Below are 57,671 nucleotides of genomic sequence, written 5' to 3' on the forward strand. Positions count from 1 at the left end.
ATAGTATTTAGCTTAATTATCTATTCCTGAATACACATAATATCTGGTAGAATAATGCAGTAAAGATCCATAACTCGGTTCAAGAAAAAAAGTTCTATAATACATGGCGTTAGTGAGTGTAAACTCATTAACGCCATTTGTTATAGAACAGAATAAAATCCCCCGAACGATTAGTCCGCGGGATTTTATTTCACTTATATTTAGTTGAAAATCGCTAATTTAATTGACACCAAGCTATTTCAACTCTATCAAAGCGACTGTCTCCGTATAGGGTGTCTACCATTCAACCAATCAAATGATTAATGAACTCATAGATCATTGCACTAGATTAACGTCAATAGTCACTTTAATTTTATCAATCTTACCATCACGACTAAAAATAGTTTGGCTTGTTTCAATATTTAAAGTATCCGCATCTTCATAAATACTTTCTGTGCCATCTTTGTAACAAACAACGATTTTCTTTTCACCCTCTAGATAATAAATTACCGGAACAGCACAGAATGTAAATCCTAATGAATTCTCCTCTAGCTGAATCGTTTCTGTATCCGTAGCATTACTGTTCCTAGGTAGGGACCAGACTTTCGTCTCATTTAGAAACTCAGACTTTGTTAATAAAACTGGTTTAAAATGAACACGTCCCTCCTCTACCTTCACGCCCAACTCACCTAGTCGAGAGATAAAGTCTTCTTTGACTTGTCCAGTCATACCCGGTTGTTGGACGCCTGCAAATCCCGGAGTATGGGAATATGCCTCTGTTGGAAATGCGCCGTATTGTTCTGGTGATTTTTCTAGTCCTATGCCGGCCTTAATCGCTTCATAGTCGTCCATAAGCGTCTCAGCTTCTTCATTCATACCCTTTTGACTATAGATGTCTTGAAAGTTTTCTTGTGTCGCCAGGACTAGTTTTGATACCATGTGCCAGTAAATAGAGCCTAGACCTTCATATTTATAAAAGGTGCCTGAGCGTCCTGTGAAAGCATGATGGTTAAACAAATCTGAAAAGATTTCTTTAACGACTTTAATATCTTCATCCTTATACTCTGCTGTGGCTTTCAGTGCTTCTTCGACCTCATCTCCGTTTCTGAATCGACCGTTAAAATGGTACTTCCCATTGACATCTTTTTCAATAAACCGTGTGCGATTTTGATTCAGTTCTTCTTTTAAAACAGTGGAAGACATAACTTCTTTTTCAGGAACCACATTTTTCTCTAAGAACTTTGGCAGCTCACGATTTGGATAGAGCATATAGCTGTTTTGGTCTTCACGATAAATAGAACTATTTTTAAGCGCCTCTAAGACGGAAATGGTTTCTTTTCCATCCAAAGCTTTTGAGCCTAGGACAGCAACCTGACCTTCCAACATCTCATAGAGATTTGATACACTACAGCTTTCGTTATCAAAACGAATAAGATTGTAAGAGTGGTATAGACCGTCTTCACGTTTATTCTTTTTAATCGAATCTTGTAAATGACTCATTGAAACCTCAATAAATTCTTCAAGGGATTCTACAGAAAGTACCGCTTTATTTCCAGAAAAACCTTTGTCATAAAAGGTATTTCTATAGTTTTCACCAATCTCACCTAAAGCTTTTACAATCTCAAAACGCGTGTCATCAGACATTTCACTGCCTAGATACTGTTTGCTATCCTTCAGTACCGCCGCTGTATCGTTAAACATCTGAAGCACTTCAACCGAAATCTCAATGGTGTCCTCTTCAATTTCCTTAACGAGTTGACTCATATAGACCTGGAAACGGTGCATATAATTCAGGGTAACCATGGACAATCCATTCCCGACAAGAGCATTGTTGGCATCATTCCACTCTGGACGTTGTGTATTCATCCAAATACCACCCTCGGGCACATAGTTAGAAAACTTAGCCAGCAGAGTAACCAAAAGTTTTTCCATTAAGTTAACTTTGTAGATTTCGTCCCTGTTGAACACTAGCTTGCCATCTGATCCAATATTTGCGGTTCTGCTCTTGATGCGGTTTTCCTTCTCATCATCATAAACAATGCTGTCTCTCGGATCGGTGACTAGCGCATCAAAGCCTTTGATTCGATATGGTACATTTGCATAGACAAAAATATCTCTATGAAGAAGATCCTGTAATTTTTCGGGATTGTAAGCTTTTGATAATTCCATCAATCTTAAAAGATAAATTATTTGATGATCTCCCCAATATCCAATGTTTGACCACGGATCTTCAGGGTCAAGCTTCTCCCAGTCAATGCCATCTTTCGTAATGCGGTAAGGGTTATAACCGTCTGCTGTTGATGCATTTACGAACTTGGCAATGATACTTTCCGCATACTCAGGATAGGAAATAGACAATGCTTCCCAGTTTTGAAAAATGTCACGCCAGTTCCCTTCAAACTTAAGCGCTTTACTCCCATCTTCTTTGGAAACTTCAATATTAAATTTATTCCACGGACGACTTGGATCACCATGTCGTCGACTGAACGTCAGCGGTAAGTATTCAAACACTAAGCGTTCGAAATCCTTGCTGTTACACTCTTTTGCCATACTAAGTAGTTCATTATAGTTAATTGTTTCAGGCAGTTGGTTCATAAAAATCAGTTGTTTCTCATAGACTTCTTTATTCCAAGTTTCTACAAAAGTTTTGAAATCTTTTCTGTCGATCTCGTAGCCATCTGCATATATTCCTCCACGCATAATATTATAAAGGGTGTTTGAGAAATGCCTATAACTAGCCTTTTCATTGGCCGTTTTCTGGAATCCGTCTGCTTCAAAAACACGTTTCTTAAGATTAAAGTCACCCTTTGAAACATCCGCTTCCACCTCAAGATTAAGCGCTTCATTTTTCGAAATAAATATTTGCAGTTTTTCAATATCTGAAGCACTCTGATTTAGTTCTGCAACGATAAACCAGTCTTTTGACTTGCGTCCCTCTAAGGATGCAGAATCTGCGACATAATAAGAACCTCTTCTACCTTTAACATCCATTTCAGTTTGAATCTCTTCATTTTGGGAGAAAGCTTTGATTTGTTGTTCTGACAAGAGATAGCTAGGATTATCAAGTCCCTTTGACCAGACCGTCGTTGCTTTCAATGATTCACTTGGCTCAGCTTTGTCTGTTAAAATCGAACTCAGCGTATAGATACCAATCCCCGCTTTTTTCACTAATTCACTTCGTTTATAGCCGTCAGCAAGTGTACTTTTTGTCGTCTGCAAAAGGGTATTGATTCCGTAAGGTAGGATGTTACGAATACCGTCCAAGACTCTGATCTCTATATCGCTTTCTGCCAGGTTGACCAGTTTAGATTCTTTAATAAAACCAAAAAAATTACTGTTCTTCCATGTATAAGTATAACTTACCTCCAGGTCATGGTTGATCTCTTCAAACATGATTTTGTTTCCGGTGGTATTTTTATAAAGGTTTCTTGTAATCTTATATACATTACTATTTTGCAAAGAGAAAGGTTTCCAAAGAAAATTCTTTTCATCTTTATTGACGATGAGTATTGTATGTGATCCGGTTGTTTCAATACTATCATGAATTTTATCATCTGTATCATATGGAAACAGTGCTGACTCCGCATTTTTGCGTCCACAAGTCAGTCCGCCGGTGCTTGATATAAACATCCAATGATCAGCATCACTTACTACTGTCATAAAGAATGGATTCATTTGATTGTAGTTTTCAATCTTGAAATAAGTCTCTTCATTTACGGTCACCGTTTCCAGCGAAATGTTTTTCGTTACATCCTGCAAAGGTGCATTTCCAAAGTACAAGTTGGATTTATTTTTCATTATATATTCCTTTCTAAATCAATTTTTTTAGTTTATCACAGTATTGCAAAGGGTTAAGCGCTTAAGTTTTTTAATACAGTTATCTTCAAAAATAAAAATTTTGAAGATAACAATTATTTCACTCGTTCATGCTGATACTACAATATAAATTTTGGTCTTTCACTAACCCTGTTTCTCAGACCATGTGTGTAGGATATAATTCACTATGACTCAGTGTCTTGGTAAAACTCATACACCCGTTTCCATGATTTCGTCTCATCAGCGTTTAATTCTATAGCGATGAACACTTCCGGACAAACCACATGCGCATGTCCCCATAAGGCAACTTTGGAAGGCTGGAACTCGGATAGCTCTCGAACACCCGCTCCAACTTCACCATGATACACATCCCAGTTGTAAGAGCCGTTTTCTACTTTCCAGTCAATGGTGGCATAGAAATCACTTTCTGGTGTTGCCGGCCAGCTCAAATGGTCCTGAGACCTGACAATCGAACCGGCTGTTACGTCGATTTGATCCATTCTTGGCATCGTCAATTGATAATGCTCACCAATAAATTGATTGTTTATCCCGATGAAATTATGCGAATATTCATTGGTATGTATGGGATACTGGCCAGTATTTGTCAGCCTATAGCTGATGATCAAGCGATTATCTTCAATCGCTACTTCTTTGAGCAAATGATACCCGTAACCACTAGGGCAACTGTTGGCGGTTTCAAAAATTATCGCACTAGCTGCTTCCCTGATTTTGACCTGTGAAGGCTGCACCTCATGAGGTTTAAAAAAGTCATAATCGGTTTCCTGATCTTTTTTCAGTAGACCTACACCGATTTTCGGGAATAACTCTCCCACTTCTATTGCTTCATACCCAATGGGTAAATCAATCCCAAATTCGTTACAGAATCCCAATCCCCCTGTGCCTTTACCCGATTCTAATTGCTCGGGGACGCAGTAACTGAAGCTTCTATCCAGGGTTATTTGACTGATAAAACCGGTCCAATCAAACCTTGATCCGTTATATAATTCCCCTGGTTTTTGTATTTCAACTTTCAAACGGTCATTTTCTAAATAAAACACCCTGTACCCTCCTAATCAATTCTCAGTATAGATTAGCTCTTAAAACCTATCCTTTCTAGTGTCCTTATACTGGACAGTAGAAAGGTGATCAGCAGATTTCATCGCTCGTTTTCTCTTTGCTTCTCATAGTTATTGGAAACGTCTTGTTAATCAACCTGGAATCTTTTTTCGTTTACGTTAGAACTCAGAAGCTAGCTGATAATACATAATGCCTTCACTTCATAGACTAGCATATTCAGGCCTTCAAATAAAGTGCCCAGTGCGTTATGTTGGAGGAAATATCGTACTATTTGATTTATTTTACAATGAGGATATCAAGTCAGTAGAGATACAGTCGAGCGACCTGTTCAACGTATACATCCCTTTCGCCCATTCACACAGGATTTCAATGGAGATGACCTCGATGTTCTGAAAGGTTTACCCCAGGCCCAATTCTTTTTTGCGCTTCCTCAGAGATTCTTCCTGGTCTACAATCGTCTGAGGCCAGTCAACGCATTTTCGCAACTCTTCAGGATCATAAACCACGTGCCCTGGCAAACTCTCGGGGAGCTTCAACCAGTGCTTGGCGTAACGTCCTTTCGGATCGTAGCGGATGCCTTGACCCACGACGTTAAAAGCACGCAGTTCACGCATGTCCGTTCCGACGCCTGCCTGGTATGCCCAGTTCCCGTAATTGCTTGCGGGATCGTAATCAATGAGCTGTTCTTCAAAATATCTTGCTCCCCAGAGCCAGTTGACACCAAGATTTTTCGTCAAAAAGCTTGCTACGTTTTGTCTTGCCCGATTACTCATGTAACCTGTGGTATTCAATTCCACCATGGCCGCATCAACCAGCGGATAGCCGGTTTCTCCCTTTTTCCAGGCTTCAAAGTGCCTCAAGTCGTCATGCCAGATCAATTCCTTTTCCAACAATCCTCTCTTTAAAAACAAGCGCTCTTGCGTGGCTAGCATGAGCCACTGAAAATACTCACGCCAAAGCAGTTCAAAAAACAACCAGTAGCTGGATTCGTTTCTGCCATGCTCGGCTTCCATCTGCATTATAGTCTGATATACTCTTTTCGGCGATAAACAGCCGTTTGCAAGCCAAAAAGAAAGCTTGGAACTGTCATCAAAAGAAAGCAGTCCGTCACGTGTCTGTTTATAGGTGAAGAGACACTTCGGATTGTTCACATAGGTACTCAGCCGTTCAAGACCTGCCGTTTCTCCACCCTTCACAATACCTGTACCTCCGGGATGCATATCCTTTAACTCTTCAAGAACCATAAACATTTTAACCGGTTTCATCTCTGGGCATTTTCCCGATTCCTCTTGAATCACATCCTGTTCTGCTCCGGTGTATGGGTGACCTCTTTGGGGAACAGGCAGCTTTGTTTCAATTTTTTTTCTGAATCGTGTAAAGGACATGGGAAATGCTGTCAGTTCGACAGGCAACTGTTCCCGCCTGAACAGCATATGCCCCTCACTCACATACCAGTTAATCTCAGACGTCTTTGCCATGAGTTTTGACAAGTCCTGACGTTCCTCAAACCCGGGATGGTCATGCACAAAAACGTGCCCAATATGCTGGTCAATCAGCCAGCTCGATATAACCTTTTCAACGTTTCCATGCAAAATCGTAAGTCTAATTCCATAGGCATGCAGAGAAGTTGCCAAATCCTCCAGGCTTTCAATCAAAAAGCGTCGTCTGTTTTCCCCCATCCGCTTCATGTTTAAAGATCGTTCTTCATCGAATCGCTCATCCCACACAAATACAGCACGCACCTCTTCACCATTTTTAACTGCATTCAAAAACGGCTGATGGTCGTGAAGCCTTAAATCCTTTCGAAACCAAATGGCATTCATCTTTACCTACTCCTCTATCCCGCAGTATATGTTATTTTCACACTTGTCAGGGAACTGATTCGTACTCTGTCATGTTATCAGAGATGAAAATGCTGTGATCACAAGTCTGATAAGTTATTTTTGCCGTGACTAAGATTCATAAGCAGTTTTCTACTTATAAATCTGTCTTCATCTACGAGTAGAGATACGCTTTTCATTTATAGTGATTACTGATAAATAACAAGTCCCGGTTGCGGATCGAGGTCTAAAACCTGTTCAGGAGTCATCAGTGGATCATCGTAGTGAACCCCTGCTTGGTCTGAAAAATGATACCATAGTTTAAAGCCTTTATACGGTATATTTGTTGTCTCTGCATTTCTATCATGGGTTGTTCTTTTCCCGTCAGGAGACCCCCATCCGGAAGTATTATGCACGAGCAGCACTGGATCATAATCACTGGTTATGTCCCCACTTTCACGAATCATCTTTTCGATGAACTGATGGAAAACAAACTGCTTTGTACCCTGGATCTCATTGGAAACGATATAGTCACGCATGGATTCTTGAATTCCATTGATTTCTGTGCCAGTTAGATGTCCGACCTCCTGCATCGGTCTATCCGTGCGCCACTCTGGGTCGAGTGCCAGGTGAACATTGGGATATCTCATGAAGGATACGATTTCATTAATAGCGAATGTTGGAGCATGTTTGCCTATCTGATGATCAATATAGACTAGCACGCCACTCTGATAAGCTGCCTCGATGTATGACATCACAAGATCATAATCCATCTTGTATATCTCTCCTCCGGGCTGTACCGTTCCGTAGACAAGGTAGATTGCCGGTATGGCACCTTTGCTATCATCCACGGCATCATAACTGTCAGTGGTCTCCTTTAAAAGGGATATAAGTTCTGGTATCGGGTGACGACCAACGATTCCCATTACTTCTGAATTGGGATGCCCGTAATAAGCCACAACTGTATTGTCTTCAAACAGAGTAGGCGAAGTGAAATAATCATTCATTTCCTCGTCAGCAAAGAGAGTCGGTGATGAATGCAATTCATTAATGTCGGCGACAGTAAATTCAGACGAAATCCATCCTTCATTATTCTCTGAATTCTGATAATTGATTTTAAACCAGGTTGTTTCTTCACTTTCAACTTCTTCGAGAACTTTGACTTCGTTTCCTCTAGCCAGACTTCCAAGCGTCTCGCTCTCTTCGCTACTGTTCGCTCGGACACTCAACCTGTCAGCACTGATATACACGAAATCTTCTTGGTTCCCAAAAATCGTCGACTCAATTTCGTCTTCGTTAATTTCTTCTTCTGATTCCTCTGAATTCTCTTCTTCAGCTGTTTCGTCTTGTTCTTCTACTTCACTTTCGTTCTGGTCCTCCTTCTCTACCATTTCCTGTTCCTCAAGATCGCTGACATCTGCCGTTGATGTCTCCTGCTGACCACATCCTGCTAAACCGATAGTAGATATTAAAAGTAATGCCAATGCGTTTATAGACGTTTTGTTTGTCATTTTACCTGCCCTCTCTTACAATAAGTATAGTGTGATATATGTGATTACTGCTGATATAGACTGTTTTTCTGTAATATTTTAAAGCTTTTTATTCTACTCAAAAGAAAAAATATTGTTACATCATTAATTAATATATAGCGTAATATCCCTTATATCATACCAATTTACCACTCTCATTGCATTACATTTATTCGTTTTAAATAGATTATACTTGATTGAGTAAATCGTTATAAAACAATGCGCTGTTCTTTGAATGAAAAGGTCGTTAGTACAAGGATAATCATTATTTTTTTGACAATAGTGCTTATCACCTCTTTATTGACCTCGGCACAATGATAAAAAAACCGGAAAATCAAATCACGACTGATAAAACTTTGCATATAAAAAATCCCCCGAACCAATGAGTCCTAGGGAAGATAAAAACTATTAAATTATCACTTGAAATATTTTAGAAACCTTCACTTTATAGATTCTAGCAATTTTACAGTCTCGATATTCAACTGTTGCTAACCAACCTTCGCTTTTCGTGACTTCGTGGTCAAGCCTTACATAAGACATCTATAAAAACATAAAGGTTTACTGGTTATATATATTCATAAGTAGTCTACCTATTACTTTTAAATCACGTTTTTGAGCAATACGATAACCGTTTTCGGTTATCTCTGGAAGGATTCCTTCTAAAATTCGATATATTTTTTCTTTAAAGTCGTAGATGTTAATTCCTTTATACACAGTTTCACCATCTGACAGCCAATTTTCATACACAGGAATGTCCCTGACCAAAATAGGTATCTTAGAAGCGAGAGCCTCAAGTAATACTATGCCCTCCGTTTCCTCATTTGTCAGGAACAGGAATAAATCACTTCCGCAATATGCATCTCTCAAATCATTTCTGTTTACATAGCCGGGGAAATGAAGATTCGGTAAGGAATTTTCAATTGCTTCTCTTACTGAATGTGGCACAAGATTCAAGTTTGTATATCCAAACCAGTAAAACTGATATTCCGGCATTTGCTCTGCTATCTTTACAAAATCTAAAATACCTTTTCTTTCAATATAGTGCCCGACCGAGATGATTACTTTTTCTTGTTCCTTCAAGTCGTATTTATCACGGAATCGCTTGCGTGCATCATAATTCTGCGCAAAATAATCAATATCTACTCCATTGGAAAGGCTAAAGATGGGGCGTTTTAATCCGTAACTCTCTAATAACATTTTTGAATACTCGGTAGGTGTAATAATGATATCAGCACTATTATAGCAATTAATTATCCATCTTTTAAAAATTGGTGCAAGCAAATTTGAACCCCGAAAAGAGTTTTCAAAATCTTCCATAGTAGAATGTGCGTAGTAAATAACCTTTTTGCCCTTTCTTTTTGCCCATATGCTCATGATTCGGGAATTCGGGAAAATAGTATTAAGATGAATAATATCAAAATCATCTCTGATATCCATAGTATAAGGAATACCTGATAGTTTTAATGTTTTTTCCTGTTGGCGCACAGCTTGTCCAATACCGCTTTTATCCACAATCTTCAATGATCCGGAATACAATAAAATTTTCATTTGTCTTACCATGCAAAATAAACACATTTAAGAATCATTATGCTTTTCCTCCTTCAATTAATTGAGCAGCAGAACTAACCATTAAAAAACAGCGTATAGCCCATAACTATAGGCTGCTATTCCTAACGGCTTTTCTAATAGAATTATCACTGTAAATTTTGATAATTCTATTTTTGTTGTCCCTACGAAATAACACAAAAAACCTTCTGGAGTAAGCGATTACTCCCATTGTATTTATTGCTGAATATCCGAGACAGATGTATCTTTTAGCTTTTCATGATGACGATTTATTGTATTCTGATAAATTTGTTCGACTTTCTTTGCAAATTCGGTCGAAGAATAGTTGTATCTCATACTGTCTCTAGCATTTTTACTTACACGCTCTTGCAGTACCTCATCGTCTAATATAGTATTTAGCTTTTCTCTAAACTGTTCAAATGATTGATATTCCCAACCGTTTACGCCATCCACAATCACGTTTTCCAGACATGGATCTTTTCTGCAAAGAGCAGGAACCCCGTTCGCTAATGCCTCTATATAAGTCAATCCTTGTGTTTCACTGTTTGATGCACTGACAAATAGATCCCCCAACTGATAATAAGAACTCACTTCTTGTGAACAGATCATTCCTGTAAAAATAACCTGATTGGAAATACCCAATTCCATTACACGTTCTTCCAATGCTGCGCGATGCGGTCCATCACCTACTATTAGCAAGGTAATATTCTGTCTATTTAATTGTGAAAAAAATAATAATATCTCTTCTAGATTTTTTTCTTTTGCTAGTCGCCCGACATATATAAGCACTCGGTCATTAGATGGAATTCCTACCTTACTCCGAAGCCCTTCTTTTTCTGTGTTTCCCAACTGGATTTTAACTCTCTCTAAATCTATCCCCGTCGGCACGACCTGTATTTCTTGCTTAACACCGTATTCAAGTAGTAAGGAACGCACTTTATCCGTAGGCGCGATTACACAATTACTTTGAGTCAAAACCTTTTTAGTCAAAATTGCAACCATCTTTTTTCCCCATTTTTTATTCGGTGAAAAATAATGAGTATAATCTTCATATAAAGTATGATAAGTATGAATAATTGGTATATTAACGTCCTTTGCTATCCGTTGTGCCATAAGAAATGTACTAAATTCACATTGCGAATGGATAATATCTGGATGCCAGCCAACTAATTCCTGAATATATTCCTCGTGAATAGACAAGGCTAGCCTTGCCTTAGGATAGATTTTGCCAACACCAGTAGATCCAATATATATAACCTCATCTTTATGTGATGACTTCCTATTCCCTGACAATGTGAGTATTCTGACCTCATGTCCTAGTTTTTGTAACTCATTCTGTAAATTGACTACGGATGTAACCACTCCATTTATATCAGGAGCATACTGATCAGTTGTAATTAAGATTTTCAATCGTCTTCTCCTTTTATAATTTTATTTGTACATAGCATATATCTATAATCTGTAAGAATCAATCTGGATTTTTCTCATTTTAAGACAGATTCAAGAACTTTAATCATTTATTTTATGTAAAGATAAAGTACTCCAATTACAATAACCAAACCTGCGCTAATTTCAATCGATTACATCGTGTTGTAATTCCCTGATTGAGCACCCATGTAGCTCTCTAGAACTATACCTGGAATTCTAGCAATAAAGTATATTATAAATAAGATATTGAACTTTATTGAAGTCAGCCCTTTCGCATATACTAAAACATTCTTAGGTATGCCTGTAATTAAGCCTAGTACAAAAACTACGATCAAGCCTTTTTACGTTAAATTTCTTTTTATATTCAAGCAATTTTTCTTCCTTTACAAACAGCTTCAAGATTGGTTGTCCTAATTTCCTTAAAACATAAATTGTAAAATTAAGCTAGACGAATAAAAAAAAATTGTGGTACACTCATTCCAAAATTAACAACCATGAAAATTAGGAGAGTGACCACAAATGGCCTACACCCATCTTAACATGGAAGAACTTGGATGGATAGACACTTAACTTACTATTGGATTATCTGCTCCAGAAATAAGTAGTAGGTTGGGACGTTCAAAACATCCAATTTATAACGTCATACACTTTCTTGAAGAAGGTAACACGATTCAAGACTATTACCGTCGGTATAAAGAAAACAAGAAGAACTGCGGTGCTAATAATAAAGAATTGCCGGAAAATCAAGTTGCTTATATTAAAGAAAAAGTAGCTGACAACTGGACGCCTGATGTGATTATCGGTAGATCTGATAACAAGATAGGGTGCTCAACGAGAACCCTATATCGTCGCTTTAAAGATAGTAATATGTTTGATGTAACCACGTTACCTATGAAAGGAAAACGCAAACCTAACGGTCATAAAGAAAAACGTGGGAAACAAGCATTTAGACGTCAACTTAAAGATGGGAAAAAGAAATACCCTGATTTCGTTAATGAGTTTGGACATTTAGAAGGTGACACCATTGTTGGTCTCAATCACAAAAGTGCCGTGATTACATTAGTTGAATGTCTTTCTAAGGTCATCATTACTTTAAATCCTGACGGCCGAAAGGCCAAAGACATCGAAACCAGTCTTGACTTTTGGTTTCAGAATCTTCAGCTAAATCTGTTCAAATCCATTACCTTTGACTGTGGTAAAGAGTTTTCTAATTTGAAGATCATTAGTATCCATCATGATGTTTCAATTTTATTTGCGGATCCTGGCTGTCCTTCTCAGCGTGGATTGAATGAACACTCTAATGGTTTGCTTCGACGAGATGGCTTGTATAAACAAATGGATTTTAATACTATTAACCAGGCATTCGTTTCATCCGTCGCTATCAAAAGAAACAAAATCCCTAGAAAATCTTTAAACTACAGAACGCCGATAGAAGTATTTTTGGAACACGTACCAGATTGGAAATCGTCTAGCTTAATTTGACAAACTAAAAAACAAAAAATGCAATTGCCAATTCTATCAATATGCCTATAGTAGATTGTAGAAAACTTATTAAAAGCCTGCAATCATTGAGTTGCTTTTGCCGGAACCTTCGCCTATGAAGGGCAAATTAACTTTTCAGCAGTTCTGATAATCGTCCTTTAACCTACATTTTGTCAAATCGACGTTCATTTTATCATTATCTCTAGAAAATAATAAACCCCTGAGAACAACGTAAATACGTCATTTTCAAGGGTCGTAAACTTACTATCTTGTCAACAGGTTGAGACTTTCGATATGCATTGACGTAGGATGCCGATTTTCGCACTCGACGTATACAGGAATATACCAGCTGATTCCGGGCTGTTTTTCCGATAAATATGCTAAATATTTAAAGTTCATGTTGTTCCTTTCTGTTTAGTAGAAGCCATACTTAAATTCTTTCATGGTTTCCATTAATCTGTTGCCCTTATTTATTTCCGGAAATCATCCTATCCTATCCATTAACCGATTCAAAAGATCTTAGCTTATCCTGTATATCCTTTATTTACTCAATGGGAAGCTGTTTGATGCTCCATAAAAGTGAACCCACCATCAAAAGAATGCTTAAGGGAATTAAAAAGGGCTGTAGACTTATAAAATATACCGCAAAAGAGCCGAGGGCCGGTGCTAATGCGATGAGAAAAGTAGGGGCACAGCAAGCAAACCCTGTTAACATACTGGGTAAAGTCCCTAGCAATCCATAGCCGGTGTTGATCCGACAAGTTTTTCGATAGCGGTAAGCAAAGACTGCCACCATAATGTTGGAGCCCACAAGTATTCCAAGGATTATCCCTAACAAAAGATTCATCGGTGCTAGAAAAAAGCTACCGCCCCCAAATGTAATTGCCGCGACGGGTTCCCAAACGTAGGGAGCTCTCGACACGAACATTCTGGAAAGAGGGTTGTCCACCACAAACAACTCAAAAGATCCTTCTTGAAAAAACAAATGATTGATACTGATAAGATAAACGATAAAGTAAATAATCATCACAAGGATTCCCACGTATTTCGCCTTGGGATCCTCCCAAATTTTACGAAACTTATTAAACCACTGTTTTTTATTCATAGACCATCGTCTCCGGGAAAAAAGCATACCAAGCGAACCACATGACATCATAGGAATTGACAAAGATTTCTTCTTCCTCATCTTCAATAAAAACCCTTGCGGTATCTAGCGCTTCATAATAATTAGCTACAAGGGAATGGTCCCCCAGATTAAAGTGGATGATTTTTTCCTCGGCTAAGGATTTCTTTGGAATCGCAAAGGGTTCGTCTCCCACTCGGCCTGCTATCATAACTTCCTTATTTTGAAATTGATCATTTTCAAACATTACCGGATAAATTAACGCGTCACTATAATAAAAGCCACTGCTTTCAACATAAGAGCCATAGGGATCTTGATTATAATCCCTGATAAAACCGGTGTTTTCCGATAATACCTGAGCATCGTCATACTGTTCCTTCACCCTTCCCCAAGTAGACCAGAGAACGGGGAATTCTTCCAAACGCTGCCCCTTCAACTCCCCATCCACAGCAATACCTAAAATTTGAGGGAAATAGCTCTCGGTTTCCCGGTCATACATCACCAAATTACTATTGATCAGTTTTCCTGAAGTACCAAAATCCGTTTCAATTTCTTGAATACTTCCTTTATAACCAATGGCTGAACCAGTAAGGGGACAATAGGTAATACTTACCTTCTCGCCATTAAATTCTTCGTTAACAATTTCATGCCATACTAAAATTCGCTGGGGATAAATAAACACCCTATCCTCGGCCTCGACGATAAAAACAACATCCTGATCATCCATGAGTATATCTGCTTCTGCCATAGATTCGTATATTGGCTCCTCAATAGGTGGTATGCCGTCCGGTGGAGGTCCTCCACTTTGAATAAAGTCATGGTAGGCCGTGAGTCGCTCATCGGTCATGCTTTCAAAATCAATCAGGGATTCAGCACTTTCCTCTTCAGTCTGTGCTTCCCTGTTTTCTTCAGACTGCCGATTGTTATTAAACACAAAGACCCCAACAACAATCACAACGAGTATAGCCAAACTGACAGTGATTTTATATTTTCGACTTTTCATTATTCCGCCTCCTACACTAATGAAGAATAGGCCGTTGTCACTTTATGCTTATTTAATTATCTACTGACTTCTGTCAAAAATCAATTCATTGAGCTCCATTTCATGGTAGAACAAGAGTATATTAAAAAATGCAGGGAAACAACAATTTTACATTGTCATTCCCATGCATTTCCCAGCTTTCCATGGTTCGCAATTATATGATTTTCTTAATAATCTTAACACTCATGTATGGGTACTCTTTCTAAGGATCTGATTAACAATTATTTATTCTCCGTCTACTTTTAACTGGTGAAAACAGATAAGTCTATACGCTGTGTCCACTCCCGATTGCTTCTTTTACGTTTTCAAATCCATACTTTTTCAAAGTAGCCGGCAGTTGCTCAATCAATTCTTTGCATATCATCGGATTCTGAAAGTTCGCCGTACCCACAGCAACTGCACTGGCACCAGCCATTAAAAACTCCAGAACATCTTCGGGCGTCAATATGCCGCCCATCCCAATGATAGGAATACCAACAGCTTTGTATACATCATAAATCATGCGGATAGCCACAGGCTTGATAGCTGGTCCTGAAAGTCCACCTACCTTATTACTCAACAGTGGACGCCGTTTATCGAGATCGATTTTCATCCCAGTCAGAGTATTGATCATCGTCAACCCATCGGCACCTGCACTCTCTACCGCTTTTGCTATACTGACAATATCTGCTGCGTTCGGTGACAATTTCACATAAACGGGAACATTAGAATGCTTCTTTACACGTCTTGTGACTTCATAGGCGACTTCCGGTATTGTACCGAACTGTACACCTCCCTCTTTAACATTTGGGCAGGAGATATTCAACTCTATTGCATCAATAAGATCAGTTTGTTGGAAAGCTTTGGCTACATTTTCGTATTCCTCAATCGTACTGCCGGCAATATTGGCAATGACAGGAAGATCGAATGTTTTGAGAAAGGGTAGTTCATTTTCAATTATTTTATGGACACCTGGATTCTGCAGTCCGATAGCATTCAGCATACCTGATTTTGTTTCTGCTACACGTGGTGTCTGATTTCCTAACCGCTTATGTTCCGTTGCAGCTTTGATCATAATGGCGCCAAGATCACTCAGATCATAGAACTGACTAAATTCACGGCCAAAACTAAAACATCCTGATGCAGGCATGATGGGATTTTTCAATTTCAATCCTGGTAACTCAATTGCTAGAGACATTATATTTTCACCTCGCCTGAATGGAATACGGGTCCGTCCTGACAGATTTTCTTATTACTTTTCTCGTCTTTTGTCGGAACTACACAGGCATAGCAGGCGCCAATTCCACATCCCATTCTTTCCTCCAGTGACAGAAATCCTTTTTCATCTTTAAGTTTTATCTCAATCGCCTTTAACATGGGGTTGGGCCCACAGGCAAAATAATAGTCGAATTGAGGCTGCTCCTGTTCAATTATATCTGTCACATAGCCTTGATGCCCATAACTGCCATCATTTGTTGTCACATAGCACTTCCCAAGACGTTGGAACTGCTCTTCATAAAAGACATCTTCTTTTGACTGAAATCCTATGATTGTAGTGACATTAACCCCTTTTTCTATCAGTTTTTTTGCTAAATAGTAGAGAGGTGGCACACCAATACCTCCACCTACTAAGAGAGCCTGAGTCATCTCCAGCTGATCGATTCTATACCCGTTACCGCACGGAATGAGCATATTAAGTGAATCATCTTTTCTTAGTCGACTCAGCTTTCGTGTTCCTTCTCCAAGTTCTTTGTAAATAAGTGTTAACTGATTTCCTTCCTTATCTAAATCAGCAATAGAAATCGGACGTCTGAGCATATGCTCACTTGAGGATCCGATTTGAATATAGACAAACTGTCCGGGTCTAATCGTTTCAAGAAGATCTTGATCTACGTGAATATCAAGTTTGACAGTATCTTTTGCAATTACGGTAATTGACTTTATCTTTGTCTCTATAAGTTTCATTAACAATATCCTCCAGTATTTTTACAGTAACTACAACTAAAAATGGCACTTTATAAAGCTGCTCATATCAACTTTGTTGAGTGTGCCTTTATTATTTTTTAGACATAAAAAACCCCTTTGCAAAGCTGCAAAGAGGTAGACGTGCAGAAAATAAAGCGCACATATCCCTATATAACCTTGCATGCCTCACAGGACTTGCTTAAAGGTGCTAGTAATTCGATTTATTAGGCAACAGTATCATGATTATCAGGATATACAAGGATGTATATCTGAATAATTACCACTTTGAAACTGTTCTATTTAAACAGTTATTCACAAACTTGATTCATAACAAATAAAAAATACCCTTTCTCCGTGTATGAGAAAAAGGATATAGATAGACCTACTCTATATTATTACGTTCCTTCTCAGTCTCACGGGACTGATGTTAAAGGTTCTTTTGTTATGTCTAATTATTCCAATAAAAGAGAGAGAAGTCAACCCTTTTTCTATTTTGTTTTATATTTCATTGAGTGTTACTTCACATTTTTATTATAAATCGAAAAATGATCCCCTGAAATAACTTAATGAGTTACTTCCAGGGGATCATTAGCTTTTTTTGTAGTATTACATCTAATCTATATCTATATCAAGCACTAAAGGGGTATGGTCTTGTCGTTCTCCCGAATCTAGCATGTCTGATTTTTTTACTTTATCAGCCAGCCTGTCGCTTACCAGCCAATAGTCGATCCTCCAACCTGAATTATTGACCTTACTTGTTTTGGCACGCTGGTTCCACCAGGAATATTGCCCGGTCACATCGCCGTTGACATACCGGAAAGTATCTGTAAATCCTTTATTCAAAAGTTGCGTAAATCCTTCACGCTCTTCGTCTGTAAAACCAGCTGACAGATGATTTCTGTCTGGATGGGCTATATCGATTTCTTTATGGGCGACATTAAAGTCCCCTGTAGCAATAACTGGCTTCTTCTCATCCAAACTGCTTAAGTATTCTGCATACTTTTCATCCCATTGTTGACGCTCTTCTAGTCGAACTAATCCTGAACCGGCATTGGGTGTATATACTTGCGACACATAAAAATCGCCAAATTCCAGCGTAATCATACGCCCTTCTACATCCATTGTATCCGGAGCATCAATTTTCGGATAGGTTATACTTGGCTTTAAATGATTCTTATATAGAAACATCGTACCCGCATAACTTTTTCTTGCAGGTTCTTCAGAAATACACCAGACATACTCATAATCAGGAAACAAATCGTTTAATATTCCCTCATGTTTTTTTGTTGGCCCGGTTCGAGGCAGTTTGGTTTCCTGAATCGCAATAACTTCCGGATCCTGCTCGACTATATTATTCATTACTTCTCTAGACATGACCGCTCGTGCTGAATCGCTCGTTAATGTTGCATTTAATGAATCAATATTCCATGAAATTAATCTCACTGTATTTTCTCCTTTATATCTTTTACTTTGACTACTCTTTTCATACTAACATTATATAAGTAATAGAACGATTATTTTTGACTGAACTTTATATAGAATCGTTTAATTTAATCTCACATAGTAAAAACTAATAGAAAAAATCTATTGATTACATCATATAATTAAACTGATCTTATTTGCATAGTTTATCAAACAGTAATTATTTTAACAACTCAATAAACAACTTGGATACTAGTACTCCTCCTGACAGACAGAGCGCTTACTGTGACAATCCTTCAGTGCCATAATTATACTTGAAGTCAGTTCCAGCTCCAATCAGTCAACATAATCATTTGAGTGATTTTGTGCGTTTGATTTTACACCTGCGAATTCTAGGTATATCATAAATACATAGGTTATCTTCTGCTTTTTTATCAGCTGTAGAAGATTCACACTATTCTCTTTTTATCTTTACGTCATTCGGTTAATCATTTAAGTACAGGAGGAGTTGTAAATGACTGAGGAACACGATATTCATAAAAACCACACGCATGAGCACAGCTTAGATTGTGGACACACTAAGATCAAGCATAAGGATCACATCGACTACGTTCATAATGGACACCTGCACCACGAGCACAAAGGACATTGGGACGAATGTACCCTCGAAGTGACTGAAACCAACCCAGATGATTGTCGTCCGATGAAATGCCTTTGTAGTCACGATGATGACTGCGGGCATGAAGTAGTTCAACACAGTAATCACGTTGATTATTTAGTCGACGGTCGCCTCCATCACGTACACGGAGAGCATTGTGACGATCACGGTCCAGTTGAGATTGTTGAAGTAAAATAACTGGAAGCTGAACTTTGAAGATGTTTTCAAAACAAAAAAACTCTAAACGGACATATTTACATGTCTCTCTTTAGAGTTTTTTGTTTCAAGACATGCATATTATTCTCATACCAGTCTGAAATATTACATTGTCTCATTTTTTGTAAGCAACACGATCGTCTTCGTATGTACAGAGGGAATAGTGCTTCTATATTGATCACATTCCCATTTTAACAGCCAAACACCTGAAAAATTCAATACTTTCTGCCTCCATTTACTCTCCATCCATCTCATAGTCTGTATAAGCAGAGGTCCTGACGATCACGATATCATGATCCAAATTTATATAGAGCGCCTGCCCATATATTCCCATTGCTAAAAAGTCATTTTCCGGACCCTCCGGTATCCACCACTGATAACCATAGCCTAAAACGCTTTCTGAATTCGGATTTTCTCCCGGCATCAAATGTGCTGCATCCGTGCTGATGGAAGCTTCGATCCATTTAGCTGGAATGACTTGCCGATCCATCACGAAACCATTATTCACGTATATTATTCCAAAGCGTGCCAAGTCTCTTAAAGTGGCGTTAAACCCTCCAAAGGCCGATTCGACTCCAGAACTGTCGACGAGCCAATGTGCGTCATTTTCCATGCCTGCTGGTTTCCACAGCTTTTCCTGTGTATATTCAAAAACATCTATTCCTGTGGCTTCGCTCAACACCATACCTAAAACTTGGGTATTAGCACTTGCATACTGATTATAGGTTCCTGGATCTCTTACTCTCTCAAAAGAAAGCACTAAATTCTCCAAGGATCCGCCTAAGCCTATTGAGCGAGCGCCCATTCGATTGACATCTGAATCTGAATCAAAATAATCTTCATTAAACTCAATTCCTGTAGACATTTGTAGCACATCTTTGATGATCACATCACAATATCCGCTTGCCGATAAACTGGGTACGTAATCTGTCACTAAATCATATACAGTACTGATATCGCCATCTTCTACAGCAATTCCGATCAAGGCAGATATCACCGATTTGGAGACAGACCAGTTGATCATTCGATTTGTATCTGTATATCCATTAAAATACTCTTCGTACAGAATGCGATCGTTTTGAGTAATCAGCATTCCTGTTGTGCCGGTTTCATCTATAAACTCGCTGACCTTTTTGTTTTCACCTTAATAAGTATATTCTTCAGGGAGATCTCTCAAATCTTCTTCTAAAAAAATACTTTCTCACCAGTTTCCACTATTACTGTTGGAAACCGTTCATCAAGATTACGAAAATTATCATTTAACAAAGGGGGTGCATTTGTCCATAATTTATTTGCAGGTCAATTTGTGGTTCAATCTGAGATCCGCCGTACGACACCTTACCACTTCCCCCACGAGACAGCCATGGCAGGCTACTCCAATATAACGGGCGGCGATGACAGATACTATAACAATATTTTCCTGGGAGACGATGATACACATAAAGAACCTGTCCCGATAACCTTCTTTGAGCATCTTCCGCTTAAACCCAGAGACGAGACTGAAGAAGGCGGAAAGGCAGTCATGGACGGTGTTCCGGACGATGCGATCTGCTATCTGCATCCTGTGGGACTGGGTGGCTACAACGATCATCCTGATGTAAAAGGGAGTACAGCAAAAAAGAACTTAAGACGCTTGGAGATGCTATCTTTAAAGGAAAAGCCGTCCTCCCAGTGGCATGGACGGAAATCTATATCTTAACAGCGCGGTTCCGGGTAGCCATGAACCTAATGCGAAAGTCGATGACCATAAAGGCATCAAAGTGGAGTTTGATCCTGAGCAAGGCAAGGTTCATGTTCATATCGATGAACCCAAATTATTTGCCGAAGCTTCTCCAGCTGTAATCACTACTGATTTTCTAGGCAAGACCCATCACGCGGATATGAAGCATGAGCAGCCCGACAGTACCCCATATCGTTTTGAGTCCGACTTTTCGGGATAAAGAGACCAGAGGCAGATCTCACGCCCGGTCCGTTTGAAGTAACCGAGAATGGTCCCCTAGATTTTGAAATTTAGTTTATTATTGAAGATCCAGTCATTATAAGTGACTGGATCTTTTATTGTGCATCTCTTCTTCTAAAAAGTATCTCTGGTGAGATTCAACAAATCCTTCTATCTTGAGAATCCTGTCTTTATATTGTTCTGCCTGTACTAACATAATATTATATCCCAGTATATGTTAATATATAAGTAATTCTATCTATTGACTAGGAGTGTAAGTGAATGAATCCAAAAGTGATCAACCTGTTAAATCGTATGATTACGATTTCTGTCTATACCATTTATCCATTTGTCCTTGTTGCGCTTATTTTAACTCGTGATGAAAGAGTTTGGAGGGTTTTTCTCGCGCCTGCCATATCCTTTATCTTAGTGAGTATTTTCAGAAATTTCGTGAACGCACCACGCCCATATGAAGTAAATGATACGAAGCCTACAATTAAAAAAGATACGAAAGGAAAATCATTTCCCAGCAGACATGTTTTCTCTGTCTTTGTCGTTGCCTCGACACTCTATTTCATTTCTCAGCCTTTAGGCATAGTTTTGATCCTTGCCGGCATTTTATTAGCTTTTATACGTGTTATCGGTGGCGTTCATTTTCCACGAGATGTTATAGCTGGAGCCGTTATTGGAATAATATCAGGTGTATTAGGATTCTATCTCTGAATCGTATTGAGTGAAACATATTAAAAAAGACAGCGTCGATTAATCGACGCTGTCTTTTTTAATATTACCGACCGGTCTGTCAAGCACCCTACATCGTCATTTAATCCTGAATGGAGAACCGATACAGTTTGTCGTCATTTTCTTCTGGGTCACCCCGTCCGTCTGTATTATTGCTGATGAAATAAAGCATATCATCTTCTATCAGCACATCCCTGATCCGGCCGAATCCAGTTACTTCTTCTCCCTGCTCGCCGGTTTCAAGGTCAAATTCAAATACAGCACCGCCTCTTAATCCCGCGACATAAATTCTGCCATCGTAATAGGCCATTCCAGATGGGGCCCATGTCTCTGAATCTCCAGAGGTGAAGAGAGGCGAGATCATACCCTCTTGTTCCTCTTCTCCTTCAATGATCGGCCAGCCGTAATTCTGACCGGCTTCAATCAGGTTGACTTCGTCATTTGCTGTACTACCGTGCTCACTTGAATACATTTTGCCATCAGACGACCAGGTAAGCCCCTGAGGGTTTCGGTGTCCATAGCTGTATACATAGGAATCGGCAAAGGGATTGTCATCCGGGATCGAGCCATCACGGTTCATTCTTAAAATTTTCCCATTTAATGAATCAGGATCCTGTGCAAGATCAGGTACAGCCGCATCACCCGTCGTTGCGTAGAGCATGTCATCAGGTCCAATCTTTAGTCGGCCGCCATGATGAACCCTTCCACTAGGGATTTCATCAAGCAGTACGCTGTCCTCCTGCCAAACGTCTTCGTTTAAAGTCAAAGTAATGATACGGTTCAGAGGTCCATTGCTGTCTTCATAGGTGTAATACGCATATGCCAGGTTGTTTTGCGAAAATTCCGGATCGAGTACAAATCCTAATAAGCCTGCTTCCGGAACAGAAGAAACGTCCATTTCCAGCTCCACATCTTGCCTGACAGTTTCTCCATTTTCAATTCGTGTGATATATCCAGGTCTCTCTGTCAAGAAGAAAGTATCTCCCTCTTTTTCAATCGACCAGGGTATCTCGAGGTTTTCAGCAACTATTTCCGGTTCGTCAATGATTTCTTCCTGCTCTTGTTCTTCCTGTTCTTCTCGCTCTTCCGGCCCTTCCGGTTCTTCCTGCCCATCATTTTCCTGTTCAGTTGAAGTGATGTCCGGGTCAGTTGTAACAGGTGCTTCATCAGTATCAGCACATCCAGAAACTAGAATCACTAAAAACAGACATAACATACTGAATTTTTTCATTCTTATACACCTTCTTCCTTATCGTTTCTATTGGCGATAGGAGTCCTTAAATTAAACCAAATAAGATAAACCCAACGGTGTTAATTGCAAAATTAGCAAACATATGTACAAGCCACGATGGATATATATTCTCAGACTTTTCATTTAAATAATTAAAGATACAGCCCCCAGCGAACAGGCCCGTCATGGCTAACAAATAAATACTCCAATGGAACCATCCACTTGTCATACCTACATGATATAACGCAAACAATAAAGAACTGAATACATAGGCAAAGAGGCGACTAGTGTTTTCCTTCAAAATTAAAAAAGCGAAACCACGAAAGAAAAATTCTTCCAGCAAAGAATTAACTAGAGAGATATAAATGGCAACATATACAAAATTATGTTCAGTGACACCAATATTGTCAGTTAAAGACTCACGAATTGAAGATAAATCAATATGGTCTTTTAAAAAAATATACGCAAGTAAGATAATAGAGTAAACTCCAACACCCAGTAAAAATGCAAATATAAAATCTGACTTTCTAGGAATAAACAGTTTTTTTAAACGACTATATTGATCTTTATACCTAAGAAAGTACCCCATAGGAACAAATGAGAACAGAAAGATTTTCACAATTGATTTGTACAGATAGGGCAATTGAACAAATCCGTCTATTACACTCATCCCTAAAGCTGATAGTGTGATAGTAAGAATCAAGAATACACTTTTTCTATTTATTTTCATAGTATGAAACTCCTTTTACAACAAATCAATCATTTTTAGTTACTTTAAGTACTGATTTATTTTAGCGGATACACTTTAGCTCCCATAACCTAAATAAATCAGATATCGGAACTTCTTTTCTGTAACACCACTATAAAAAGAATCCACACTAAAAAACACTGCTTTTTTAGTGTGGAGCTTAGTGGTATTTTATTCTATAGAAAAAGGTATTAGCTAACTAAACTAAGAATCTAAATTAAAAATGATATAAGTAAAAATTTTAGTCACTCATCGTTTTCAGCCAACTGGTTGCACGGTCAAAAACTGCAGAAAAGGACACTTCTAGAGCATAGCTCTTTTTATAGAATGTCTTGCTTATTCTTTAACTTTATCCCTAATCTTACACTTTAATCAGTAATTTTTTCAATCCCTGCGATGCCAATTGCTCCAGGACCGCCATGACTGGAAATCACAGCACCCGCCTTCATCCAGCTGGCTTTTTGAATACCGTTTTCTCTCAGCAGATCGAAAACCATCTCTTTCTGACTGTCTTCAACACCCGGAGCACCTACTATTAGAACGCTATCAGGGTCAATGTTATAGTTTTTGAAAAAATTATTAACCATCTTTTTTAAGCAGTTATCAAAAGATCCACGGTATTTCGCTCCAGAGACCAAGTACCCGTTTTCTAATTTAATTGATGGCTGAATCTTCAACAAATTTGCCCCGTGAAAAGCCAGATTTGAGACGCGGCCGCCAGCTTTTAAATATTGCAGTGTTTTAGGCAGAAAAACCATGCGGGTGCGTTCTCTAATATCTTCGACAAAAGCAATAATTGCTTCAGGACTTGTATTAGGATTATCTTCAATGAATTGAGCTGTCGCTTTAACAACAGCCGCTGCTCCGATAGATACATGCTTGGAATCTACAAGGTAGACGTTTTTAAAATCTTGAGCTGCAATGTTTGCTGCATTGAAGGAAACTGTTGTTACTGCAGAATATCCGATGTGGATGATATATGCATCTGGATGTTCAGCAAAAACTTGCTTGAAAACTTCGGCATTATCTTGTGGAGAAGTACCTGATGTTTTAGGTAGATTTTCTGTTTTCTCATAATAATCAAAAGCTTTCTGAACATCAAAACTACCATCAGAATACGTTTGATCTCCCATTGTTACATGCATCGGAATGACTTGTATATTATAGCGACCGATTATTTCTTTAGATAGATCTGAACCACTTTCAGTTGTAATAATATATTTATTCATAATTAACCTCCATTATTTTGGTAGATTATAGTTCCTCTACTGACTTTAGGCTTCATTTGTTTTCAGTATAATCATTGTACTATATATAATTTAAAATATATACTCAACTTTTCGATACTATCTTTCAGGGCCTTCTGTTGAGAAAACACTTTACAATCTTCCTCCTCCATATTTTCTAAATCAGTTGATCCATAAACACAATTCATGAGTACTTCTTCTAAACTATCATAATAAAGTGTTAAAAATCTGGAATAGTTCCAGTCCAGCCACAGTTCATTTGAGTTCTTAATTCGTCAAACACTTTACTTGTCATATTGTTATTTAACCTCTTTTTAAACTTTGTTATTTATATAATGCTTTCCAGTTTCTAAACCTCTGTTTTATAATAGTCTATACTATTATATTATAACTTAAATATTACCAATAACAATGAATAATTGGACAGAACATATTCTAATTAACACAAATTATAAGACCCCTGAAAACGTAGATGACGTTTTCAGGGGTCTTATGATTATAATTATTTAGTTAATAACGTAACACTCTCCACGTGGCTCGATTTGATAGCATTGATGTCAACGGGTAATTTTTTACCCGACTTATGCGGGAACAAATCAATCGGTTTTTCGAGTTTTTTACGAAAAGCGACGTTCAAGGGAACATATCAACTTTCTTCGCTTCTATAAAATTGTAGCCAGCATATCTCGCTGTCATTTAGATTTTATATTTCCTTTGTTTTTAATACAATATCCAGAAATTAGTCCCACAAAAATTCCTGTGAGATGAGCAACACCACTATCTAATGATTGAGGAATTACAATTGCAGAAAATACACTAAAGATAATCAAAGCTAATACCCACCACATAGCCTTCGATTTTAGTATTACTGTACTAGGGCGCATAACTGCGAATGCAGAGACTACTCCCATAACGGCTGCAGAAGCCCCCGCTATAAGCCCTGGTCGCTCAATTACTAATCCGGTAAGTGGAAATGCCAGACTACCCATCAGCCCTGCTATCAAATAGACCATTACTACTGTTTTTGCGTTTGTAATCTTTTCTACTCTTGAACCAAAATAGAAAAATAAACCCATATTTAAAATTATGTGAATGAGTACTTGATGTGAGAAAAACACAGTAACTAATGTCCAAGGTTTTTCTAGTATCAAAGATATCTCATGATTCAACAATAATTTCGCTCCAAGGCTAGGAATTATATTTATAGCGATAAATATAATTATATTTATCGCTATAATCACTAACGTCCCTTGTCCATCACGAATAATTTCTTTGTACTTGTTTACCATCTTTTCATTCATCTTTAATCCTCCTATTATATTTTCTTATGTAGCACTTTTGTATCATTTTTACCAATGGGAAGAGTGTTACACATTCTTAAGCCTGATATTACATTATTTTTACTCATAGGTCGCATTAATAAAAATTACCCAGCAAGAATATAGTAGAAAAAATAACGACATCCTGCATAAAGTGTATAATCCATGATGAAGCAAAACCTTTTGTTTCATACATACTTCTAGACAAATACCATCCAAGAAGAACACTCATTACAACACCTACAATTCCACTGGGGGCTCCATAAAAATGGGCTATACCAAATATCATTGCAGCTATAAATATTGCCTGACTCTTTGGTAAAACATTTTTTAACGATCCTAATATAGCACTTCTAAACACAACCCCTTCAGATTTCAGTTAATCTTTTTTCAATTGTCTTAAGTTCTTCTAAATCTTCAGTAAGAATTTCTCTCTGAACTAAATCAAAAGGCAGTATATGACCCCTCCATCCATCTTGTACTTCTGGAATTTCGTCATCATTAGCTTCTTTCTTTTTTGCAACCATATTAGGTTCTACTTGGTTTATAACCTCAAACCCTTCTGACTGAATCATTTCCAAATCTGTAGAAACCACATCCCAATTATCCGAAAGAATCTGATATGCTTTATACTTGTCAGCAAGTTTCACATTTTCTATTCTTGAGAAAATGTGAAACTTATTTTTTCTTGCTCTTGCTCAACTGATACATCAAGAATCCCTTCAATCAAATCATTTTTGAGTTCGTCATATAAGCTACTAAATTCATTAAAGATTACCTGTTTATAGTTTCCCAATGACTCGTGAGAGGTTATAGCCGCTTCGATATCATCATGCTTTATAACCACATATTGATCAGATATTTTCTCAAAAATTGCTTCCTTGAGTTCAGGAAACACCTCCCAATACTCTAATAGTTGATCAACTTCCTTTATAGGGATTCCTCCAAACATAGTTGCATGAATATCCCAACTTTCTGCAGGTTTTATAGAATCAACATAGCGCGATATATTAAGGTTATAACTATTTTCACTAATGGTTTCTTTAGAAACAAGAGCAGAATACTTTTCAACAGATGCTCTGCTCTTAACAGTATCAGCAATTTTTTTAATGTCACATGGTCTCAATTTGTTGTTATTTCCTGATTTTTCAAACCCTTTAGATGCGTCTATAATCAACACGTCTGAAGTAGGTCGATTTCTTTTCAGAACCATAACGATAGTAGGAATCCCTGTACCAAAAAAATATTTGATGGTAAACCAATAATTGTATCAATGTTATTTTTTTCTATAAGATTCTCTCTGATCTTTCCTTCGTCTCCACCTCTAAAAAGAACACCATGAGGAAGAACGATTGTCATGATACCATCGTCCTCTAAGTGATACAGATCATGCAATAAAAATGCATAATCAGCCTTACTCTTCGGTGCAATACCATAGTTTTTGTAACGAGCATCAAATTCTTTATCTGAAGGATCCCATTTTTGAGAGTAAGGTGGATTAGACACAACGGCATCCGCTCTTATCAGTTTGTATGTTTTATCCTTATCGGTATCCTCAAAAAAAGGCCAATCATCTTCTAATGTATCACCATTTCTTACATTGATATTTGCGGGACTAATCCCTCTCATAACCAAGTTCATTCTTGTAAGATTGTAAGTATTTTCTTTAAGTTCCTGTGCGTAATAATCTATCTTGTTTTCTCCTTCTAAAAATTTAGCAACGGAGTTGCCGATATTGATCCATAACGATCCCGATCCAGATGTAGGGTCATATATCTTGATTTGCTTTCTATCTTTTAAATGTTCCGCGACAATTTCCGACATTAAAACAGAAACTTCATGTGGAGTATAGAATTCTCCAGCTTTTTTTCCTGCATTGTCAGCAAACATACTAATAAGATATTCATAAATGAAACCGAGAACATCATAGTCCTGCTTTCCATCCATAGGGATTTTTCTTATAAGCTTAAGAAGGCTTTTAACGGCTTTTGTTTGTGCCTGTGCTGTTTCTCCAAGTTTTGATAAACCGGTCTGTAATGTGTTGAAAATTTTCTCAAATACTTTTTTATACGCATCATCAATGTTGCGATCGAAAGCGGATAATGCATCTCTGACATTCGATATATCAAAGTCATTACCTTTTGCCAGCCAAGTAGAGAAGAGATTTTCATACGCAATAAAATAACCCAAATTTTCTCTTACATGAGTTGCATACTTAACATCATCTTCATTTACTTTTTCCATGTCAGCATCAGTTAACTTTTCTTTCCTAAATAAAGCAATCTCTTTTTCTGATAAAAATTTATAGAACTTGAATTGTAAAATTAAGCTAGACGAATAAAAAAGCCATTTGTGGTACACTCATTCCAAAATTAACAACCACGAAAATTAGGAGAGTGACCACAAATGGCCTACACCCATCTTACCATGGAAGAACTCGGATGGATAGATACGTATCTTACTATTGGATTATCTGCTCCAGAAATAAGTAATAGGTTGGGACGTTCAAAACAACCGATTTATAACGTCATACATTTTCTTGACGAAGGCAACACGATTCAAGACTATTACCGTCGGTATAAAGAAAACAAGAAGAGCTGCGGCGTTAATAATAAAGAATTGCCAGAAGATCAAGTTGCTTATATCAAAGAAAAAGTAGCTGACAACTGGACGCCAGATGTCATTATCGGTAGATCGGAAATAAAGATTGAGTGCTCAATTAGAACCCTTTATCGTCGCTTTAAAGATAGTGATGTGTTTGATGTAACCACGTTACCTATGAAAGGAAAGCGCAAACCTAACGGTCATAAAGAAAAACGCGGGAAACAAGCATTTAGACGACAACTTAAAGATCGGAAAAAAGAATACCCTGATTTCGTAAACGAGTTTGGGCATCTAGAAGGAGATACCATTGTTGGTTTAAATCACAAAAGTGCCGTGATTACCTTATTCGAACGCCTTTCTAAGCTCATCATTACTTTAAAACCTGATGGCCGAAAGGCCAAAGACATCGAAATGAGTCTTGATTTTTGGTTTCAGAACCTTCCGCTAAACTTGTTTAAATCCATTACCTTTGACTGTGGTAAAGAGTTTTCTAATTGGAAAACTATTAGTAACCATCATGACGTTTCTATATTTTTTGCGGATCCTGGCTGTCCTTCTCAGCGTGGACTGAATGAACAATCTAATGGTTTGCTTCGACGAGATGGTTTGTATAAGCAAATGGATTTTAACACCATTAACCAGGCGTTCGTTTCATCCATCGCTATTAAAAGAAACAAAATCCCTAGAAAATCTTTAAACTACAGAACGCCAATTGAAGTATTTTTGGGAAATGTACCAGATTGGAAATCGTCTAGCTTAATTTGACAAACTAAAGAATATAAAACCAAGAATAAAATCCTTATATTCATTTGCTTCAATCTTTGACCTCATTTGATTTGCAGATTCCCATATTGTAGCTGCAAGTTGCTGTTTATTCATATCATTTTTCCTCTCTTTTCACGTAGATTAGTTCAATGTCATATCCCAAGCCATCCATCATTTGCACGAAAGTTTTATTCAATACCCCATCACTCTTTTTCACAATACGATTTATATATTGACCTGTCTTGCCAATTTTTTCAGCAAGACCCACCTGAGTAGTATCATTTTCCAGACATTTCATTTTTATATCCTTTTCAATATTATTTAATATCATCTTTGTCCTCCATTTCCACACTAGGGTATTCTAGTATTGTCAAACTTTGATTTCACGTTTATACTACAACACATTATTGGTTGGATTTCAGCACAAAAAAGATGATTTTATAAATATAATAGATTTTTTACATTTTGTAATTATAAAGCCATCTACAAAGTCCACATATTTCAATCCTATCCCCACATCCTGTCCGTTTTAGTTATGCCAACTCATCATCAACTTTATAGTCATTTTGTCAACTCGCCACATTTTTGACAGTCATTTCGTCAACTCACCAAGCAAATATCCATCTTATCTACTCAACCTTGCATCATGTCCATCTTGGATATGTTCTCACAATAAAAAATCCGTGACCATGAGCCTGCATTGAATACAAGTTCAAAATCACGGAAATCCTATTATATCAAGCCTTTTCTACTCTCTACTTCTCTACCCTTGACATCAACACTACCGTCTCGACGTGACTCGTTTGTGGGAACATGTCTACTGGTTGTACTTTCTCGACAGTGTAGCCACCTGCAACCAATAAGGCCAGATCGCGTGCCAGGGTCGATGGGTTACAACTGACGTAAATCATTTTCTCCGGCTGCATTTCAAGTACGGCATCGATGAACTGTCCTTCGAGTCCTTTTCTTGGAGGATCGACAACAAGTAAGTCCGCTTTGCGACCTTGGTTGCTCCATTCCAACATGACTTCTTCAGCTGCTCCGACTTGATACGTCACGTTTTCAATGCCATTAAGTTCAGCATTGCGTTTTGCATCTTCGACAGCCGGTTCGATGAGTTCGATCCCGTAAACCTTTTTAGCTTTTTCAGCTAACGCCAGTGTAATCGTTCCGATACCACAATAAGCATCGATCACGGTTTCTTCTCCAGTCAGTTCAGCGAACTCCAATACTTTGCTGTACAGGATTTCTGCTTGTAAAGTATTGACCTGGAAGAAAGAACGATGGGAAATTTCAAATGTGTGACCCAGTAATTTATCCTGGTATTTGTCTTCACCATGAAGCACAATGACTTCCTGACCGAGAATAACATTTGTCCGTTTGTGGTTCACGTTCTGGATAATACTGACCACTTCAGGGAGCGCCTCAAGGATATCCGGAACAATTTTGCTGAGTGGGAACAGTTTAGCCGTCCGAGTGACCAGGACGATCATCAGTTCTCCGGTATGATAACCGCGGCGAACAAGGATGTGACGCAGGTTCCCAATGTTTTCTTTTTCATTGTAAGGTTTGACGTTATACTTACGCATGATGTCACGGACCGCTACCACGGCTTTGTCGATCTCAGGATCTTGGATTTTGAAGTCTTCCATTGGGATCAGGTCATGGCTGTTCTTTCTGAAAAAGCCGGTTTCCAATTTCCCGTTGTATTTTCGGACAGGTATTTGGGCTTTGTTACGGTAACCGAAAGGATTTTCCATTCCAATGACGTTTTCAACTTTAGCATCCGGTAATTTTCCGATTTTTTGCAGAACAGTCTCAACCTGATTCTTTTTGAATTTCAGTTGTGCTTTATATGATAAATGCTGTAATGGCATAGTACCTGTTTGAGCATAGGCCCTATCTGTGATTTCCACGCGGTCTGGACTCTGACTAATAATTTTCTTCAGTTTCCCAATTCCGAAAGATTTCCCGATTTTGATTACTTTAAACTCAATTGTTTCACCGACAAGGGCTCCTTCAATAAATAGTGGATAGTGCTCCATCTTGGCTACACCGAGTCCTTCATGTGTTAGATCGATGATTTCTCCCTGATAGGTTTCATTTTTTTCTACTGGTACTTTGAAATTTTCTTTGTTATTACTCATTTTATTTCTCCTTTTTCGTTCTAGATTACTTTACTGTCTAACTTAGATTATACAGGTTAGGCGTGAAAAATTAAAACGCACAGTCCAAACTGTGCGCTTCAATTATTCTTCTTCGTTATTCTCTAATTTTGACACCTGTTTTATAAAATCTTCTTCTTTTTCTTCAGTCATCAAGTCATGTGTGTTGATGGATAGATGCATACGGTCCAAATCCGTGACGATTTCCAAATGCTGCTGGTACATACTAAATTCAGCCGGGGCATCACCACCGTATTCACCGTCAATATTAATCATGAGCTGCTGGTTGTTTTGTGTTTCTGCTTTGACATAACTCGTTTTTTTGTACAAGACTTTTGGATGATGGATGTGTTTACCATCATTCATGAGCATCGTGATCAGTCTCAATATTTCAGCAATGTTCGTTGTTTTGACAATGATCAGCGTGAATTGTCCGTCACCCAATGTCTTGTCGGGCGCGATTTTTTCAAATCCGCCAACTGAATTGGTTAGTGCCACAAAGACTAAGGAAGCTACACCTTCGTATACACCATCATCATAAGTTATTTTAACGGGGACCTTACCGACTCGGGGCAAAAGTTCTGCCCCTTTCACGAAATAAGCGAGTGATCCAAAAAGTGATTTCATATTAGCTGGGACCTCATAAGTCACTTCCGTCAAAAAGCCTGCAGCGCCGATATTCATGAAAAACTTGTTTTCGGAGCTTGTTTTAACTTTTCCGATATCCATATGAACGGTTTGACCTTTATGAATCAGCTGAGCAGCTTTTACAAAATCGTAGCGCGGAATCATTAATGCGCGTGCATAATCATTGGTTGTGCCTGCTGGTATGATTGCCAGTTTGGGACGAGGTTCATATGGCGAGATTCCATTAATCACTTCATTGATCGTCCCGTCTCCACCCGCTGCCACAATAAGATCAAAACCATCTTTTGTGCACCGATCAGCTTCTTCTTGAGCACTTAGAGGTTCCGGTGTTGTACAAAAAGCACTGGTATCATATCCCGCTTTTTCATATTCGATTAAAATATCTGGTATTTGTTTTTTTAATAGTTCACGACCGGATGTCGGATTATAAATCACTCTAGCGCGTTTTCTCACCGTCCATCCACCCCCTTTTCCAGCTAACCTTAACGTTTATCCATTTCTTCTTTGAGAAGTTTGTTCACAACGCCCGGGTTGGCTTTCCCTCTAGTTTGTTTCATGACACTTCCAACCAAGAAACCTAAAGCGCGGTCTTTACCGTTCTTATAATCCTCAATGGATTGTTCGTTATTATCTAATGTTTCTGAAATGATGGGTAAGAGTTTAGCTGGATCACTTAATTGGACCCACCCTTTTTCCTCGACCAACGCTTTAACATCATCACTGCCGTTAGTAATCAGTTCTTTGAATACTTTTTTTGCAATCTTGGAAGAAATAGTCCCATCCTCAATCAAGGTGATCATTTCAGCCAATGCTTTGGGTGTCAGTTTTGTTTCTGAAAATTCCAGATGCTCACTGTTCAAGTAGGCAGACACTTCACCCATCAGCCAATTGGACACCTGTTTAGGATCGGCAGCGTAGTCGACTGTTTCCTGGAAGAAATCCGACATTTCAACAGTCGCGGTCAACACGCCTGCATCATATTCAGGCAAGCTGTAGTCATTAATATATCTTGACTGACGTTCTTTCGGCATTTCTGGAAGGGATGCTCTGACATCATTTATCCAGTCTTCACTGATTTTTAGGTTAGGAATGTCTGGTTCAGGGAAATAACGATAATCACTGGAACCTTCTTTGACACGCATCAAGATAGTTTCTCCGGTCGTTTCGTCGAAACGGCGTGTTTCCTGTTGAAGTATTCCACCAGCATTCAAGATTTTTTCTTGTCTGACAATCTCATGTTCCAAACCTTTTCTCACGTTGTTGAAGGAGTTCAAGTTTTTAAGTTCGGTTTTCGTTCCAAACTCTTCCTGGCCAAAAGGTCGCAGTGAAATGTTGGCATCACAGCGCATAGATCCTTCCTGCATCTTGACATCAGACACTTTAGTGAATTGAATCAGCTGTTTTATTGTATCCAAGTATGCTTGTGCTTCTTCAGGTGAGCGCATATCCGCTTCTGATACGATTTCTATTAACGGCGTGCCTTGACGATTCAAATCAACAAATGAAGAGCCGTTATCCCCGTGGGTATTTTTCCCTGCATCTTCTTCTAGATGCACACGTTCGATACGGATTTTTTTCTTTTCACCTTTGACATCAATCTCGATCCATCCGTCAAAGCCGATGGGTTTATCAAACTGAGAAATTTGATATGCTTTTGGATTATCTGGATAGAAATAATTTTTGCGGTCAAATTTCGTATAATCAGCTATTCCACAGTTTAATGTCAAAGCTGCCCTCATGCCAAATTCAATGGCACGTTTATTTACGACGGGCAAGACCCCTGGGTGTCCCCAGTCGATTACATTTGTATTTGTGTTAGGTTCTGCACCAAAATGAGCGGGTGATGGGGAGAACATTTTAGAATCGGTTTTTAATTCCACATGCACTTCCAGGCCTATAACTGGTTCTAAATTCATCGCTTATTCTCCTCCTCTAAATGATGGTTTTTTTGTATGATAATCGTTTTCTTTTTCAAAAGCATAAGCGGTTCTGTAAATTGTTTTTTCATCGAAATGTTTGCCGATTATCTGCATCCCGACGGGCATATTATTTGAAAATCCGCAGGGAATGGATAGTGAAGGCACACCAGCTAAGTTGACCGGAACCGTTAATATGTCAGACATATACATGGCAAGCGGATCTTTGATTTTCCCACCAATCTCAAAAGCAGTCGTTGTCGTTGTCGGTGCAACTATTACATCGACATCTTCAAATACTTTTTCAAAGTCTTGTCTGATCAAGGTACGGGCTTGAGCTGCTTTTTTAAAGTGAGCGTCATAAAATCCTGAACTTAAAGAGAATGTTCCCAGCATGATACGACGTTTGACTTCTTTACCGAATCCTTCTGAACGTGATTTGATATAGATATCTTCAAGGGATTCGATTTTTTCTGAACGGTAACCATAACGAATACCGTCGAAACGCTGCAAGTTACTAGATGCTTCTGATGAGGCAATGATATAGTAAGCAGGAATACCATATTCGGAATGTGGCAAGCTAACTTCTACAATTTCTGCTCCCATTTTTTCATAGAAATCAAGGGCTTGACGGACAGATTCGATCACGCCCGGTTCTTGTGCGTCTTCATGGAAGTATTCTTTCGGTACCCCAATGCGTAATCCTTTGACCCCTTTATCGATATCCTCGGTAAAATCAGGTGTATCCCCTTGGTAAGAAGTTGAATCCTTCTCATCTGTGCCACTGATTGCATTCAAGACGAGTGCGTTATCTTTGACTGTACGCGTAAAGGGACCAATTTGATCTAGACTGGAAGCAAATGCAATAAGACCATAACGGGACACGCGACCATATGTAGGTTTCATGCCTACAAGTCCGGTAAAGGCTGCCGGTTCTCGAACCGATCCCCCCGTATCTGAACCGAGAGAGACAGGCACTAAACCGGCCGCTACGGCTGCAGCTGAGCCACCTGATGAACCGCCTGGTACTTTCGTTAAATCCCATGGGTTGCGTGTTATTTGAAAGGCAGAGTTCTCTGTAGACCCACCCATCGCAAATTCATCCATATTCAATTTTCCGACCATGATCATACCAGCCTGCTTTAATTTTTCAATAACCGTCGCGTCATAAACCGGGACGAAGTCTTCCAGCATTTTCGAAGCTGCTGTTGTTTTGATACCTTTGGTAGAAATATTATCTTTGATCCCAATAGGTAAGCCACTCAAGACATTGTTTTCATCAATACCCTGTTCATCCATTTCCTTGGCAGCTGCTAGAGCTTCTTCTTTACTTAATGTTAAAAAAGCCCCCACTTGTTCATCTGTTTGAGCAATATTCTCATAAACAGATTCCATCAATTCAACCGCTGTGAGTTCTTTACTTACCAGTTTTTCGTGTAATTCTTCTAAAGTATAATCCAAGAAATCCATTATGCTTCACTCCCCCCGTTATCAAACATGGCAGGCACTTCAATGTAGCCATCTTTTCGTGTTTTGACATTTTTAAATAAGTCTTCTCTATCCGTTCCTTTTTGAACAACGTCTTCTCTCCAAACGTTTGTCTGAGGAAGACCGTGATAGGTTCCTTCGACACCTTCTGTATCCAGGGCATCTAGTTTTTCTACCATTTCTACAATTTGATCCAACTCTTTTGTAATAGAGTCAATCGTACTATCATCAAATTCCAGCTTTGCCAGTTTGGCTACTTGTTTGACTGTTTCTTCATTTATCGCCATGTTATCTATCCTTTCGTCTGCTAGTTATTTTATCTGCATTTAATTAAAGATATAAACCTCATAATCTTCTTGTTCTGCTTCTCTATCAAGATAAGACTCCATGCCATTTAAAGACTCGACATTGATTTGAGTTGGCACATTATTGGGTAAATATGTTTTGCCCGCTTCGTTTAAAAACTGGGTAAAGGCAATCATTTCTCCTTTGCCATAGAACTGAGTAGTGATCGTGATCTCTAAATTCATTAACTGGTCTTCTACATAATGACCCAGTCCGGTTACGCCACTTACATTCGGGAAAAACCCTTCGACTTCGGATCTGAAGTTAGCAAAGTTATTGCCTTCAGCGCTCTGCATGCCTTCTAAAGGAAAGACCAGACGATCTTCATTTATATTCTCCCAGTTAGACACACTGGTATTTCCATTTTCAACAAAGCCCACTGAAACATAAGTTCCTGGTGCCAAGTCATCTTGTGTTGATTGTTCGTATAAACCTATGAATATTGGAATCTCTTCTAAGCCTTCACTATTGCGCATGCGTGAGATGACTTTATCTGCCATCTCCTTGCCGGCATCCAGTAACTCATCAGATGGGATGGGTTGCTGTAAGCGCGTCCCAATATCATCTCTATAATAATCGATTTGATTCAATGCGAGTCCGACACTGACTCCGGCCAGTTCCAATCCTTCTTCCGTTTGTTTGTAATAGTTCTGTTCAAGCACCGAACTCAGATAATTCGGATTACGTTCTGCCGGATCAAAGGTATTATTAGATGGAGGATTCAGCCCCTGATTTTGTTCATCTATTTCTGCTTCTTCTATTTCTACTTCTTCTACATCCTCTTCATCATCTTCGTCGGGCACCTGTTCTCTCCCTAACCAGTTTGTGACCAGCGAAGAAGTTAAGAACTGACCTTCCTGAAAGAAATGGCTGTCCGTTGGGAAATATGCCTGGGAGTGACGCATCAAGTCTGTTTCAAACGTCCGTATATTGATGTTTGAATTAAGACTGCGTGTGATCCCTCTATTTTGACTTGGCGCGTATGTGCCGTCTTCAGTGATCACCGGACGGTAATAATTTGAATCTACCTGCTCTTCAATGGTAGACGCTGCATCTTCATCCAGTTGATTTGATGCTTCGCCAGATTGTTCAACTTCCTCTTGGCCTGACTCATTTGGATCAACCGGATCTGGAAAGAAATCACACGCCGAAAGAAATAAAGCCTGGGCAATTATCAAACTAAGAACTGTTTTCTTTTTCACTCGCTCTCACTCTCAATTCTATTCATTCATCAATCTCCTCAAGAACTTGCTGTTCAGTTAATACTGGTACTTCTAGCTCCTGTGCTTTTATCAATTTACTGCCGGCTTCTTCTCCTGCAATCAGATAATCGGTATTCTTAGATACACCGCCAGTGACTTTTGCGCCGAGATCAGTCAATTTCTCTTTCAATTCATCACGGGTATAATGTTCTAACTTCCCTGTAATGACGACCGTTTTATCTGAAAAATAGGAAGAAACTTGTTTGATTTCTTCTTTACGTTTACCTTTATATTCCATGTTAACACTTGCTTCTCTAAGCTTTCGAATTAATTGAGCGACTTCTTCCAATTCGAAGAAAGCTTGAATGCTTTCAGCAATCGTTTCGCCCAGTCCTTCGATGGCTTCAATCGCTTCTTTAGGTGCATTATTCAGTCGTTCCATAGTAATGAACTCTTCGGCAAGTAATCGTGCAGCTTTCACTCCGACGTGTCTGATCCCTAAACCAAAAACTAATCGCTCCAGTGAATTCTCTTTTGATTTCTCGATGGCACTGAGTACGTTATCAGCTGACTTGTCAGCGATTTTATCTAAGGTCAACAGCTGTTCTTTTTCTAAGTAGTATAAATCAGCAGAATCTTTAACCAAAGACTGATCATAAAGCTGTGCAACAATTCGTTCACCTAAACCGTCGATATTCATCGCATTTCGGGAAACGAAATGGGTCAATTTTTCTTTTGCCTGAGCAGAACAACTTGGATTCATACATCTTAAAGCCACTTCTTCATCCAGATGCATCAGTTCACTCTGACATGCCGGACAGTGCGTCGGATATTCATACGGCTGACTGTCTTTTGGTCGTTTGTCTTCATTCACTTTAACCACTTCAGGAATGATGTCGCCTGCTTTACGCACAACGACAGTGTCCTTTAAGCGGATATCTTTTGTTTTCATTAAATCAACATTGTGCAGGCTTGCGCGCTGCACCGTCGTTCCCGCAAGTTGGACAGGATCCATGATGGCTGTAGGTGTAACGACACCGGTACGTCCCACTGTCCATTCAACCGACCGGAGAAGGGTCTCAGCTTCTTCTGCCGGAAACTTGTAGGCAACGGCCCATTTCGGCGCCTTGACCGTGTAGCCGGCTTTTTCCTGGTTATCCAGCTCATTTACCTTGATAACGATCCCGTCGATTTCATACGGAAGCGTCGTTCTCTTTTCCTGATATTCTTCAACAAAAGCCCACACCTTGTCTATGGTTTCGAACACACGGCGTTCCGGGTTCGTTTTCAAGCCCAAGTCGTCAAGTAACCGTAAAGCTTCTGACTGACTTGTAACTTCTTTTCCCTCTACTTGTGCGAGTGAATATAAAAACACACTCAGGTTTCTCGATGCGGTTACTTTAGGATCCAAATTACGAATCGTTCCAGCTGCCGCATTGCGTGGGTTCGCGAAAACGGCTTCGCCTTGCTCTTCACGGTTTTGATTCAACGCAACAAACGAGGGTTTAGGCATGTAAATTTCTCCGCGTGTCTCGAGGGTCAACGGTTCTTTCAACGTGAGCGGGATGGATCTGATGGCTTTAACGTTTACCGTCACATTTTCACCTACCAGCCCATTTCCACGGGTCACGGCTTGCTTGAATTTGCCGTTTTCATATTTCAGAGAAACCGCTAAGCCATCCATCTTCAATTCGCATTGATAGGTGTAAGGTTTATCGACTAATTCAGAAATTTTACGGTCAAAATCTTTCAAATCTTCTTTAGAAAACGCATTGTCCAAGCTCAACATAGGTATATCATGTTCCACTTTTTCAAAACCTTCTAAAAGAGTGCCTCCTACACGCTGAGTCGGCGAATCATTTTGAACAAGTATCAGGTAGGTTTCTTCCAGTTCAACTAATTCTCTATATAGCAGATCATACTCTTCGTCTGGAATGGTGGGCTGGTCCAAAACATAGTACTGATGACTATACTGGTCCAGCAAAGTGACCAACTCATCAACACGTTCTCTTGCCTGATCAAAATCCACTTTTTCAGTCATTGGACTATCCTTCCTGCACTTAGCATTTTTCGATTGGTGCAAAACTTGCCAAGAGTGGCTTGATACCGATTCCTGGAAATGCAATGTCAAGTTGGAGATCGTCGCCTTCACCACTGATTTTCACGACGGTTCCAACATCCCATACTTTGTGTTTAACTTTTTCTCCCACTTGCCAGTCCAATTTTTCTGCGCCACTGTTGCCTGTGGCATGTGAGACAACGTTTTTTCGTTTTTTCGTCTTGTTATCGAAAGGATCGTTTGAACTGTTTCCCATGCCTTCGTACATACCACTTGAGAAGGGTTTTAACGAGCCAGATTCTTCGACTTCTAACACGGTCTCATCCACTTCTTCTAAAAAGCGGGACGGACGATTGGATTGAACGCGCCCGTATAGAGCCCGTGACAATGCATTCGTCAGGTATAATTTTTCTTCCGCTCTCGTGATCCCCACGTATGCTAATCGTCTCTCTTCTTCCATTTGCTCTTCATCGAGTTCTGCTCGAGAGAGTGGGAAAAGTCCTTCTTCCATACCAATCAGGAATACAACTGGGAATTCCAGACCTTTGGCAGCATGTAAGGTCATCAATGTGATTTCACTTGTCGGTTCTTCTTCCAAACGATCGATGTCTGAAATCAGAGACAAATCAGTCAGGAATGTAATCAAACTTGCGTCATCTGGTTGCTGTTCATCAAATTGTTTTGTCACGGTCAAGAATTCTTCGATGTTTTCAACACGTGTTTCAGCTTCCAGGGTGCGTTCTTTTTTTAACGTCGGTAAATACTCTGATTTATTCAAGATTTCTTCTGTCAACTCTGTAATGCTCAGGAACTCCGCCATTTTAAGGAAATCCTGAATCATTAAGGCAAAAGCTTCTACCTTTTTGGTTGCGCGCGCTGAAAGGTTGATGCTGTTTGCATTTAAAGCTGCGTCATACAAGCTCCAGCCCATCTCTTCAGCGGCTAAGGCTAATTTTTCAACCGTGCTCGCGCCAATGCCACGTTTGGGTTCATTGACAATACGGGCAAAACTGAGATTATCTTTAGGATTGGCAATAAGCGTTAAATATGCCAACACATCTTTTATTTCTTTCCGGTCATAGAATTTATGTCCCCCAACCATTCGGTAAGGAATATTCGTTTTGATCAGCGTTTCTTCCATCACACGCGATTGCGCATTCGTTCGGTAAAGCACGGCGAAATCCCCGAATTCTCTATCCGGATTCTTCTCCAATTCTTTCTGGATATGCTGAATCACGTATCGGGCCTCTTCGTGCTCATTGCCTGCACGGTAATAGGTGATGAATTCTCCGCCATTTTTATCTGTCCATAAATGTTTATCTTTACGTTTTGAATTATGTGAGATCACATCATTGGCAGCTTTTAAAATATTTTTGGTTGAGCGATAATTCTGTTCCAATAAAACGACTTTTGCATCGGTATAGTCCCGTTCAAAATTTAGAATATTTTCCATGTCAGCTCCACGCCAGCCATAAATGCTCTGGTCAGCATCACCTACGACACAAATATTGTTGAATCGTTCTGCGAGCAGGTTGACGAGCTTATACTGCGCATGGTTGGTATCCTGATACTCGTCCACATGAATGTATTGAAATTTTGTCTGATAATACTCCAGGATATCTTTATGTTCTTCGAATAAACGTACCGTCAGCATGATTAAGTCATCGAAATCCACCGTCTCAGCTTGTCTTAATTCACGTTGATAACTGTCATAACAATCAGCAACCATTTTACCAAAGAAATCTGTTGCTTCAGCACGAAATTCTTTCTCGTTCTGTAAAACATTTTTGGCATTGCTTATTTCAGAAAGAATCGCTCTTGGATTATATTTTTTAGGATCGATATTTAATCGCTTAAGTATCTTTTTCATCAGTGTCAGCTGTTCTCCAGGATCAGCGATAGTAAAATTAGAACTGTATCCAACATGGTCTATTTCTCTTCTCAAGATACGGACACACATTGAGTGAAAGGTCGAGACCCAGACGTCTTGTCCGCCATCTTTAACAAGTCCTGCAACTCTACTTTTCATTTCTGAAGCTGCTTTATTGGTGAAGGTTATGGCTAGAATGTTCCACGGATTCACGCCTTTTTCTTGAATCAAATAAGAAATCCGGTGAGTCAATACCCGTGTTTTCCCAGATCCTGCTCCAGCCATAATAAGTAATGGCCCTTCTGTGTGAGCAACTGCCTCTTTCTGTTTGGGATTCATCCCTTGTAAAATATCTTCTCGCAGTACCACTTTCTTCATCCTTTCAGGTGTTCATACATTGTTCCATTATACAGAAAACCGAGCATTCTTTCCATACATCTTACTAGAGAATATGCACCGTAACAGTAACCATATACATATAATCGTTATGAATTCATACATTCTACCCTTTCGCTTATTTCCCGAGAACATTTTGCCCTGACTAAATTAAATTCTATATGCTTTCAGCCTACAAAAAAACTCCATGCCTTTTAGCATAGAGTTTTACGAACACCACCTCTTATTCGTCCATACCTTGAATAAGATTGATAAGCAGCTGATTAAGCAAGATCCGAATTTCTCGTCTGGCATATGTGTAATTTTGTTCTTTGATCCATTCCATTAATTTTTCATAATGCGTAATTTTAATCGCTCTGCTTTTTTGGAAAATAAGCGGTACTCGCTTTGAATCTTGATATAAACCAACCATCGTCTCAATAACTCGATCATTCATATAGGTGTTTGAATGATAACTGAGCAGCATTTTCCACAAGTCGATCTCAGCCGTTTCAAATTGGTTTGACTTGAGTGATTTTGCAACTTTCAAGTCTGCTATCCTACCCGAAAAGGGTTCAGTGTCAATAACACACTCATCCAGCTGCAGCGTATAAAAAATGTGTTGGAGTAATGCTTCAAGAAAATAGATGCGTTCCTTCTGCTGACTTAGATCAAGCGGCTTCCCCCCCACAAACACACCTTTATTCGGAACTCGGTAAGCGTAGCCTTCTGCAATTAATCGGTTGAGTGCTCGTCTTACTGGTGTGCGACTGATCTCAAGTTGTTCGGATATATCTAATTCTTTTATCTGTTTATCTTTTGTCCAATGTACAAACATTATTTCGTTTTTCATATAATCGTAGGCTTTAACTTCAACTTTATTCATTTTTTTCATGTGTACGTCCTTTATTTAGACAAATATGTCCGTCAACTGAGCCAATGTTTTAGTGACTTGTTTAGTTGGAACCACGATATGACCAAACTCAGTGGTTTCTGATTCATTAATATTGTCATAAAAGGTAAACAGCCAATCGGGTTTGATTTGTGCTTGCGTATAAACCAGATCTTTTTCATCGGTTCTTATCACTTGCATAACGATGGAATCAGACAATCTATTTGTTACGCTTATCGGCCACCCGGTTACGGCTTTAATCAATGCCTCATATTGAGAAAGATTTGGAAAGTTGAAGGTGTAATGAAAAGCACGGTGGGGATGTGCAACGATCTCATTCACATACAGTGCTCCGCTGGACGTTGAAAAGACTTCAACAGCCATTACTCCAACAAAATCCAACTTCTCTGCAACAACTTGACCTATACGGCTTATTTCTTGTTCCACTTCGCTCTCGAGCTGAGCAGGTGCGACAGCTTGATAAAATTCATCATTTTTGTATTTCATTTCTGTTATAGAAAAAGTCGAGATCTCCCCATTGTTACTTTTCACTAAGGCTAGACATAATTCTTTTTCTGAAGGTATCCAAGCTTCTAGAATACAGGTTCCTTGGTTCAAGAAATCTGTCGCAGAAGCAATATCTTCTTCACTGAATAACACATGATTTTTTTTATATCGTTCATCGGTGCTATTTGATTTCAAGACGCACGGAAAACCAATACTCTTTACAGCTTCTCTAATGTCATCCAAAGAGATGATGGTTGCAAATGGGGCAATATTTACGCGTACAGATTCTAAAAAAGCCTTCTGTAACATTCTGTCTTGAGAAATGGAGAGTAACTCTTCACCTTGAGGTACAGGAACGGTGCGTTTGATTTTTTTTACCAAATAAGATGGAAAAGCATCTGATTCATAAACAACCACATCACTTTTCATAGCTAAATCCATACACGCTTGTTCATTTGTGAGTTCAGCTTTCAGATGCCAGTCGGCAATGCTTTCAGCTAAACAATGCGTATGCGGGTCTAGCACACCGACGTGATACCCTAATTTTTTTGCTGACAGTGCCAGCAAGCGAGCGACACTGCCTCCGCCTATAATACCAATCGTACTGCCAGGTTCTATCCAATTCATCATATTTTGTCACTCCATCATTTAAATTCGGTAAACGGATCTGCTTGAGGATTATTTCTGACTTGTTTTTTATTTTTCTTCATTCGTTTTGTCCAAAATCCACCATTTATATAGCGTGGTTCATAAGATATTATAAACGCTTTTGATTCTATTTCATGAATCAAACGGTATAGACTTCTTTCATTTGACCTTGGCGTTAAGATTTCTAGAACATAACGAGCGCCTTCTCTACCATACGCCTGAGTAATCGTTACACCGTAGCCTTCGCCTCTGATTTCTTCTGCCATCTCCCAGCCATTTCCAGGTACAATGGCTGTTACCAGTATATGGCCTAAAGCCAGTTTATCTTCTATTTTCATGCCCGCATAAATACCTGCACCAAAACCTAATGAATAAACAACGATGTTTAAAACGTTATCCAAGTTATCCAGTACCAGTCCTAGTCCGACGACCCAAACAGCTACTTCAACCATGGCTATGAATGGTGCTGCTACTTGATACCCTTTCATCGTCAACATCATTCGAAGCGTATTTAGCGTAACGTATACAACGTTGATCATAAATATCGTTATCAGCATTCCTAAATTTAATTCCACTTTATCTCTCCTAAACTAATTAAGTCTATCTAATATAAAACAATGGCCGAGACAATACCCTGTCCCAGCCTTTGTCATTAAGAGTACAGGTCAACAAACTGCTTACTCTTTTTCGTTTTCGATTAATTCTTCATTATTTCCTTCTTCAATCTTTTTTACAATAAGAGAAGAAATACGAGAGCCATCCATTTTGCTGACGACTAAACTTAAATCACCAACGCGAATGAACGCATTCTCTGATTCAAAGGGTATACTTCCAAATTCGGTGATAAAGTAACCGGCGATCGTATCCACATCTTCCGAATCGATCATAGTATCAAAGTAATCATTAAACTTATCTAATGGTGTGGATCCATCTACACTATAAACTGAATCTTCAATTCGTTCAATCAAACTGTTTGATTCATCATATTCATCGTCGATCTCTCCCACAATTTCTTCCAATAAGTCTTCCAATGTAACAATACCGACGACACCCCCATATTCATCGTTCAGGATTGCCATTTGATTTTGTGTTCGTTTCATCTGAAAAATCAAATCATCTATAAAAATAGTTTCAGGAACAAACAAAGGTCGGTTACTGATTTCTTTTAAATCGATCGAGTACAATGGTTTATGTTTTGATGCCTGCAATAAATTTTTAACGTGAACGATTCCTAGAATATTGTCTTTATCTTCAAAATATAGCGGGACACGTGAATGAGGCGTTTCCAGCATAGCCTCAATGTTTTCTTCGTTTGGATCATCATAATCTAACATAAATGCATCCGTCCGTGGAACCATCACTTCGCGAGCAATTTTATTATCAAGGGATAATACCCCTTTCAACATTGAAAATTCATCTATATCAATAACCTCATGCTGATGGCTATGTTCAATAAACGAACGAAATTCGTCTCGTGTAATGGCTTCGTCTGTCACCTTGAAATCCATCGGTAAGATGTATTTCAAGCCTTTAACCGTGACATCAAGTAACCAAATAAGGGGTAACGAAAGATATCTAAGTCCCAAAACCAGACCTGATAGCTTCATGGCTATTTCATCCGGGTTTTGTTTTGCTATTGCCTTAGGAATCTTTTCACCAAAGGATAAAAGCAAGTAGGTGAGCACAATCGCACTGACGATCAATACAAATGCTTGTGAAGAAAGAATCGGATTAGCCGACGATTCGACTAGACGTGTGATCAAAAATGCAGTCAGACCACTTGTAAACAAAGCGGATAACGACATCCCTACTTGAATGGTCGTAAGAAACTCGTCTGCATTGTCTAAAATCCATAAAATCCGTTTTGCTTTCTTGCTTCCATCTAAGGATTCTTCCATCATTTTGTTTGGATTGATGGACACCATGGCCATCTCAGCGGCTGAAAAAAATCCGTGTAACACAATTAAGCTGATAATAACTACTATTTGCCCAATAAAGGGCTGTATACTCCAAGGGTCGCTGTTCATAGATTATCTCCTTCAAAATTTCAAATCATATAAAAACACAGTCAATATATCATATAACGCTTTATCTTACAATGATTATTTCAATTCATTTTATAGCCTCAATCAATAAGGGTCTTAACAGTCGTAAAGAAAGGATAAAACTGGTCGATCACATCACCACTTTTTTGTCCTTCTAAAAAACCTACGAATGAATAAGATTCATCTTGTTCATCGAATACATATAAAAATCCGTTTGTTTCATTCTCATCTTCACCAGCAATTTCAGCCGTTCCTGTTTTAGCACCGACCGAATACTCCAGGTCGTTTAACGGATAGGACGTTCCATTTGGGCTCGTCACCGTTTCAACCAGTATATCTCTCACCAGAGTTGAGCTCTCGCTTGATATTATTGCTTCAGTCATAGCTTCTTCCTCTTGAAGGATTAATTGAGGATAGACAAATTCTCCTCCGTTTAGAACAGGTGTGTAAAAAGTTTGTTGATGGATGGTATTCATCAATATTTCGCCTTGCCCGTATGCAGTGTCAGCTAATAAGGTAATCTCACTGATTTCATTATTGTTTGCCAGTTGAGCGGGTTCCATGGTTAATGGCAATTCAAAATCTTCACTAAACGGAAACTTCAGTATGTTTTCGACAAAATCATTTAGCCCGAGTTCCAGAGCTTCCATGGCAAAATAGATATTATCTGAATAAACCAGAGCATCGGTCAAATCAACTTCCGTGACCGTATCATTTACTCTTGTGATTTGTCTATCTCCAAAGCCTTCCCTATCCGACGACCAGTTTAAGCCTTCGATGGTGTTGCTTTTCTCAGGTGTCGTGACCCCTGAATCGAGCAAAATAAGTGAGGTCAGGATCTTAAATGTCGAACCTGGTGCGTACCGAGAAGTAAAGCGATTCAAGAACGGCTGATTTTCATCTTCAATGTAGGCGTCATAATCTGCCTGAGAAATCCCGCGAGCAAAAAGCTGGGGATCATAAGAAGGCGAACTCGTCAAAGCGAGAAGTTCACCACTTTTGGGATCCATGAGAGAAGCAGCACCCGGTTCCGATTCAAATGATGCATATAATTCTGCTTGAATATCACTATTTATAGTTAAACGCAGTGACTCGCCATTTTTTCTCTCTCTTTCTATCACAACTTCTCTGGTCTCACCTTCGCTATCAGCAAGCGCTATTTGTCCGCCCATTTCTCCACGTAGCTCTTTATCAAATCTGTATTCCAAACCACTCTTACCTACTACTTGTTCTGATTGTAATAACGGATTGTTTTCGATGTCTTCAGCAGAAACATCCCCGACGTAACCAATCAAGTGTGCCGCGGCTTCTCCTAAAGGATAGAGCCGGTCAGTCGTTTGCTGATACAAGACACCTGAAACTTCTGGTGTCTCATTTGCATCCACAATTGTAAAAGGAACGAAGCTCTCTTGTGTGACCCAATTTTGGCTAAGGAGTTGTTCAAGCGCTTCTACTGATATGTCGAATGTGTCGCTTACAGTTGCTAATCGGTTTTCTCGTTCTTCCGCTTCTCCTAAGACGGCAGGATACAAACCAGCTTCATACGCATCGCCTTCACCGGCAAGCATATTCCCGTTCCGGTCATATATAGATCCCCGGTTAGGCTCAGTGTAAGATAATTTCACTGTATCACCTTCAACCATATTAGGGAAAAAAAGGGAATGATCCCAATGAATTGCTTTAAAGTCTTCTGTTTCATAAATGGCTGACTGATAGTTTAATGTTTCAATTTCGCCCAGGACCGTAGTCATGCCTAAACTATAAGTGAATGAATAGACATCCGTTTCTTCATCATAGATGATTTCGTGATCTATAATTTCTACTTCATCCACTCCGATAGCTTGAAAAATCGTTTCATATCTTTCAGCCAACTCTTGTTTTGTATATCCTTCTGCTGTTACCGATTGTTCTGAAAGCGTTTCTGCATAGTCTTCAAAATGTGTCGAAGCCTTTGCTTTTAAATAGTCATCTACCAGGCTTTCAACCTCTTCACGTCGCTCAATGGCTAATTGTTCAGCTTTCCAATTTCTGTAATAAATATAACCACCCGTACTTAACAGCACAAGCAGGACAATACCAAAAACAATTCCCATCACTTTCTTGTTTGATCCTTTTGGTTGATTTCTCATTTTTTTCACGTAATCGACTCCTTTATCTCTACTTAATCATCTTCATAACGATCCTTCTCTAAGGCTCTATAATTTATCATTTTTCTGCTGAACAATTCACCATTTGATGGTGGTGTATATGTTATTGCATTGGCGCCAGCTTTGATTGTTTCCAATATACTTTCATCCGTTGGGCCACCGGTTGCGATGATGGGTAAATCGGGATACTTTTCTCTCAGTTCTCTCACGATTTCACTCGTTCTCCCTGCACCTGATACATTGATGATATCTACACCAGCTTTTATGCGTTTCTCAATAGTGGTATATTCTGATACCACTGTTAAAATAATGGGAATATCGATCACTTCGTTTATTTGTTCAATTGTATCTATCGGGGTAGGGGCATTGACAACAACTGCTTTACATCCGTGTGCTTCTGCGAATAAAGCCATATTGGCTGAACGTGTCCCTTGTGTCGTGCCACCTGCTATACCGGCCATGATCGGTATCGTTGAAACAGAGGTAATGGCTTGTATGATGGCTGGATGAGGTGTGAATGGATAAACTGCCATGATGGCATCAGCATCATTATTCATGATCAATGCAATATCAGTGGTGAACATAAATGATTTAAACCGTTTCCCATTTATCAATATACCACTGGCTTTTCTAATTACTTCAGGCACTTCGACATATCCATTGTACAAATTTGATTTTACTGACGGGTATTTTTTCTTTTCCATATCCATCCCTCTTTATCTTTGGTTTACTTATCGTACTGGTCTAGTTCATACAACTCTATTATTTCAATAAGTTTTTCAGGGTAAGTTGGGTCGGTTGCATAACCCGCAGAATAAAGCGCGTACGCTGCCTCCTTATACGTAGCAGCTTCCTGTACACTTTGGTAAAGTTCAGGATTCCACGACACCCCATTAGCAATCAACTCAGCATAATCTTGTACTGACGCTTCAAGAGACGGGTAACTTCTAAATGAAGTTTGAATTTCTATCCATTCTTCGTCATATTCCATGGTCGCATATTTTCCACTGTCAGACTGTCCTTTGATACCAAAATAGTTATGTTCTTGCTGTGATAAGCTGCTTTTCCCCCAGTTGGATTCTAGAATCGCCTGCGCGATAGCTACACTGGGCTTTATCCCATGAGATTCCTTGAGAGGAGCAGCATAGCTTGCCACATCAGCTATAAATTCTTCTCTTGTTCTGCTCTTTTGCACCATTGTTTCATTCTCTATCGATTGACTGATCAATGCTATGGATACAATAAACGCAAGAAAAAGAATCGCTAGTATTTTTGCGAGAGGAAGAGCTTTTTTCTTTTTATTATAACCCAGAATTTATCCTCCTCTTTTGTTTTTGAATCATTTATACTAAGGATACAAACGTGCATCACTTAGCATGCGGTTATGTTAACTTTTAATTTTATTTTCGTATGCCGTTCATTACCATTTTAACATATTAAAATTAATCTAAACAGATACTCGCAAAAAGTATACACTTGTTTTTTTGAATAGCGTTATACTTAGTTTACAGAAAGAACCACTAAAGAAAGAAGGATCAACTTGAAAATAATAAATTGGGGCATTATTGGTCTCGGTGATATCGCTCATCAATTTGCATCACAGTTCGAGTCAGACAATGCTAATCTATTGGGAGTGGCTTCTCGTACTCTTCAAAAAGCCTTTGAGTTCTCAAAAAAACACGATATAAAAAAAGCCTACGGGAGTTATGAAGAATTAGCTTACGATCCAGAGATAGATATTGTTTATATTGCCACTCCAAACAGTTCTCATTATGCTGACATGTTGATGTTGCTCAAAGCCGGCAAACATGTCTTATGCGAGAAACCAATCACTCTTAACCGTACACAGCTAAACACGGTATTAAATGTCGCACAAAGCAAAAATTTACTTTGTGCTGAAGCGATGACCATTTATCACATGCCTCTTTACAAAGAATTAAAGACCAACATACAGGGAAATAAATACGGAAAACTAAAGATGATTCATACTTTATTCGGAAATAAGCAGGTATCTGACCCGACAAACCGCTTCTATGATCCTGATCTTGGCGGCGGCGCATTGCTCGATATCGGTGTTTATGCCTTATCCTTTATCCGGTACTTTCTTTCAAGTCAGCCCGAGGTAAAACAAACGACTGTCTTATTAAACGAAACAGGTGTCGATGAAAGCAGCTCTTTTCATTTCAGGAACAAACAAGGTGAAATTGGGACAGCTGCCTTAAGTTTTATAGCAAATATGCCGATTCAAGGTGTTATTGTATGCGAAAACGCTTATATCACTGTCTCCGATTATCCAAGAGCTTCAAAGGCTACAGTTACCTATTCAAATGGCACAACGGAAGAAATCAACTTAGGTGATAGCTCGAAAGCCCTGACCTATGAAATACAGGCCATCTCTCAAACGCTTTTATCAGAAAATGATTTCTCCTTTCTTTCCCTTACCCGAGACGTCAACGAGTTGATCGACTGGGCCGCAAAGGAATGGGAGATGTCTTGGGTATTTAAAGACGAAAAATGACAAGCTGAAATCAAAAAAAGCCCCCCAGTAAACCGAACGATGCTGATGGATAAGACGATCGATCTTAGCTTCAGGGTCTTGCGTTTTTCTGGGGAGCTTTTATCGTTTACTCAGTTAAAGCACTTGTTATTTTTTCCAATTGTTCGTATAATTTATTTTTTTCGATGAATCGAGCAAAACGCATGACTTCTCGTCCATCAACGAATAGTAGGACAACAGGCACCGTAAACACAATATATTCTCCAGAAATTTCCGGAAATTTTTCAACATCCGCCTGTAACGTTTTGATTTCCGGGAACCCTTCTACTATTGGTTTGATTTGAGGCAAGACGCTGTGACAAACCGAACAATTTTGACCATATAAAAACAAAAAAGCTAAATCATTCTGATCCACATGCTTTCTGAGTTCCTCCAGGGATCGTGCTTCTTTAAACCCCTCCATATATCTTTCCTCCTATTACTTTTTTGATCGTTCCACACTGATTCTTAATCGGTTTTTTCCATCAATCCGGAATTTTCAATGCTTCGACCATATTGATGTGTTTTAATTTGAAATGCATCACGACCATTACCAAACTACTGAAGAAAAACATCAGCAGGAATGAATACAGATAACTCGTCCATGTAATTTGGCTGAGGAAACGCATAATATCAAGTTCAGCGGTTTGTAATACAAAGCGATGCATGAAAACACCTAATACAAAACCGACAAGAATACCCATAATGGTCAAAACAAAGTTTTCACGATAAACATACATGGTCACTTCTTTGTCGAAGAAGCCCAAGACTTTGATTGTCGACAATTCTCTGATACGTTCTGATACGTTGATATTCGTGAGGTTATACAAGACAACAAAGGCAAGCGAAGCCGCCGAGATAATAAGGACCACCGTCACCACATCCAGGCTGTCCATCGAATCTTGGAACGCGTCTTTGATAGCTGTCACAAACGTTACGCCCAGTACAGCCTCTTCTTCAATCAATTGTTCACCGAGCTCATTATCACTTATTTGTTCGTCATATTTAAGCAGGCGTGTATTATATTCGATTTCTTCAGCAATCACTTGATCATAATAGTCTGGTGACATGTATATATAATGCTGGACATATTGTTCAGAAACAGCATTGATTTCAACTTCTATTGTTACTGAATCGTCCCATTCCAACTCTATTGTGTCCCCTACAGCGACATCGAGCAACTCGGCTAACTTGTCGGTAATAACCACACCCTCATCTTGCAATTCGTATGTTTTTGATTGATCCTCCAAGTCTCTGAGTACAACAAAGTCTTTAAACAAATCTGCATCACTTGGGACAAGGAGTATGAAATCACGCGTCTCTCCATCTTTATTGGCTTTGACATTCTCCTGAAAAGATAGAAGCTGCTTCTCAAAACCGTTTACGTTTTCAAGTTTAGCAACAAGTGACTCACGATCAGCAGCTGTTGCTTCAGCATTTTCAGCTACGACTGCCTGGTATAAATTGATCTCTCCAAATTGAACGTCTGCAATATCAGCAATCGAATCGGACAAACCATAGCCAGTCAGGAGCAACGCCGTTCCTCCAGCCACCCCAAATAATGTCATCAACATTCGACGTTTATATCTAAATAAGTTTCGGGATGCTACTTTTTGAGTAAACGAAAATCTTTTCCAAATAAACGGCATGTATTCCAAGAAAATCCGTTTCCCTTTTTTAGGCGCTTTTGGCCGTAGCAACGTCGCCGCATTGCTGCGTAAAGATAAGCGAACGGAAACTAATGTAGATAATCCGGTCGCCAAGAGTGCAGCGGCCAGAGAGATGACTGCGTAATTCCAGTAAAATTGTGTTTGGGCGGAAGGTAAATTGTAGAGCGAACTATACGCGTCTAAAATCACATTAGGAAAGAGCCAATACCCTAAAAACAAACCTAATATACTCCCAAATGAGGTGGCAATAAATGCATAAACAAAGTATTTGGTTGCAATGGCCATATCACCATATCCCATAGCCTTCAGTGTGCCGATTTGGTTTCTTCCTTCATCGACCATCCGTGTCATCGTTGTCAATGATATAAGCGCTGCTAATAAGAAAAAGAAAACCGGGAATATTTTAGCAATAGCACTGATTCTCTCTGCATTTTCGTCAAACTCTCCGTAGCCTGCAAGAGAAGTCCGGTCATTGACGAAATACTCCGGCTCGGCTAAATCAGCTAATTCTGTTTCGGCTTCTTCTAAATCAACTAAAGCTTCCTCAATTTCTGCTTCAGCATCCGCAGCTTCTGCTTCAAATTCAGCTGATCCATCTTGATACTCAGCTTCTACCTCCTCTAATTCAACCCGTGCAGCTTCCAATTCTTCTCTTGAAGCTGCCAGTTCAGCATTGAGTTGACTTTCAGCATTTTCGAGCTCTACTAATCCGGCTAGGACTTGTTCTTCCTGGGTCAATAACTCTTCGTAAGCTGGCGAGTCCTGCATTTGCGCGGCTTCAAGCTGAATTTTGTTTTCTTGTATTTCATTCAATGCTTGATTGAGTTGTGTCCGTTCGTTCTCGATCTCAGCACGTGCATTTATTTCTTCGCGTTCCAGTTCGTCCATTCCAGCTGCATAGTCGGCGAAACCTTCATCGATCTCATTTCGAGCGTCTTCCAATTCCACTCTGCCTTCTTCAAGCTCTTGTCCAGCTTCTTCTACTTCTTCATAGCCGTCTTCGATTTCACTTTCGATTTCTTCGTAGAGTGCTTCGTACCTTTCATTCGGTCTTTCTGACAAAAGCTCTTCTACATCGGCCTTTTTCCTATCGATAAAGTCCTGGTATTCTGTCGAGTAAGCTACATATTCACTTGACTGATGAAATAAGATGTAGGCATCGGTATAGATCTCCATGTCATAAACATCTGCTGACACCACCGAAAAGCCGTCTAAATTGCCACTACCTATAGTTGTGTTCCCTCTATTTATCCGTTCGATATATAAGGGACTATTCAAAAAACCAACGACTTCAAATGTATGCTCTTTAAGTGCGGCCTCACGATTTTCAGATGTTTCTTCATTTATCTGAATGGTATCGCCTATTGCATACTCGTCAACGTAACTATTCGTGTGATCGATAGCAATTTCGTTAGTGTCTTCAGGTAAACGGCCTTCAACAATTTTAAAGTCATTGATCGAATGCTGCTCTTTGTCCCAGCCGATAACTTTTGATGTTAATCCTGACTCGTCAAAAATGACATCCTGACTATAAAAATAGTTCACATCGGCATTATCTATCGAATTCAAGATTTCTTTGTCTTCATCTACTAATCCCATCGTTGAAAACACATGTATATCGCTTAAATTTTGCTCATCATAATAAGAATCGGCCGTATGAATCATTACCGGTCCGGTAGCACTTAAGCCAGCAAAAAAAGCGACTCCTATTAAAATAATGGCAAAGATAGATAAAAACCGGGTCTTGCTTCGACCTATTTCTCTGAACGTATCTTTCCATAATGCTCTCTTGGTCATTACACTCCCTCATTTCGCATCCGTTTTACCATTCAATCGATTCTACCGGTTGTGGATGAGCATTCAACGTGACTTTTCTGACTTTAGCATTGTTGATATCGATCACACGATTTGCCATTGGTGCAATGGCACGGTTATGTGTGATAACAACGACTGTTGCTCCGTATTCTTCTTTGGAACGATTCAATAAATCGAGTACTTTTTTCCCGGTTTCATAATCCAGCGCACCGGTGGGTTCATCACAGAGCAATAATTTTGGCTGCTTTGCTAATGCGCGCGCAATGGCAACGCGCTGTTGTTCGCCACCAGACAACTGGGCAGGGAAATTATCCATTCGGTCTTCCAAACCAACGCTGATCAGTATTTCCGTTGCATCTAGCGCATTGGGAGAAATTTCTGCTGCCAACTCTACATTTTCTTTAGCCGTCAAATTGGGGATCAAATTATAATTTTGAAAGATAAAACCAACATCATTTCGTCGATATTCCGTCAATTGCTTATCTTTAAATCCAACTATATCCGTCCCGTCAACGATCACTTCGCCTTCATCAGCAGAATCCATTCCACCTAAAATATTTAAAACTGTTGTTTTCCCAGCCCCACTGGGCCCGACAATAACAGCAAATTCGTTTTTCTCTATGTCAAACGTTATACCATCATTAGCTACGACAACTGTTTCACCGGCTTGATAACGCTTCACTTCATTTTTCACAGAAATATAAGCTGACATTTCTTTTCGTCCTTTCCAGTAACTTTCTATCTATTTTATCATATTAAGTGGATCCGTCTCCCTTTTTTTCCTCCATTTTCAAAATCTTCAATCTTTAGTCATATGTACAAAAAAAGACAGGTTTCCCTGCCTCCCGTTTGTTATTCTTTTGTTCTTTGAAGCACAAAGACTTTCAAGTAATTAGAATTTGGATTTTCGTTGTTTACAGCAAAATCTTCAGGCAGGCTATACTCCTCAACGAGGTAAGCATCCACATCTAATTCTTCAAAGGCTAGGTTAACACTATCAAAGAAATCATCTCTTGATACTGTCCTTGCATTCGTAGAAGTAATGATCAAACCACCAGGTGCTAGCACTTGAATCGCTTCTGCCACTAATTCCGTGTAATTCTTTTCAACACTGAATGTTCTTTTCTTTGTACGTGCAAACGTTGGCGGATCCAAAACGATCAAGTCAAATTGCAGCTGATGTTTCTGTGCATAATCTAAATAATCGAACACATCCATTTTTCGGATTTCATGCTGCTCACTGTCTAAACCATTTACTTCAAACTGCTCTTTTGTTCGTTCTTTACTTCTGTTAGCCACATCAACATTGACAGTTTTAACCGCTCCACCCATGGCAGCCGCGACAGAAAACGCTCCCGTATAACTAAACGTATTCAGGACTTTTCTACCTAAGCCCCATTCTTCCATAATTTTGTTTCTGACATTTCGCTGATCGAGGAACAAACCGGTCATCCAGCCTTCATCTAAATAGATATTATATCGAACACCGTTTTCTAAAATAACTATAGGCTCTTCAGCTTTATTACCTTCGACAAATTTACTTTTATGCGGTGCATTTGGATAATGGCATTTCTCATAAATTCCTTTGAAATCAGGAATAGCTACTTTAAAGGCTTTTAGTATCATATCCTTGTGTTGGTAGATACCTTCACTATACCAAGAAAAGATATAATAGCCATCGTAATAATCAATAGTCAAGCCACCGATACCGTCGCCATCACCATTAAACATACGAAAAGCCGTCGTTTTTTTATCAGCATAAAAAGCTGATCTTCTTTCTCGTGCCATTCTAAATAGTCTGTCAAAAAAGGCGTAGTCTATTTTATCCGAATCATCTAGGGATAAAACCCAGCCAGCTGTTTTCTTTTCGCTACCAATATATCCAAGTGCCACAAATTTATAATGGTTGTCCACTAGCCTCACAAAGTCACCTTCGACTAGCTCTTCTTTATCAAAAAAATCTAATTCTTCTAGTATTGGGTACCCCTTTTTAATACGATCGGTTGCTAATTCTTTTATTCTCAATACTTTCATAACGCACTCCTTTTTAGCTGATCTTCTGTTTTCTTTTCTCTCACAGTATAACATAATATTTTAACGAATATAGTCTGTCTACAACTTAAAAAGTGGACGCTAAATAGCTTAACGTCCACTTTTTGGCACTTATTCTAATTGTTCAAAGTCCAATGTTTTATCGGGGTCTATCTTTTGAATAAACTCACTGTAACTCATTTCGTTCATTAATTCTGGGGCGTCTGATTCATAGAGCCCTTCACTAGATAGTCCGTCTCTTTGTTTAAGAAGACTGTCTTCTTTTAAAGCATCGCTTTCTAAAACGTCCAATTGGTTAGAAAAAATATACTCATTCGGTTTAAAATCTTCCATTGAAGGAGGCGAATAGAAACGTAACAAGTCCATCATCACAATATTGTCCGAATGCGTCAACTCTTCTCGAGCATCATCTCTAATCACGTGTAATTCAGCACGTTCAGCTTCAGACAATTCGTCTGTCAGTTCATTTCCATCTTGATCATAAATCGATTGACCAATAAATGTATAGTCGGAAGTCAATACTCGTCCATTTCTTAAAGGTACCGTACTATTATGATTCCCAGATAACAAATCTTGTCCCATGAACAAGAATTCATCTGTTTCAACCCCAAGTAAGTGCATGAGTGTGGGTAACATATCAACTTGACCACTGTACGTATCATGAACTTGACCATTACCAATTCCTGGTGCGTGAACGATCAATGGGACGCGTTGCATTTGAGTATCATCATACTCGTTCCAATCTTCCCTATCTTTGCCCACTAATTCGGCAAGGTGAGGATTTCGCATATTTGATATGCCGTAATGATCACCGTATAAAACAAAAATAGAATTTTCATACAACCCACTGGCTTTCAAGTAATCAAAAAACTCTTCCATGGCTTGATCCGCATAATTAGCAGTAGCAAAGAACTGATTAATCGTATCATCGGCAGTTTGTGCCTCTGGAAAACCTTGATTCTGTTCATCTAGAGGATACGGAAAATGATGAGTGACCGTTACAAATTTCGAATAAAAAGGTTGAGGTAACTGTTCAATATACTCAACCGAATCTTTGAAGAACAGTTTATCTTTTAATCCATATTCGAGTGAGCGTTCTCCTGACAAATCGTAAAACTCAGCATCGAAAAAGTAATCATAGCCAAAGTTTCGGTACGTATCTGTTCTATTCCAAAACGATCCGACATTTCCGTGGAAGGCTGCTGAAGAGTATCCAGCTTTTTGTTCCAATATTGCGGGCGCAGAATGAAAAGTATTTGTCGATCCGAGTGTTTGAAAAACACTGCCTTCAGACATTCCGTACAAAGATGATTCTCCCAGGACTTCTGCGTCAGAGGATTTCCCTTGGCCAGTCTGATGGAAAAAGTTATTGAAGCTATGTGAGTCCTGACTGTTAAACAGGCTATTAACGAATGGCATTACTTCATGTTTTTCGCCATTCTCATCTTCTAATTCATAATCGATCAAAAACTGCTGGACACTTTCCATCGCTATGACTATTACGTTACGGTCTTTTGCTACACCGAAGTATTCTTCATTCGGTTCTCTGTAATTCTCTCTCACAAAATCAATGATTTCATTTAGCTGCGTTTCAT

46 protein-coding genes and 2 pseudogenes (1 of these 48 running past the window's edge) are annotated in these 57,671 nt (G+C 39.0%); 7 read left to right on the top strand and 41 right to left on the bottom strand.

All coding sequences use genetic code 11. The features are described 5' to 3' along the window. Positions 1-315: 315 nt before the first annotated feature. The 6 genes from AX762_RS09310 to AX762_RS09335 form a co-directional block, all read right to left on the bottom strand. The gene (locus AX762_RS09310) at positions 316-3,777 is read right to left on the bottom strand and encodes a hypothetical protein (protein ID WP_071848865.1); all 3,462 of its coding nucleotides are present in this window, start codon (positions 3,775-3,777) and stop codon (positions 316-318) included. 203 nt (positions 3,778-3,980) lie between these two features. Further along, positions 3,981-4,853, bottom strand: a complete 873-nt coding sequence (locus AX762_RS09315) for a hypothetical protein (protein WP_071848866.1) — start codon at positions 4,851-4,853, stop codon at positions 3,981-3,983. Between the two features lie 417 nt (positions 4,854-5,270). Next, positions 5,271-6,695: a DASH family cryptochrome gene (locus AX762_RS09320; RefSeq protein WP_071848867.1), complete on the bottom strand. Its 1,425-nt coding sequence runs from the start codon at positions 6,693-6,695 to the stop codon at positions 5,271-5,273. Between the two features lie 206 nt (positions 6,696-6,901). After that, on the bottom strand, positions 6,902-8,203 hold the full coding sequence (locus AX762_RS09325; RefSeq protein ID WP_071848868.1) for an SH3 domain-containing protein: 1,302 nt from the start codon (positions 8,201-8,203) through the stop codon (positions 6,902-6,904). 576 nt (positions 8,204-8,779) lie between these two features. After that, positions 8,780-9,733 (bottom strand): glycosyltransferase, encoded by a 954-nt coding sequence (locus AX762_RS09330; RefSeq protein WP_256244683.1) that lies wholly within the window; start codon positions 9,731-9,733, stop codon positions 8,780-8,782. 270 nt (positions 9,734-10,003) lie between these two features. Beyond that, a complete protein-coding gene (locus AX762_RS09335) occupies positions 10,004-11,197 on the bottom strand; it encodes a glycosyltransferase family 4 protein (protein ID WP_071848869.1) in 1,194 nt (397 codons plus the stop codon). Between the two features lie 594 nt (positions 11,198-11,791). On the opposite strand from AX762_RS09335, the gene AX762_RS09340 reads away from it, so the two are divergent. Continuing rightward, positions 11,792-12,697, top strand: coding sequence for an IS30 family transposase (locus AX762_RS09340; RefSeq protein ID WP_256244703.1), 906 nt, complete (start codon positions 11,792-11,794; stop codon positions 12,695-12,697). A 544-nt stretch (positions 12,698-13,241) separates the two neighbouring features. On the opposite strand, the gene AX762_RS09345 is transcribed toward AX762_RS09340, so the two are convergent. From AX762_RS09345 to AX762_RS09365, 5 genes are all read right to left on the bottom strand, one after another. Then, complete coding sequence (locus tag AX762_RS09345) at positions 13,242-13,802, bottom strand: hypothetical protein (RefSeq protein ID WP_071848870.1); 561 nt, start codon at positions 13,800-13,802, stop codon at positions 13,242-13,244. Continuing rightward, the gene (locus tag AX762_RS09350; protein ID WP_071848871.1) at positions 13,795-14,823 is read right to left on the bottom strand and encodes a DUF3179 domain-containing protein; all 1,029 of its coding nucleotides are present in this window, start codon (positions 14,821-14,823) and stop codon (positions 13,795-13,797) included. Before AX762_RS09350 ends, AX762_RS09345 begins: the two co-directional genes overlap by 8 nt. A gap of 304 nt (positions 14,824-15,127) precedes the next feature. Next, positions 15,128-16,039: a dihydroorotate dehydrogenase gene (locus tag AX762_RS09355; RefSeq protein WP_071848872.1), complete on the bottom strand. Its 912-nt coding sequence runs from the start codon at positions 16,037-16,039 to the stop codon at positions 15,128-15,130. Then, on the bottom strand, positions 16,039-16,806 hold the full coding sequence (locus tag AX762_RS09360; protein ID WP_143139342.1) for a dihydroorotate dehydrogenase electron transfer subunit: 768 nt from the start codon (positions 16,804-16,806) through the stop codon (positions 16,039-16,041). The genes AX762_RS09355 and AX762_RS09360 overlap by 1 nt, the downstream gene beginning before the upstream one ends. Positions 16,807-17,418: 612 nt before the next feature. Then, entirely contained in the window at positions 17,419-18,249 is an 831-nt protein-coding gene (locus AX762_RS09365) for an exodeoxyribonuclease III (protein WP_071848873.1), read from the bottom strand. Between the two features lie 493 nt (positions 18,250-18,742). On the opposite strand from AX762_RS09365, the gene AX762_RS09370 reads away from it, so the two are divergent. Next, positions 18,743-19,084, top strand: coding sequence for a hypothetical protein (locus AX762_RS09370; RefSeq protein WP_071848874.1), 342 nt, complete (start codon positions 18,743-18,745; stop codon positions 19,082-19,084). Between the two features lie 253 nt (positions 19,085-19,337). Here AX762_RS09370 and AX762_RS09375 read toward each other — a convergent pair. Then, positions 19,338-20,222, bottom strand: a pseudogene (locus AX762_RS09375) (serine hydrolase domain-containing protein); the annotation flags it as partial. Between the two features lie 186 nt (positions 20,223-20,408). Here AX762_RS09375 and AX762_RS09380 point away from each other — a divergent pair. The 3 genes from AX762_RS09380 to AX762_RS09390 all read left to right on the top strand — a co-directional run bounded on the left by AX762_RS09380 (position 20,409) and on the right by AX762_RS09390 (position 21,764). Continuing rightward, a complete protein-coding gene (locus AX762_RS09380) occupies positions 20,409-20,801 on the top strand; it encodes a hypothetical protein (protein ID WP_071848876.1) in 393 nt (130 codons plus the stop codon). Beyond that, positions 20,779-21,042: a hypothetical protein gene (locus AX762_RS09385; protein WP_071848877.1), complete on the top strand. Its 264-nt coding sequence runs from the start codon at positions 20,779-20,781 to the stop codon at positions 21,040-21,042. The genes AX762_RS09380 and AX762_RS09385 overlap by 23 nt, the downstream gene beginning before the upstream one ends. 281 nt (positions 21,043-21,323) lie before the next feature. After that, a complete protein-coding gene (locus tag AX762_RS09390; RefSeq protein ID WP_071848878.1) occupies positions 21,324-21,764 on the top strand; it encodes a phosphatase PAP2 family protein in 441 nt (146 codons plus the stop codon). A 100-nt stretch (positions 21,765-21,864) separates the two neighbouring features. On the opposite strand, the gene AX762_RS09395 is transcribed toward AX762_RS09390, so the two are convergent. The 7 genes and pseudogenes from AX762_RS09395 to AX762_RS13420 all read right to left on the bottom strand — a co-directional run bounded on the left by AX762_RS09395 (position 21,865) and on the right by AX762_RS13420 (position 28,571). After that, positions 21,865-23,013 carry a sorbosone dehydrogenase family protein gene (locus tag AX762_RS09395; RefSeq protein ID WP_071848879.1) on the bottom strand — a complete coding sequence of 383 codons (1,149 nt, stop codon included), beginning with the start codon at positions 23,011-23,013 and terminating at the stop codon, positions 21,865-21,867. A 46-nt stretch (positions 23,014-23,059) separates the two neighbouring features. Then, a complete protein-coding gene (locus tag AX762_RS09400; protein WP_071848880.1) occupies positions 23,060-23,743 on the bottom strand; it encodes a CPBP family intramembrane glutamic endopeptidase in 684 nt (227 codons plus the stop codon). A 386-nt stretch (positions 23,744-24,129) separates the two neighbouring features. After that, a complete protein-coding gene (locus AX762_RS09405) occupies positions 24,130-24,990 on the bottom strand; it encodes a DegV family protein (protein ID WP_071848881.1) in 861 nt (286 codons plus the stop codon). Positions 24,991-25,700: 710 nt separating this feature from the next. Next, positions 25,701-26,309, bottom strand: coding sequence for a rhomboid family intramembrane serine protease (locus AX762_RS09410; protein WP_071848882.1), 609 nt, complete (start codon positions 26,307-26,309; stop codon positions 25,701-25,703). 115 nt (positions 26,310-26,424) lie between these two features. Continuing rightward, complete coding sequence (locus AX762_RS09415; protein ID WP_071848883.1) at positions 26,425-26,688, bottom strand: CPBP family intramembrane glutamic endopeptidase; 264 nt, start codon at positions 26,686-26,688, stop codon at positions 26,425-26,427. Between the two features lie 7 nt (positions 26,689-26,695). Beyond that, on the bottom strand, positions 26,696-26,977 hold the full coding sequence (locus AX762_RS13185) for a hypothetical protein (protein WP_256244687.1): 282 nt from the start codon (positions 26,975-26,977) through the stop codon (positions 26,696-26,698). 5 nt (positions 26,978-26,982) lie between these two features. Further along, a pseudogene (locus AX762_RS13420) lies at positions 26,983-28,571 on the bottom strand (type I restriction-modification system subunit M). A gap of 162 nt (positions 28,572-28,733) precedes the next feature. Here AX762_RS13420 and AX762_RS09425 point away from each other — a divergent pair. Further along, complete coding sequence (locus tag AX762_RS09425) at positions 28,734-29,696, top strand: IS30 family transposase (RefSeq protein WP_071848884.1); 963 nt, start codon at positions 28,734-28,736, stop codon at positions 29,694-29,696. Here AX762_RS09425 and AX762_RS13020 read toward each other — a convergent pair. From AX762_RS13020 to AX762_RS09510, 17 genes are all read right to left on the bottom strand, one after another. Next, complete coding sequence (locus AX762_RS13020; RefSeq protein ID WP_218162503.1) at positions 29,688-29,810, bottom strand: type I restriction-modification system subunit M N-terminal domain-containing protein; 123 nt, start codon at positions 29,808-29,810, stop codon at positions 29,688-29,690. The two genes, AX762_RS09425 and AX762_RS13020, sit on opposite strands and share 9 nt — an antisense overlap. 1 nt (position 29,811) lies before the next feature. Further along, positions 29,812-30,027 carry a helix-turn-helix domain-containing protein gene (locus tag AX762_RS09435; protein WP_071848885.1) on the bottom strand — a complete coding sequence of 72 codons (216 nt, stop codon included), beginning with the start codon at positions 30,025-30,027 and terminating at the stop codon, positions 29,812-29,814. Positions 30,028-30,451: 424 nt separating this feature from the next. Then, positions 30,452-31,843 (bottom strand): 23S rRNA (uracil(1939)-C(5))-methyltransferase RlmD, encoded by a 1,392-nt coding sequence (gene rlmD, locus AX762_RS09440; protein WP_071848886.1) that lies wholly within the window; start codon positions 31,841-31,843, stop codon positions 30,452-30,454. Positions 31,844-31,945: 102 nt separating this feature from the next. Beyond that, positions 31,946-32,962 carry a diacylglycerol kinase gene (locus tag AX762_RS09445; protein WP_071848887.1) on the bottom strand — a complete coding sequence of 339 codons (1,017 nt, stop codon included), beginning with the start codon at positions 32,960-32,962 and terminating at the stop codon, positions 31,946-31,948. 29 nt (positions 32,963-32,991) lie between these two features. Then, positions 32,992-34,425, bottom strand: a complete 1,434-nt coding sequence (gatB, locus tag AX762_RS09450) for an Asp-tRNA(Asn)/Glu-tRNA(Gln) amidotransferase subunit GatB (RefSeq protein WP_071848888.1) — start codon at positions 34,423-34,425, stop codon at positions 32,992-32,994. Positions 34,426-34,428: 3 nt separating this feature from the next. Then, complete coding sequence (gatA, locus tag AX762_RS09455; protein ID WP_071848889.1) at positions 34,429-35,895, bottom strand: Asp-tRNA(Asn)/Glu-tRNA(Gln) amidotransferase subunit GatA; 1,467 nt, start codon at positions 35,893-35,895, stop codon at positions 34,429-34,431. After that, entirely contained in the window at positions 35,895-36,200 is a 306-nt protein-coding gene (gene gatC, locus AX762_RS09460) for an Asp-tRNA(Asn)/Glu-tRNA(Gln) amidotransferase subunit GatC (protein ID WP_071848890.1), read from the bottom strand. Before gatC ends, gatA begins: the two co-directional genes overlap by 1 nt. Positions 36,201-36,239: 39 nt before the next feature. Beyond that, positions 36,240-37,460 carry a CamS family sex pheromone protein gene (locus AX762_RS09465; protein ID WP_071848891.1) on the bottom strand — a complete coding sequence of 407 codons (1,221 nt, stop codon included), beginning with the start codon at positions 37,458-37,460 and terminating at the stop codon, positions 36,240-36,242. A 22-nt stretch (positions 37,461-37,482) separates the two neighbouring features. Further along, a complete protein-coding gene (gene ligA / locus AX762_RS09470; RefSeq protein ID WP_071848892.1) occupies positions 37,483-39,501 on the bottom strand; it encodes an NAD-dependent DNA ligase LigA in 2,019 nt (672 codons plus the stop codon). A 19-nt stretch (positions 39,502-39,520) separates the two neighbouring features. Further along, on the bottom strand, positions 39,521-41,758 hold the full coding sequence (pcrA, locus tag AX762_RS09475) for a DNA helicase PcrA (protein WP_143139343.1): 2,238 nt from the start codon (positions 41,756-41,758) through the stop codon (positions 39,521-39,523). Positions 41,759-42,008: 250 nt separating this feature from the next. Further along, positions 42,009-42,659: a GntR family transcriptional regulator gene (locus AX762_RS09480; protein WP_071848894.1), complete on the bottom strand. Its 651-nt coding sequence runs from the start codon at positions 42,657-42,659 to the stop codon at positions 42,009-42,011. Between the two features lie 15 nt (positions 42,660-42,674). Further along, complete coding sequence (locus AX762_RS09485; RefSeq protein WP_071848895.1) at positions 42,675-43,793, bottom strand: ATP-grasp domain-containing protein; 1,119 nt, start codon at positions 43,791-43,793, stop codon at positions 42,675-42,677. Positions 43,794-43,807: 14 nt separating this feature from the next. Continuing rightward, positions 43,808-44,368, bottom strand: a complete 561-nt coding sequence (locus AX762_RS09490) for a DUF2179 domain-containing protein (protein ID WP_071848953.1) — start codon at positions 44,366-44,368, stop codon at positions 43,808-43,810. A gap of 120 nt (positions 44,369-44,488) precedes the next feature. After that, positions 44,489-45,838, bottom strand: coding sequence for a hemolysin family protein (locus tag AX762_RS09495; RefSeq protein WP_071848896.1), 1,350 nt, complete (start codon positions 45,836-45,838; stop codon positions 44,489-44,491). Positions 45,839-45,936: 98 nt separating this feature from the next. After that, positions 45,937-47,985, bottom strand: a complete 2,049-nt coding sequence (locus AX762_RS09500) for a penicillin-binding transpeptidase domain-containing protein (protein WP_071848954.1) — start codon at positions 47,983-47,985, stop codon at positions 45,937-45,939. Between the two features lie 32 nt (positions 47,986-48,017). Further along, entirely contained in the window at positions 48,018-48,713 is a 696-nt protein-coding gene (locus AX762_RS09505; protein WP_071848897.1) for a hydrolase, read from the bottom strand. Positions 48,714-48,730: 17 nt separating this feature from the next. Then, complete coding sequence (locus tag AX762_RS09510; RefSeq protein WP_083432911.1) at positions 48,731-49,201, bottom strand: glycoside hydrolase family 73 protein; 471 nt, start codon at positions 49,199-49,201, stop codon at positions 48,731-48,733. Positions 49,202-49,543: 342 nt separating this feature from the next. On the opposite strand from AX762_RS09510, the gene AX762_RS09515 reads away from it, so the two are divergent. Continuing rightward, on the top strand, positions 49,544-50,521 hold the full coding sequence (locus tag AX762_RS09515; RefSeq protein ID WP_071848899.1) for a Gfo/Idh/MocA family protein: 978 nt from the start codon (positions 49,544-49,546) through the stop codon (positions 50,519-50,521). 106 nt (positions 50,522-50,627) lie between these two features. Here AX762_RS09515 and AX762_RS09520 read toward each other — a convergent pair whose 3' ends face one another. The 5 genes from AX762_RS09520 to AX762_RS09540 form a co-directional block, all read right to left on the bottom strand. Continuing rightward, positions 50,628-50,963: a thioredoxin family protein gene (locus AX762_RS09520; RefSeq protein ID WP_071848900.1), complete on the bottom strand. Its 336-nt coding sequence runs from the start codon at positions 50,961-50,963 to the stop codon at positions 50,628-50,630. A 61-nt stretch (positions 50,964-51,024) separates the two neighbouring features. Next, positions 51,025-54,006 carry an ABC transporter permease gene (locus tag AX762_RS09525; RefSeq protein WP_071848901.1) on the bottom strand — a complete coding sequence of 994 codons (2,982 nt, stop codon included), beginning with the start codon at positions 54,004-54,006 and terminating at the stop codon, positions 51,025-51,027. Between the two features lie 25 nt (positions 54,007-54,031). Further along, positions 54,032-54,736, bottom strand: a complete 705-nt coding sequence (locus tag AX762_RS09530; RefSeq protein WP_071848902.1) for an ABC transporter ATP-binding protein — start codon at positions 54,734-54,736, stop codon at positions 54,032-54,034. Positions 54,737-54,876: 140 nt separating this feature from the next. Further along, positions 54,877-56,058 carry a class I SAM-dependent rRNA methyltransferase gene (locus AX762_RS09535; protein WP_071848903.1) on the bottom strand — a complete coding sequence of 394 codons (1,182 nt, stop codon included), beginning with the start codon at positions 56,056-56,058 and terminating at the stop codon, positions 54,877-54,879. A 129-nt stretch (positions 56,059-56,187) separates the two neighbouring features. Further along, on the bottom strand, positions 56,188-57,671 hold the 3' portion of the coding sequence (locus AX762_RS09540) for an LTA synthase family protein (RefSeq protein WP_071848904.1). 670 nt of this gene lie beyond the right edge of the window; only the last 1,484 of its 2,154 coding nucleotides appear in the window; its start codon lies off the right edge, out of view; its stop codon occupies positions 56,188-56,190.

The organism is Alkalibacterium sp. 20, assembly GCF_001885615.1.
Taxonomy (GTDB): Bacteria; Bacillota; Bacilli; order Lactobacillales; family Carnobacteriaceae_A; genus Alkalibacterium.

What these genes read in the sequence shown, in the direction of transcription:
- AX762_RS09495 (WP_071848896.1), bottom strand. Translation starts at nt 45,838, where the DNA reads ATGAACAGCGACCCTTGGAGTATACAGCCCTTTATTGGGCAAATAGTA.
- AX762_RS09395 (WP_071848879.1), bottom strand. Translation starts at nt 23,013, where the DNA reads ATGAAAAAATTCAGTATGTTATGTCTGTTTTTAGTGATTCTAGTTTCT.
- rlmD (WP_071848886.1), bottom strand. Translation starts at nt 31,843, where the DNA reads ATGAGTAATAACAAAGAAAATTTCAAAGTACCAGTAGAAAAAAATGAA.
- gatB (WP_071848888.1), bottom strand. Translation starts at nt 34,425, where the DNA reads ATGAATTTAGAACCAGTTATAGGCCTGGAAGTGCATGTGGAATTAAAA.
- AX762_RS09535 (WP_071848903.1), bottom strand. Translation starts at nt 56,058, where the DNA reads ATGAAAGTATTGAGAATAAAAGAATTAGCAACCGATCGTATTAAAAAG.
- AX762_RS09425 (WP_071848884.1), top strand. Translation starts at nt 28,734, where the DNA reads ATGGCCTACACCCATCTTACCATGGAAGAACTCGGATGGATAGATACG.
- AX762_RS09345 (WP_071848870.1), bottom strand. Translation starts at nt 13,802, where the DNA reads ATGAATAAAAAACAGTGGTTTAATAAGTTTCGTAAAATTTGGGAGGAT.
- AX762_RS09490 (WP_071848953.1), bottom strand. Translation starts at nt 44,368, where the DNA reads ATGCTGATAACGATATTTATGATCAACGTTGTATACGTTACGCTAAAT.
- AX762_RS09500 (WP_071848954.1), bottom strand. Translation starts at nt 47,985, where the DNA reads ATGAGAAATCAACCAAAAGGATCAAACAAGAAAGTGATGGGAATTGTT.
- AX762_RS09350 (WP_071848871.1), bottom strand. Translation starts at nt 14,823, where the DNA reads ATGAAAAGTCGAAAATATAAAATCACTGTCAGTTTGGCTATACTCGTT.
- AX762_RS09520 (WP_071848900.1), bottom strand. Translation starts at nt 50,963, where the DNA reads ATGGAGGGGTTTAAAGAAGCACGATCCCTGGAGGAACTCAGAAAGCAT.
- AX762_RS09325 (WP_071848868.1), bottom strand. Translation starts at nt 8,203, where the DNA reads ATGACAAACAAAACGTCTATAAACGCATTGGCATTACTTTTAATATCT.
- AX762_RS09385 (WP_071848877.1), top strand. Translation starts at nt 20,779, where the DNA reads ATGGACGGAAATCTATATCTTAACAGCGCGGTTCCGGGTAGCCATGAA.
- AX762_RS09390 (WP_071848878.1), top strand. Translation starts at nt 21,324, where the DNA reads ATGAATCCAAAAGTGATCAACCTGTTAAATCGTATGATTACGATTTCT.
- AX762_RS09485 (WP_071848895.1), bottom strand. Translation starts at nt 43,793, where the DNA reads ATGATGAATTGGATAGAACCTGGCAGTACGATTGGTATTATAGGCGGA.
- ligA (WP_071848892.1), bottom strand. Translation starts at nt 39,501, where the DNA reads ATGACTGAAAAAGTGGATTTTGATCAGGCAAGAGAACGTGTTGATGAG.
- AX762_RS09310 (WP_071848865.1), bottom strand. Translation starts at nt 3,777, where the DNA reads ATGAAAAATAAATCCAACTTGTACTTTGGAAATGCACCTTTGCAGGAT.
- AX762_RS09505 (WP_071848897.1), bottom strand. Translation starts at nt 48,713, where the DNA reads ATGGATATGGAAAAGAAAAAATACCCGTCAGTAAAATCAAATTTGTAC.
- AX762_RS13020 (WP_218162503.1), bottom strand. Translation starts at nt 29,810, where the DNA reads ATGAATAAACAGCAACTTGCAGCTACAATATGGGAATCTGCAAATCAA.
- AX762_RS09525 (WP_071848901.1), bottom strand. Translation starts at nt 54,006, where the DNA reads ATGACCAAGAGAGCATTATGGAAAGATACGTTCAGAGAAATAGGTCGA.
- AX762_RS09370 (WP_071848874.1), top strand. Translation starts at nt 18,743, where the DNA reads ATGACTGAGGAACACGATATTCATAAAAACCACACGCATGAGCACAGC.
- AX762_RS09400 (WP_071848880.1), bottom strand. Translation starts at nt 23,743, where the DNA reads ATGAAAATAAATAGAAAAAGTGTATTCTTGATTCTTACTATCACACTA.
- AX762_RS09320 (WP_071848867.1), bottom strand. Translation starts at nt 6,695, where the DNA reads ATGAATGCCATTTGGTTTCGAAAGGATTTAAGGCTTCACGACCATCAG.
- AX762_RS09405 (WP_071848881.1), bottom strand. Translation starts at nt 24,990, where the DNA reads ATGAATAAATATATTATTACAACTGAAAGTGGTTCAGATCTATCTAAA.
- gatA (WP_071848889.1), bottom strand. Translation starts at nt 35,895, where the DNA reads ATGGATTTCTTGGATTATACTTTAGAAGAATTACACGAAAAACTGGTA.
- AX762_RS09360 (WP_143139342.1), bottom strand. Translation starts at nt 16,806, where the DNA reads ATGAAACTTATAGAGACAAAGATAAAGTCAATTACCGTAATTGCAAAA.
- gatC (WP_071848890.1), bottom strand. Translation starts at nt 36,200, where the DNA reads ATGGCGATAAATGAAGAAACAGTCAAACAAGTAGCCAAACTGGCAAAG.
- AX762_RS09435 (WP_071848885.1), bottom strand. Translation starts at nt 30,027, where the DNA reads ATGATATTAAATAATATTGAAAAGGATATAAAAATGAAATGTCTGGAA.
- AX762_RS09480 (WP_071848894.1), bottom strand. Translation starts at nt 42,659, where the DNA reads ATGAAAAAAATGAATAAAGTTGAAGTTAAAGCCTACGATTATATGAAA.
- AX762_RS09530 (WP_071848902.1), bottom strand. Translation starts at nt 54,736, where the DNA reads ATGTCAGCTTATATTTCTGTGAAAAATGAAGTGAAGCGTTATCAAGCC.
- AX762_RS09510 (WP_083432911.1), bottom strand. Translation starts at nt 49,201, where the DNA reads ATGGTGCAAAAGAGCAGAACAAGAGAAGAATTTATAGCTGATGTGGCA.
- AX762_RS09410 (WP_071848882.1), bottom strand. Translation starts at nt 26,309, where the DNA reads ATGAATGAAAAGATGGTAAACAAGTACAAAGAAATTATTCGTGATGGA.
- AX762_RS09355 (WP_071848872.1), bottom strand. Translation starts at nt 16,039, where the DNA reads ATGTCTCTAGCAATTGAGTTACCAGGATTGAAATTGAAAAATCCCATC.